At 58.6% G+C, this 57671-nt stretch carries 45 protein-coding genes and 1 tRNA gene (1 of these 46 running past the window's edge); 25 read left to right on the top strand and 21 right to left on the bottom strand.

Annotated features, from left to right (window positions below; translation table 11 throughout):
• Together JN12_RS09665 and JN12_RS09660 are read left to right on the top strand one after the other, a co-directional pair.
• Positions 1-1014: the 3' portion of a sensor domain-containing diguanylate cyclase gene (locus tag JN12_RS09665; protein WP_145021798.1), read on the top strand. It extends 273 nt beyond the left edge of the window; 1014 of the gene's 1287 nt are visible here — the last part of the coding sequence; its start codon lies beyond the left edge, outside the window; it ends in the stop codon at positions 1012-1014.
• Between the two features lie 64 nt (positions 1015-1078).
• Complete coding sequence (locus JN12_RS09660) at positions 1079-2800, top strand: GGDEF domain-containing response regulator (protein ID WP_246125820.1); 1722 nt, start codon at positions 1079-1081, stop codon at positions 2798-2800.
• 300 nt (positions 2801-3100) lie between these two features.
• On the opposite strand, the gene JN12_RS09655 is transcribed toward JN12_RS09660, so the two are convergent.
• The 3 genes from JN12_RS09655 to JN12_RS09645 all read right to left on the bottom strand — a co-directional run bounded on the left by JN12_RS09655 (position 3101) and on the right by JN12_RS09645 (position 7229).
• Positions 3101-4393, bottom strand: coding sequence for an enoyl ACP reductase FabMG family protein (locus JN12_RS09655; RefSeq protein WP_145021791.1), 1293 nt, complete (start codon positions 4391-4393; stop codon positions 3101-3103).
• A gap of 152 nt (positions 4394-4545) precedes the next feature.
• Complete coding sequence (dnaB, locus tag JN12_RS09650) at positions 4546-5916, bottom strand: replicative DNA helicase (RefSeq protein WP_145021788.1); 1371 nt, start codon at positions 5914-5916, stop codon at positions 4546-4548.
• A 110-nt stretch (positions 5917-6026) separates the two neighbouring features.
• On the bottom strand, positions 6027-7229 hold the full coding sequence (locus JN12_RS09645; protein ID WP_246125819.1) for an integron integrase: 1203 nt from the start codon (positions 7227-7229) through the stop codon (positions 6027-6029).
• Between the two features lie 325 nt (positions 7230-7554).
• Here JN12_RS09645 and JN12_RS09640 point away from each other — a divergent pair, with 325 nt between their 5' ends.
• From JN12_RS09640 to JN12_RS09610, 7 genes are all read left to right on the top strand, one after another.
• Complete coding sequence (locus JN12_RS09640; protein WP_246125818.1) at positions 7555-7908, top strand: hypothetical protein; 354 nt, start codon at positions 7555-7557, stop codon at positions 7906-7908.
• Between the two features lie 182 nt (positions 7909-8090).
• The gene (locus JN12_RS09635; protein WP_145021778.1) at positions 8091-8663 is read left to right on the top strand and encodes a YkgJ family cysteine cluster protein; all 573 of its coding nucleotides are present in this window, start codon (positions 8091-8093) and stop codon (positions 8661-8663) included.
• A gap of 131 nt (positions 8664-8794) precedes the next feature.
• Entirely contained in the window at positions 8795-9184 is a 390-nt protein-coding gene (locus JN12_RS09630) for a tautomerase family protein (protein ID WP_145021775.1), read from the top strand.
• 108 nt (positions 9185-9292) lie between these two features.
• On the top strand, positions 9293-10135 hold the full coding sequence (locus JN12_RS09625; protein ID WP_145021772.1) for an SDR family oxidoreductase: 843 nt from the start codon (positions 9293-9295) through the stop codon (positions 10133-10135).
• Positions 10136-10347: 212 nt separating this feature from the next.
• Positions 10348-11223: a hypothetical protein gene (locus tag JN12_RS09620; protein ID WP_145021769.1), complete on the top strand. Its 876-nt coding sequence runs from the start codon at positions 10348-10350 to the stop codon at positions 11221-11223.
• 253 nt (positions 11224-11476) lie between these two features.
• The gene (locus JN12_RS09615; RefSeq protein ID WP_145021766.1) at positions 11477-12430 is read left to right on the top strand and encodes an REP-associated tyrosine transposase; all 954 of its coding nucleotides are present in this window, start codon (positions 11477-11479) and stop codon (positions 12428-12430) included.
• 196 nt (positions 12431-12626) lie between these two features.
• Positions 12627-15173: a putative bifunctional diguanylate cyclase/phosphodiesterase gene (locus JN12_RS09610; RefSeq protein ID WP_170241886.1), complete on the top strand. Its 2547-nt coding sequence runs from the start codon at positions 12627-12629 to the stop codon at positions 15171-15173.
• 158 nt (positions 15174-15331) lie between these two features.
• Here JN12_RS09610 and JN12_RS09605 read toward each other — a convergent pair whose 3' ends face one another.
• Positions 15332-15730 carry a DNA repair protein RecO C-terminal domain-containing protein gene (locus tag JN12_RS09605; protein WP_145021760.1) on the bottom strand — a complete coding sequence of 133 codons (399 nt, stop codon included), beginning with the start codon at positions 15728-15730 and terminating at the stop codon, positions 15332-15334.
• Positions 15731-15826: 96 nt separating this feature from the next.
• On the opposite strand from JN12_RS09605, the gene JN12_RS09600 reads away from it, so the two are divergent.
• Complete coding sequence (locus tag JN12_RS09600) at positions 15827-16495, top strand: DUF1345 domain-containing protein (protein ID WP_145021757.1); 669 nt, start codon at positions 15827-15829, stop codon at positions 16493-16495.
• 161 nt (positions 16496-16656) lie between these two features.
• A complete protein-coding gene (locus tag JN12_RS09595; protein WP_145021754.1) occupies positions 16657-17142 on the top strand; it encodes a hypothetical protein in 486 nt (161 codons plus the stop codon).
• A gap of 143 nt (positions 17143-17285) precedes the next feature.
• Here the strand turns inward: JN12_RS09595 and JN12_RS09590 are convergent, their stop codons facing one another.
• From JN12_RS09590 to recO, 3 genes are all read right to left on the bottom strand, one after another.
• Complete coding sequence (locus tag JN12_RS09590) at positions 17286-17684, bottom strand: Hsp20/alpha crystallin family protein (RefSeq protein ID WP_145021751.1); 399 nt, start codon at positions 17682-17684, stop codon at positions 17286-17288.
• A gap of 41 nt (positions 17685-17725) precedes the next feature.
• A complete protein-coding gene (locus tag JN12_RS09585; protein WP_145021748.1) occupies positions 17726-18175 on the bottom strand; it encodes an Hsp20/alpha crystallin family protein in 450 nt (149 codons plus the stop codon).
• Positions 18176-18313: 138 nt separating this feature from the next.
• Complete coding sequence (gene recO / locus JN12_RS09580; RefSeq protein WP_145021745.1) at positions 18314-19054, bottom strand: DNA repair protein RecO; 741 nt, start codon at positions 19052-19054, stop codon at positions 18314-18316.
• Between the two features lie 283 nt (positions 19055-19337).
• On the opposite strand from recO, the gene JN12_RS09575 reads away from it, so the two are divergent.
• On the top strand, positions 19338-20597 hold the full coding sequence (locus tag JN12_RS09575) for a porin (RefSeq protein WP_145021742.1): 1260 nt from the start codon (positions 19338-19340) through the stop codon (positions 20595-20597).
• Between the two features lie 170 nt (positions 20598-20767).
• Here JN12_RS09575 and yciA read toward each other — a convergent pair whose 3' ends face one another.
• The 7 genes from yciA to JN12_RS09540 form a co-directional block, all read right to left on the bottom strand.
• A complete protein-coding gene (gene yciA, locus JN12_RS09570) occupies positions 20768-21193 on the bottom strand; it encodes an acyl-CoA thioester hydrolase YciA (protein WP_145021739.1) in 426 nt (141 codons plus the stop codon).
• Between the two features lie 95 nt (positions 21194-21288).
• Entirely contained in the window at positions 21289-21783 is a 495-nt protein-coding gene (locus JN12_RS09565) for a dihydrofolate reductase (RefSeq protein WP_145021736.1), read from the bottom strand.
• Positions 21784-21786: 3 nt separating this feature from the next.
• Positions 21787-22224 (bottom strand): DMT family transporter, encoded by a 438-nt coding sequence (locus JN12_RS09560; protein WP_145021733.1) that lies wholly within the window; start codon positions 22222-22224, stop codon positions 21787-21789.
• A 7-nt stretch (positions 22225-22231) separates the two neighbouring features.
• Positions 22232-24526 carry a serine protein kinase PrkA gene (locus JN12_RS09555; protein ID WP_145021730.1) on the bottom strand — a complete coding sequence of 765 codons (2295 nt, stop codon included), beginning with the start codon at positions 24524-24526 and terminating at the stop codon, positions 22232-22234.
• A 2-nt stretch (positions 24527-24528) separates the two neighbouring features.
• Complete coding sequence (locus JN12_RS09550; RefSeq protein ID WP_145021727.1) at positions 24529-26160, bottom strand: SpoVR family protein; 1632 nt, start codon at positions 26158-26160, stop codon at positions 24529-24531.
• 55 nt (positions 26161-26215) lie between these two features.
• Complete coding sequence (locus JN12_RS09545; RefSeq protein ID WP_145021724.1) at positions 26216-27595, bottom strand: DUF444 family protein; 1380 nt, start codon at positions 27593-27595, stop codon at positions 26216-26218.
• A gap of 188 nt (positions 27596-27783) precedes the next feature.
• Positions 27784-29841, bottom strand: a complete 2058-nt coding sequence (locus JN12_RS09540; protein WP_145021721.1) for a serine protein kinase PrkA — start codon at positions 29839-29841, stop codon at positions 27784-27786.
• Between the two features lie 260 nt (positions 29842-30101).
• On the opposite strand from JN12_RS09540, the gene JN12_RS09535 reads away from it, so the two are divergent.
• Positions 30102-30199, top strand: a tRNA-Sec gene (locus JN12_RS09535).
• A 99-nt stretch (positions 30200-30298) separates the two neighbouring features.
• Here the strand turns inward: JN12_RS09535 and JN12_RS09530 are convergent.
• Both JN12_RS09530 and JN12_RS09525 read right to left on the bottom strand, forming a co-directional pair.
• Positions 30299-30511, bottom strand: a complete 213-nt coding sequence (locus JN12_RS09530) for a hypothetical protein (RefSeq protein ID WP_145021718.1) — start codon at positions 30509-30511, stop codon at positions 30299-30301.
• A gap of 54 nt (positions 30512-30565) precedes the next feature.
• Entirely contained in the window at positions 30566-32128 is a 1563-nt protein-coding gene (locus JN12_RS09525; protein WP_145021716.1) for an acetyl-CoA hydrolase/transferase C-terminal domain-containing protein, read from the bottom strand.
• Positions 32129-32393: 265 nt separating this feature from the next.
• Between JN12_RS09525 and JN12_RS09520 the strand changes: the two genes are divergently transcribed.
• From JN12_RS09520 to JN12_RS09510, 3 genes are all read left to right on the top strand, one after another.
• Complete coding sequence (locus tag JN12_RS09520; RefSeq protein ID WP_145021713.1) at positions 32394-32993, top strand: TetR/AcrR family transcriptional regulator; 600 nt, start codon at positions 32394-32396, stop codon at positions 32991-32993.
• 619 nt (positions 32994-33612) lie between these two features.
• Positions 33613-34875: an MFS transporter gene (locus tag JN12_RS09515; RefSeq protein WP_246125817.1), complete on the top strand. Its 1263-nt coding sequence runs from the start codon at positions 33613-33615 to the stop codon at positions 34873-34875.
• A 52-nt stretch (positions 34876-34927) separates the two neighbouring features.
• The gene (locus JN12_RS09510) at positions 34928-36613 is read left to right on the top strand and encodes a thiamine pyrophosphate-binding protein (RefSeq protein WP_145021710.1); all 1686 of its coding nucleotides are present in this window, start codon (positions 34928-34930) and stop codon (positions 36611-36613) included.
• A gap of 222 nt (positions 36614-36835) precedes the next feature.
• Here JN12_RS09510 and JN12_RS09505 read toward each other — a convergent pair whose 3' ends face one another.
• On the bottom strand, positions 36836-37147 hold the full coding sequence (locus tag JN12_RS09505; RefSeq protein WP_145021708.1) for a carboxymuconolactone decarboxylase family protein: 312 nt from the start codon (positions 37145-37147) through the stop codon (positions 36836-36838).
• A 164-nt stretch (positions 37148-37311) separates the two neighbouring features.
• Positions 37312-38205 carry an MBL fold metallo-hydrolase gene (locus JN12_RS09500; RefSeq protein ID WP_145021705.1) on the bottom strand — a complete coding sequence of 298 codons (894 nt, stop codon included), beginning with the start codon at positions 38203-38205 and terminating at the stop codon, positions 37312-37314.
• Between the two features lie 272 nt (positions 38206-38477).
• Between JN12_RS09500 and JN12_RS09495 the strand changes: the two genes are divergently transcribed.
• The 4 genes from JN12_RS09495 to JN12_RS09480 all read left to right on the top strand — a co-directional run bounded on the left by JN12_RS09495 (position 38478) and on the right by JN12_RS09480 (position 48986).
• On the top strand, positions 38478-38753 hold the full coding sequence (locus tag JN12_RS09495) for a type II toxin-antitoxin system Phd/YefM family antitoxin (RefSeq protein ID WP_145021702.1): 276 nt from the start codon (positions 38478-38480) through the stop codon (positions 38751-38753).
• Between the two features lie 4 nt (positions 38754-38757).
• Entirely contained in the window at positions 38758-39057 is a 300-nt protein-coding gene (locus JN12_RS09490) for a type II toxin-antitoxin system RelE/ParE family toxin (protein ID WP_145021699.1), read from the top strand.
• A 242-nt stretch (positions 39058-39299) separates the two neighbouring features.
• Entirely contained in the window at positions 39300-48527 is a 9228-nt protein-coding gene (locus tag JN12_RS09485; protein ID WP_246125816.1) for a GH36-type glycosyl hydrolase domain-containing protein, read from the top strand.
• A gap of 198 nt (positions 48528-48725) precedes the next feature.
• Positions 48726-48986, top strand: coding sequence for a DUF3553 domain-containing protein (locus tag JN12_RS09480; protein ID WP_145021696.1), 261 nt, complete (start codon positions 48726-48728; stop codon positions 48984-48986).
• Positions 48987-49019: 33 nt separating this feature from the next.
• On the opposite strand, the gene JN12_RS09475 is transcribed toward JN12_RS09480, so the two are convergent.
• Both JN12_RS09475 and JN12_RS09470 read right to left on the bottom strand, forming a co-directional pair.
• A complete protein-coding gene (locus JN12_RS09475; RefSeq protein ID WP_145021693.1) occupies positions 49020-50642 on the bottom strand; it encodes an ABC1 kinase family protein in 1623 nt (540 codons plus the stop codon).
• A 33-nt stretch (positions 50643-50675) separates the two neighbouring features.
• A complete protein-coding gene (locus JN12_RS09470) occupies positions 50676-51161 on the bottom strand; it encodes a ferritin-like domain-containing protein (RefSeq protein ID WP_145021691.1) in 486 nt (161 codons plus the stop codon).
• A 264-nt stretch (positions 51162-51425) separates the two neighbouring features.
• Here JN12_RS09470 and trhA point away from each other — a divergent pair, with 264 nt between their 5' ends.
• From trhA to JN12_RS09445, 5 genes are all read left to right on the top strand, one after another.
• Positions 51426-52055 carry a PAQR family membrane homeostasis protein TrhA gene (gene trhA, locus JN12_RS09465; protein WP_145021688.1) on the top strand — a complete coding sequence of 210 codons (630 nt, stop codon included), beginning with the start codon at positions 51426-51428 and terminating at the stop codon, positions 52053-52055.
• A 174-nt stretch (positions 52056-52229) separates the two neighbouring features.
• A complete protein-coding gene (locus JN12_RS09460) occupies positions 52230-53843 on the top strand; it encodes a sensor histidine kinase (RefSeq protein ID WP_145021683.1) in 1614 nt (537 codons plus the stop codon).
• A gap of 36 nt (positions 53844-53879) precedes the next feature.
• Positions 53880-54992, top strand: coding sequence for a sensor histidine kinase (locus JN12_RS09455; RefSeq protein WP_145021681.1), 1113 nt, complete (start codon positions 53880-53882; stop codon positions 54990-54992).
• A gap of 80 nt (positions 54993-55072) precedes the next feature.
• Positions 55073-56704 carry an ABC1 kinase family protein gene (locus JN12_RS09450; protein ID WP_145021678.1) on the top strand — a complete coding sequence of 544 codons (1632 nt, stop codon included), beginning with the start codon at positions 55073-55075 and terminating at the stop codon, positions 56702-56704.
• Between the two features lie 60 nt (positions 56705-56764).
• Positions 56765-57373, top strand: a complete 609-nt coding sequence (locus tag JN12_RS09445; protein ID WP_145021676.1) for a GGDEF domain-containing response regulator — start codon at positions 56765-56767, stop codon at positions 57371-57373.
• Here JN12_RS09445 and JN12_RS09440 read toward each other — a convergent pair.
• Positions 57342-57671, bottom strand: a 330-nt coding sequence (locus tag JN12_RS09440) for a transposase (RefSeq protein ID WP_211360526.1), incomplete at its 5' end; no start/stop codon positions are given. The genes JN12_RS09445 and JN12_RS09440 overlap by 32 nt on opposite strands.

Raw genomic sequence — 57671 nt, 5'->3', positions numbered from 1 at the left:
GAAGACACCTCCCTGGCGGTAAACATGATGAAGATGGGAGCACGTGACTACCTGGTCAAGGACGGAAACTTCCTGGAGGTACTCGTCCCGGTGGTGAGCCGGGTCATGCACGACCTGGAAACCGAGGCGCGTCTGCAGCAGGCCGAGGCGGCCCTGCGGGAGAGCGAAGAACGACTCCGTTCGACCCTGGCCTCCCTTGACGATCTGATTTTCGTCCTCGACAAAAACGGCATTTTCATCGACTTTTACCAACCGGAGAATCAGGCACGTCTATTCATGTCAAAGGATCAGTTCCTCGGCAAGGCTTACTGGGAGGTCGGCCTGCCGGTGGAGCCGATCAAACAGATGGCCAAGGCCATTGCCGACGTAAAAAACACCAATGCTGTCCAGGCGTTCGACTATGTGCTGAACTACCCGGACGGGAATGAATGGTACAACGCCAAGGTCTCCATGCGGCGCGACCCCAGCGGCTCTTTTGACGGCATCACCATTGTCAGCAGAAACATTACCGAACGGAAGCTCTCCGAGGAAAAGCTGCTCTACATGAGCACCCACGACCCGCTGACCGGCCTGTTCAACCGCACCTATTTCGACACCGAACTTGAGCGCCTGATCAAAAGTCGCAGCTTCCCGGTCAGCATCGTCATGGCCGACGTTGACGGTCTTAAAAAGATTAACGATACCCAGGGTCACGCCGCCGGTGACCGGATGCTGAAAACCGCAGCTACGGCCTTGTTGGATGCCTTTCGTTCGGAGGATGTCCTGGCCCGCATCGGTGGCGACGAATTCGCCGTGCTCCTCCCCAACACCGACGAAGCCGCTGCAAAGAGCGCCGTCGACCGGGCCAAAAACTGCCTGGCAGCCATTGAACCCGAACAGGGAAACGTGCCCGTATCGCTCTCGTTGGGCTGGGCAACGGCCCTCAAAGGGGGCGAGCTGCTCACCACTCTCAGAAAAGCGGATGCCAGAATGTACCGGGATAAAGGCCCCAGGGGACGTCGCCACAGCAGCTGACCTGAACCGGGAAACGGTACGCATCAGACCGAGTGCGGCAAAGTCCTCCTGCCGGAAGAATCTAATGACCGAAACCGGGTATACAATAGCTGTTATCGCAGATGACGCGGGGCTTAACCGGCTCATCTGCTCGGCACTGCAGCGCAAGGGAGTGTCGTATCTCACCTTCGCTTCAGGGAGAGATGCCGTCGACACCATCTGCCAGACCCCTCCACAACTCATCATCATTGACTATCCGCTCCATGACATGAGCGGCTCAGAACTGATCGACCTTCTTGCCGCCCGTGGTCTGGACATTCCGTTCATCGTCATTTCCGGCCGGGACGATGCCACCCTGGCAGTGGAAATGATGAAGCGGGGAGCGCGGGAGTACCTGGTGAAGGACACCATGCTTCCCGACCGGCTCCCGTCGATCATCGATCGGACAATGGAGGAGCTTGGCACCCGGCAGCGGCTCCGCCAGGCGGAGATTGCCATCCAGCAACTCACCAACTACGACTCCCTGACCGGCCTGCCGAACCGGATGCTTCTGGAAGACCGACTGAACCAGGCCATTGCCCAGGCCTGCCGGGAAGAGCACTGCCTGGGCGTCATGTTTCTCGACCTGGACCAGTTCAAGCAGGTCAACGACACGCTGGGGCACGTCTATGGCGACAACCTGCTGAAACTGGTCAGCACGCGCCTCGAACGGTGCCTCAGAAAGACCGATACGGTTGCCCGGCTGGGGGGAGACGACTTCATCATCATCCTTACCTGCGTGCGGCAGTGCGAGCATATCAGCCAGGTCGCCCGCAAGATCCTGGGTGTACTCTCCGAGCCGATGCAGCTCGACGAACACGAAATTTTCACCACGGCCAGCATCGGCATCGCCATCTACCCGGTGGACGGCGACTCCCCCCATCTGCTCCTGAAGAATGCCGACATTGCCATGTACCAGGCCAAGGAGCAGGGACGCAATGCCTTTCAGTTCTTTTCCCGGGAGATGAACTACAAGGCCGAGGAGCGGCTGCTGCTGGACAACAGCCTCCGCCGGGCACTGGAGCGGCAGGAGTTTTTCGTCCTTTACCAGCCCCAGATGAACCTGCTGACCGGGAAGCTGATCGGCATGGAGGCACTGGTCCGTTGGCAACACCCCGAGATGGGGCTGGTAACACCGGACAAATTCATCCCCCTGGCCGAGGATTCGGGGCTGATAATTCCCATCGGCGAGTGGGTGCTAAAGACTGCCTGCCAACAGAACAAGGCCTGGCACGACATGGGGTTCGGCCCCCTGCGGGTGGCGGTCAACCTGTCGGGACGGCAGTTCAAGCAGGAACGGCTGGTGGAGTCGGTCGCCACCATCCTCGACGAGACCGGGCTGGCGCCGTCGCTCCTCGAACTGGAGATTACGGAGAGCACCATCATGCGCAACGCAGAGGAGACGATCGTGACGCTGCGCCGCCTGAAGGAGATGGGGATCAGCCTGGCCATCGACGACTTCGGCACCGGCTATTCATCCCTGAGCTATCTGAAACATTTCCCCATCGACCGCCTGAAGATAGACCGCTCCTTTGTCCTGGACATCACCACCGACCCGGACGATGCGGCCATAGCCGAGGCGATCATCTCCATGGCCCACAGCCTGAAGCTGAAGGTCACCGCCGAAGGGGTGGAGCAGCAGGATCAGCTCCACTTCCTCGCCCAGCGAAAGTGTGACGAGATGCAGGGATACCTGGTCAGCCGCCCCATCGCCACCGAAGAGTTCACCCTCCTCCTGCAGCAGGGGATCTCGCTTCCCAAAAGATAAGTCAGCGTTCTCCGCCTGGAAAATTGCCGCATAGCTTTGAAGCCCCGTTAGGGGCGCTCGCCTGTAGCCGGGGGATTCATCCCCCGGATGAGTTGTCGATATTTCTCCGCGTCACGTACGTGACGGGAATGGCATTTTGCCGAGATGACCGGGGAATAAATTCCCCGTCTACAGCATTCTGCCCTTTAGGCCCTTGGGTCCTACGGGGCGAAGGCAGGAAGCAAACCGGCCCTTGCCAAAGATGAAGCACAAAAAAAGGGCGACGCATGCGCCGCCCCACGGATTCGGATACCACCCCGGTCAGGCCAGCAGCTGCCGGGCGATGATGTCGTGGCTCAGCCAGACCACCGGGCTTTTCTGCTGCCACGAATCGGCGAACATTAACCGGCCGACGGCGCTGAAAACGGCCCTGGAGAGTGGCGCACAGACGATCTCCTTGGGGTTGGCGTTCATCCCCATCAGCTCCGCCGAACGGGTGAGCATCGCCTCGGCCTGCTCCAGGCTGTTGTGGTGGGGCCAGCCGGCGATGTCCCGGAGACCCACCTGGAACGGCGCGGCCAGGTATTCGTTGGCCCGCTCCAGAAGGAGGTCCAGGGAGGTATCGTCCTTGAGCAGCACCCGGCACTCGGCACGAATCGCCTCGGCCACAGGCCCGTCCCCTTCCCTGACCAGGGCGGCCAGGAGCGGATAGAGGGAGATCTCCACCCCGAGGAAAAGGGCGCTGGAGTTGGTCTGGATCTCCGGGCAGTTGTAGACCGTGGCCTTCACCCCCTGCTCCCGGGCGGCAGCCGCATGGTCCTCAAGGCGAACCTTGGCCCACCCCTGCAGATAGGGGGTGTACGACTGCCAGGTGTAGGCACCGTCGATCAGGACAGCGCAGCCGTGATAGCCGTAGGCTGCGTAGCGGGTGTCGTGGCCGGCCCGGATCTCCGCGGTCGACTCGATCAGGTAGTTGAAGGTGTCGGCGGTCACCTCGTCGAAGCTTGCCTGGCAGAGCTTGCCCAACGCGGACGACCAGAAGTCGCGGGAAGCCAGGTACTTGTCCCCCTGTCCCTTGAAAACCCGGTTCAGGAGCGGCATGAAGACCCGTGCACGGGGAATGCCGCCGGCCATGGAGTGAACGAAGATCACCCTGGCCCCGGCAGGGATCAGTGCGTTCAGTTCGGTCACCACTGCCGCCAGATTGGCCGTGAAGCGGGCTCGGCCCTTTGCCCGCACCTCTACCAGACGCCCCTGCTCCCAGTTGAAGGAGGCCCAGTCGTCCGGCTTCAGCGCCTTCAGGAGGTCGGCGAACGACTTGCCGTCACTGGCCGGCTCCATGTCGAACCCCGCCTCCAGGGGGATATTGACGATCTTCCCCCCCAGGTTCTCCTCGGCCGCGGTCAATTCTTCGGCCGTCAGCCCCCGCAGGGTCCCGTCGCTCTCCCTCCGCCCCACCGTAGTACCGATAATGGTCAGTCCGGCAGCCCGTGCCTCGTCGATAATGCCGTTGGCATATCCCCTGCCGAACAGCTCCCCCAGCAGCACCAGCACGTCGCCCTTCGCATAGCCGGCAGCCGCCGGCAGCGTTGTCATGGGATTGTATGTCGTCATAGTATGTTTTCCTTTTCTGTCATCTTGTTGAATTGAAACGTGGATTTTTCGATAAGCGCAAGGCGCTCAAGGGATGGCGCGGAGGCGTAGCAAACGCTACGCCGCACAAGTCATCCCGCAGGGCAACGCCGCGATTGCGGAAAAGCCGCGTTTCAGTACCCGTCCCGGCTGCTCCTGTTCTCGAACCGCGTGTACTCCCCCAGGAAGACCAGCTCCACATCGCCGATCGGGCCGTTACGCTGTTTGCCGATGATGATCGAGGCATCCTTCTCGTGCCCCTTGGTACACGAGCCGTCCCGCTTCTTGCAGTCGTCGCAGTAGACCGCGTCGCGGTAGACGAACATGATCACGTCCGCGTCCTGCTCGATGGCCCCGGACTCCCGGAGGTCGCTCATCATCGGCCGCTTGTCGGTGCGGTTTTCCAGGCTCCGGTTCAGCTGGGAAAGGGCCACCACCGGCACGTCCAGCTCCTTGGCCAGGGCCTTCAAAGAGCGGGAGATCTCCGAGATCTCCTGCTGGCGGGATTCGGAATTGGCGCCGCCCCGCATCAGCTGCAGGTAGTCGACCATAATCAGGCCGATGTCGTGCTCGGCCTTCATCCGGCGGCATTTGGCCCGCATCTCCAGGACCGAGATGGCCGGCGTGTCGTCGATGAAGATCTTGGCCTCGTGGAGATGGTTGGCACCATTCAGGAGCCGGTCCCAGTCCGAATCCTGCAGGTGGCCGGTGCGCAGGCGGCCGGCATCGAGCCGCGACTCGGAACAGAGGAGACGGGTCACCAACTGTTCCTTGCTCATTTCCAGGGAAAAGATGGCCACCGGGGTCTTCTGACTGGAGTGGATCGCCGCGTTCTGGGCCACGTTGAGGGCAAAGGCGGTCTTTCCCATGGAGGGGCGGCCGGCGATGATGACCAGGTCCCCCTTCTGGAGGCCGGCGGTCATGTTGTCCAGGTCGATGAACCCGGAGGAAACGCCGGTGAGATGCTCTTTGCGCTCGTAGAGCTGCTCGATGTTCCGGATGGTCTCCTTGAGGATCGTGCCGACCGGGTAATAGGAGGGGCGGAGCTTGTTCTCGGAGATGGCGAAGATCGACTTCTGCGCCAGGTCCAGAAGCTCGTTCACGTCCGACTGCTCTTCGTAGCTCTGGGTGACAATCTCGGTGGCGGCGGTGATAAGGGAGCGGACGGTGGCCCGCTCCTTGACGATCTTGCAGTAGTAGACGATGTTGGCCGCGGTCGGGACGTAGTCGACCAGGGTGGCCAGGTAGGCCCCGCCCCCCACCTCGTCCAGCTCCCCCTTCTTCTTCAGGATGGTGGAGAGGGTAATGAGATCGCACGGCTCGGAGACACTGTTCAGATCGATCATCGCCCTGAGGATCTTCCGGTGGGACTCGCGGTAGAACTCCTCCGGGGTGAGGATCTCGATCACCCGGTTCATGGCGGCATTATCCAGCAGGATGCCGCCAAGTATCGACATCTCCGCCTCCAGGTTCTGGGGCGGGAGTTTGCGCATGTCTACGGACATAGTTATTGGTCTCTCAGGGATATCGGACGACTGGAAGAAACGGGAGGGTTACTATACTCCGCCGTTTGTGCGGGGTCAACTGGGGAGTGGGAGGTTTGCGGAAGGATCATTCAGAAATCCAACGGGCTTTTCGCCTCCTTGATGGTCCTCACCGGCACGCAGTGGGTGTAGATCATGGTCGTCTTCAGGCTGGCGTGCCCCAGCTTGGTCTGGATGGTGCGGATGTCGTAGCCGGCTTGCAGGAGGTGGGTGGCGAAGCTGTGGCGGAAGGTGTGGGCCGTGACCCGCTTGGGGATCTGCGCCTTACGCACGGCGAGGTAGAGCGCCTTCTGCAGTTCCGATTCATGCACGTGCCAGCGCCGCCGCTCGCCGGTCTCCTCCACCAGCGTCAGTGACCGCTGGGGAAGGAACCACTGGTGCACCAGTTCCTTAGGCGCCTTGGGAAATTTCTTCTCTACCGCGTCGTCGAGAAAGACCCCGTCATAGCCATCTGCCAGATCATGAAGATGCAGCGCCCCTACCCTCTTCATCTGCCCCTGCAACTCGTCCATGATCGACTCCGGCAGCGGCACGGTCCGGTCCTTCTTCCCCTTGCCGTGCACCGTCAGGACTCCGGCGTCGAAATTGAAATCCCGCACCCGCAGTTGCAGGCACTCGAACAGCCGCAGACCGCAGCCGAACAGCAGCTTCACGATCAGGCTGTAGGGATGATAGAGGTGCTGCACGATGGCGTCGATCTCCCCGCGTGAGAGCACTACCGGGATGTAGAGCGACTTCTTCGCCCGCGGCACGTCCCGCAGATCGCCGAACTCCCGGTTCAAGGCGTGGCGGAAGAGGAACAGGAGGGAGTTGAAGGCCTGGTTTTGCGTCGATGCCGCCACGTGGCATTTCACTGCCAGCCAGGTCAGGTATTCTTTCACATCGGCTGAGGTCAACTCTGCCGGCGGTTTGTTCTTCAGGAATTTCTGGAATTGGCGTGACCAATGGGCGTACGTTCTGAGAGTCTTTCTGGAGTAATGCCGAACCTTGATCTCATCCGCCAGCTTACCGATAAGCTCATCCCATTCCGGCGAATCGGATTTTTCCCGGTAGCCTGCTTCGTTGAATTGGGACGGACGAAGAATTGCCGTAGTTTTGGGAGCGGGTACCATCTCACCGTCTGCCAATGGCTGCTTGTCCGCCTCCAGAGCCATTTCATGCGTCTGCACCTCAAGAGGCTGCATCTCTAAATACAGCGAAACAGCATGGGCTGCCCGCTGACGCTGCTCTTTACTCTGTCTCTTCTCCCGGAGTTTCTCCAGGAAAAGTCGCACCCGCTCGGACTTCTCCTGCACAATCAAATGCTTGGCGCAGAAATCCAGGAAATAACGCAGCCATTTGAGATATTCCTGAAAGCAATCTTCTGCAACGTTGTTTTTCTTCAAACAAACGAGATATTGAGCATATACGGCTTTCGGAATGAGAATCATAACGTTACCCTTGCCATCACAAGCGCACTTCAGAAGTTCACACGATCAGATAAAATCTATCGGCATACGTGTTAAATTCAATCATTTTAATTGATGCCCTCAAAATGTAAATGCTATAGTGCTTCGACTAAAATCCTCATTGATTTCGGTACAGTGAATGATAACTCGATTGAAATTGAAACCAGGCCAGAAAGGCACCAAAGCAATGGTCGAGAAGTACGGCGAGGATTTGGTTTGCATCCGCTACCGCTATGATGCAGCAAGTCGAACCCGGATAAAGACCGTGGAGCTTGTTGTCGAGAGGAAACAGTTGCCAGATAAGGCGCAGAGCGTAACGGACGATGCGCTCGTGCCGGTGCAGATTGCCTACGGAGAAAAAGACCTGGGCAAAATGGCCCGTTCGGCAGGTGGCAGGTGGGACCCGGATGTCAAGCTGTGGTACATCCCATACAGTAAGATCAAAGGCACAGAATTGGAGAAGCATATAATATTGGATGCCAAGCAGAAACAAAGCGGCAAATGAGAGCATATAATATTAGATGATGGCATACAATATTAGATGCTTTATTTAATCAGCGTTGCATCTAATATTATATGCTTTTACTAGCCGAGACCTGACAACAGCATCTAATATTAGATGCAGAATATAATATTAGATACCACCCTAAGTAGGTGATTAACGAGTTGGTCCAAAGGGAGGACAAGATGAATCACAAAAAAAGAAGATATCACGACAAAGGAGACTATCCAGTCTTGCCGCCAATACCGGATCATATACACAACGAATATCAAAAATTGGCCTCAACAGTGCAGAACTGTGTTGATTCGCATGAAATACTATCTAAGTTTTATGCATTTACCGATGAATACAATAAATTTGTGGATACATTTTCAGTGTGTGAGAAAGGATGCTCATACTGCTGTCATATTGAAGTTTATATTACTGATCTGGAAGCAGAGTATATTGAGCAAAAAGCAAAAATTAGTAGAGTCAAATCCCTGCCAAACACCTTGTCTGTCTCAAAATGTCCTTTTTTAAACCAGAATAATATCTGCTCAATTTATATGTATCGGCCATTTGCCTGTAGAACTTTTCATGCGTTGGACAATCCCAATTATTGTAAAGAAATGGATGTTGCTCACCAGACATACGGTGCTGCCGGAGGAAAGGGGATTCCAATGCTTGAAGCCTTAAATAATGCAATTAAGCAGATTAATGGTAATAACTGTTCCGGAGATATAAGAGAATATTTTAGTCAGTTAAGGAAAAGTGAATAACTCTTGAACGAGAGATGGCGTTTGTCCTTGAAAATGGAAATTCAAAGAAATGATTCCAAACCAGCCGGTTGGACACCGCCCCAAAAACCGGGCGGGTCAACCGGGCACACCGTTAGGAGGGAATCGCAGCTATGCCACTTGCAAAGATTGAAGTGCGAAGGAGTTGGCCGCCTGATCAGGTTCAGTCCATCATCGAAGCCATTTACCTTGCGCAGCGGGAGGCGCTGAAAGTGCCTGAGCGTGATCGTCAAATCCGTTTTTTTGAACACAAGCCTGAGCACTTTCACGTTCCCCCTGGCAAGACCGAGAATTTCATCCTTGTTGAAATAGCGCTCTTTGCTGGCCGCACTCTTGAAACGAAACGTTCTCTTTATCAGGCCATCATTAAGAACCTGAGCACGGTCGGCATTGCGCCGGACGACATATTCATCGTACTCCATGATATCCCGCTCGACAATTGGGGGATTCGGGGGGGAGTGCCTGCTTCAGAGGTAGACCTCGGGTTCAAAGTCGATGTGTAACCGCCGCGCCCCTAACCAGGAAGATGCACCTGACCCAAAATCCGTCAGGTGATCTCCCGGCCCGTTGGGCGTCATGATCCGAGCCCACTCGGCAAAAAAGGAGAAAATATGAGCAAGACCATTTTGATCACCGGAACCTCTTCTGGTATTGGCAAGGCATGCGTAGATTTGTTTTTAGAGAAAAGCTGGAATGTGATCGCCACCATGCGAGATCCAGCAAAATCGCAGGATTTCAAAAACGCCGATAATTTGCTCGTCAGTCGCCTTGATGTTCAGGACATTCCCAGCATTGAACAGGCAGTCGCGGAAGGAGTGGGCCGCTTTGGCGGCATTGACGTACTTCTGAACAATGCCGGCTACGGCCAGTATGGCGTCTTCGAGGCTGTTCCGCGCGAAAAGGTGCTCGAGCAATTCGAAGTCAATGTGTTCGGTCCGATGAATGTGATTCGGGCGGTTCTTCCGGTGATGCGCAAGGCACTTAGCGGAGTCATCATCAACATGAGTTCGGGGGCGGGTATCTTCACTCTGCCAATGATTTCGCTTTATTCCGCAAGCAAATTCGCCCTGGAGGGATTTTCGGAGGCGCTTTCCTTCGAGCTACTCGCCCTTGGGATTGTCGTGAAAATCGTCGAGCCTCACGGTGGCGTCAACGCGACCAAGTTCAATGAGCGCACATCAGCTAGCAATGCGATGTCCGCAGAATTGACGGATTATCAGCCGTTTATCCAGCGCTGTACCGAGGCATTCAGTCGGATGTCCGCAGCCCGCCTTATCGATTCTGGCGATGTTGCCAGGGTCGTCTATGAGGCGGCGACAGACGGTAGTGATCGACTGCGGTACCTGGTGGGGAACGACACACGAGGCTTCATCAAGGCGCGAGCAGAGCTGCCAGACCAGGAATACGTCGACCTCTTGCGCAGCCACTTCCGCGATGCCATTGGCAAGTCATGAGCTGGCAATGGCGCCCAACCCTTCATTCCACCGGACCTGCGCGAAAAGCCGCGCAGGCCGGCAAAAAAACAATGGGTCTGCCCTTGAAAGTGGAATAATCTGAAAGCGCGATTCCCAACAACACCGTTGGACACCGACCGGGCGAAAAGGCTGCCCGGACGGGTCAACGGCGGCCCCGTTGAACTATTGAAATTAAAATTCGGAGGGCTCTTATGAAAATGATTGCTGCAATATTTATGTTGATGTTGCTCGCAGGATGCGGAAAGCACCGGTCGGAACTGATCCAGCATTCATATTTGAAAAATTACTCGCTTGGTGTAATAAAAACGGCTTATATCGGTCAGCCAATCGCTAAAGTAAGGGACCTGTATGCAGACTATGATGAATTTCAAAGTAAATTTGCCTTGAAATATTATATGAAACCATCAAGTGACTTTGAACTCTCTGGAAAGTACATAAAAAAGAAGTATTTTGACTTCCCAGTGAAGGTGGTCGGCAAAAAAGACGGTCTATATCCTGCCGCAGGTTACACCAGTGTCGAAGGTATCCCCTACACCATCGTGAACATGGTCAATGAAGCCCACAAGGAAAAGGAGGAAGTTGGACTTTTGATCGATGACACAGGCAAGGTATTCAAGGGGAATATTCTTGATGATGACCACGACCTGATTATGAAATCCGAATCATCTGTTGTCACTCCTGAAACTTTGAAACTGATAAAAACAGACAAGCTCGTGGAGCATAAATTTGACGAAAGTAATGTAGATTTGCTGGCATGTTATACTAATTTTGAGTTGATTTATGGCGGAATCAATAATGTTAGTCTCAGTATAGCTTACAGGGAGTTCACCATTGATGACATGGCTCGCCCATCGTTCTTTCAGAATATAGTGTACGAAACCACGGCCAAACAGATTCGATTCAAGGAAATGCTGCTAGAGGTCATCGAAGCTACCAATGAGAAAATTGTCTATAAAGTAATTGACGATGGTCTGAAGGATAGCAAATTCCCAAAAGATAATGTCCCAAGAGACTACGAAGAATGCAGAAATACATATGAACGGAAAAGGAAGGCCATGAACAGGTAAAGGAGGCAAATGTTCAACCAGGTGGCGGCACACGGTCTCCGCTTCGCTCCGCCGGTGCGTCCCCACGACGTTGTCATAAGGATACCGATAAATACCAAAAAGGACTGCTTATGATGAAATTGATCAACAAGAGTTTTGCCCTCAAATTATTTCCTAAATATGCCAATGAAAAGAGTAAAGGGTCAACTCTCCATATTCCATTTTATTCAAAGCTCTGATATTATAGCGGAAATATCATCTGAGGAGTAAATTTTTGGCCAGACCGTTACGCATTATTTATCCGGGCGCATTTTACCATGTGACCTCGCGAGGCAATGAAAAGAAGGACATTTTCAAAAGCCGAAGAGACCGAGAGAAATTTCTCGAATATCTGGCATCGGCTGCGGAGCGTTATGGAGCCGTGATCTATGCGTACTGCCTGATGAGCAACCATTTCCATCTGTTTATTCAAACACCGGAAGGCAATCTCTCGCAGATCATGCGACACATAATCGGAGCATACACCTCTTATTTCAATATTAAGCGAAAACGAGCGGGGCACCTGTTCCAAGGGAGGTACAAATCAGTCCTAGTAGAAGCCGACGAATATGCCGCCGAGCTGACCCGCTATATTCACCTCAATCCCGTAAAGGCCGGGATAACCAGCAAAGCGGATGAATACCAATGGTCAAGTTATCGAGCATACATAGGCGCGGCATCGACGCCGGAATGGTTGAACCCGGGATTCATCCTCGGCAGCTTTGGGAAAAACGAGCCTGTTTCCCGAAAGAATTACCGGAACTTTGTGGAAAAACTGGACATTGAAGCTTATGAAAGTCCATTGAAAAGCGCTGTCGGGGGTTTGGTCCTCGGTAGTCCAGACTTTATCGAAGAAATAACACAAACACACCTCAATGAAAGAGGGACAGACAAAGATATACCGGCATTGCGGCATTTTTCAAATAAACCGCCACTTGAAGAAATAATCGAATTCGTAAGAGCAGCAACGAAGAACAATGAGAAACTGGGCCGACAGGTATCCATATACCTGTGTCATAAATACAGTGGCGCACCCTTGAAGGAAATTGCCGTTAAGTTCGATGTTGGAGTAACCGCGATCGGAGAAGCAAGCAAACGAATCCAAAAGAAGATGGAAGAAGATAAAGCGTTGCAAAAGTTGATGGGCACTTTGACTACAAAAATCGGTAAATGGAAAATGGAGAGTTGACCCTTTTATTCTTGAGATCCCGACGCCTACCGACTTGTTGTAAAGGAAGTGGGAAGAGGTATCATGTTCTAGTCGCCACCTTTCTGTTGGACGACGAAGGCAATGTCGAGCTGCTGTCTGCAAAGCAGCGGGCCACCGTTAGTCCCTCAAACCGTTTTTGGATCAGCGGACTCGATAAACCCTTGGGAGGATGTTAGTGAAGAAGCTTTCCAGTTTCATCGTGATCTGTACATTTGGCCTGACCGTTTTCATGGTGCTGCTGATTTATCTTATCGTATCTCTTGGCTACGAGAATGTTGTAGTGCATCAGGCGGAGAAAAATGCCAAGACCATGGCTGACGTGACCTACAATGCACTTTACCAGGTCATGCGCAAGGGGTGGTCCAGGCAGGATGTGGCCGGCTTCCTGGACGGCAGCAGAAAGATTCTCAGAGATACCAGAATCAATGTTGTCATTTACCAGAGTGAATCCTTGGCAACACGCTATGGGCGCCTCTATGACATGCCTCCTGACACACATGTCCGCACCGTTTTTGAAAACGGAATGATATCAACGGTCAGGAACGGGGGGATCATCCGCCATATATATCCTTTGATCGCTTCGTCCGAGTGCCTGGCGTGCCATACCGGTACCCGCAGCGGAGAGGTCCTGGGGGTCATCGACTCGCGGATCGATATCGGCGCGGAACTAAAGGAGACCCGTGAAAAACTGATGGTATTCCTGGCCGTGCTGGCATTGATACCTCTTCTGGCATCTCTTTTTCTCGCTCGGTATTTCAGTAGAAGGGTTGCCAGGGGAATATCAGACCTGCACGCACGCATCGAGGGGGTAAACCGGCTGAGTGACCTGACACAGCTCTGCACTGTCGACATGCAGTTCGGTTTTAACGAATTCAAGGCCATGTTCGACGAGATGAACAAAGTCATTTCCAGGTTGCGTACCTTTGCCATAGACAAGGATGTTCTTGAATTCGAGGTCAAGCTTCTGGAGCGATTCATCATAACTTCGGAAGTTGTTAAGGACTGGAAGGCCCATGTAAATAATATCTTGGTGGAAATCAATTCCATCATGGAAACCTATTTCTTTTTTTCACTGTTCATGATCGACGAGGAGTCCTATGACCTGGAGGTGTTCTGGCGCAATACACCTGCCGAACAGACGAAACTGCACTTCGAGGGAATCATCAGGCAGAAACTCGCAGGCAATCAACGCCTGGCTCATCTGCCTGCCGTCAATATCATCCATAATGTCGCACTGCCGTTATCCGCACTTCCACTCCTCAAGGCCGAAGATATCGAACTGCAGACCAAATCCCTGTTCCTTGAGTCTCCACACATTGGCGGGATAGTAGGAATCGGAGTGGTTTCGGACTTGGGGGACAAATCGGCGCGGTCGCTGGTAATAGAGAGTATACTGGCCACCCTGCTCAATGTAGTCGGCTCGGTCAAGGCGGTTTACCGCTATACCAAGGAACTGGAGTTCTACGCGACCCGCGACCCGCTCACCAACCTCTTCAACCAGCGTGTCTTCTGGGAAATGCTCAATAACGAGGTTGATCGTGCGGCGCGCCACGAATACAAGTTCGCTCTTCTGTATCTCGACATAGACAATTTCAAGGCCGTAAACGATACCTATGGACATGCATTCGGTGACAGCATCCTGCAGCATGTCAGTGAAATCATGAAGACGTCTCTCCGGCAGGGGGACATGGCGGCCCATTACGGAAGCGACGAATTTGCAATCATTCTGCCTGAATCAGATGAAAAGCAGGCTTATTTGGTTGCCAGCCGAATCATACAGGGCCTTCAGGATGGGGTAGTTACGGCTCCGGACGGCGTAGTGCTGAGGATTACCGTTTCCATCGGCATTTCGATGCTCCCGGCCCATGCCAAGACAGCCAAGGAACTGTTCATGATGGCCGACAACATGCGCAGCAAGGCCAAATATTCCGGCAAGAACCAGGTTGTCTGCCCTTCTGAAGAAGACCTGACTGAGGTCTACCGGATGATCGGTGAGAAGAATATACTGATCATGGAGTCCATAGAGGAGAAGCTGATCGTGCCTTATTTCCAGCCCATCCTTAATATGACCAGCGGCAGGGTTGAAGCTCACGAGGTGCTGATGCGCATCAATCTGCCGGGAGGTGTCATGCGTGCAGAGGAGTTTGTCGGCATTGCCGAAAGCATGGGGGTCATCAGCAGGATGGATCATATCCTTATGGAGAAGGTGTTCAGTAAAGTCAGCAGCGACGGCTATGATGGTTTACTGTTCATCAACATTTCCCCCAAGGCGCTGATATTGAATGAATTCATACCGAATGTACGGAAACTCACCAAGGAATACGGCATCGATCCTGCCAAGGTAGTTTTCGAGATCACCGAACGTGAAACGGTCAAGAACATGACTCTGCTGGAACGTTTTGTCATGGATCTGAAACTTGAAAACTACAAGTTTGCCATTGACGATTTCGGTGCCGGATTCTCATCATACCAATACCTGAAGCGATTTCCCGTAGACTTCCTCAAGGTGGACGGGGAGTTTGTTCGTGGCATGGCCGGTACCGGCAGCCTTGATACGGCGATAGTAAAGAGTATCGCTACGCTGGCCCATGGGCTTGGCATCATGACTGTCGGCGAATATGTTGAAAACGAGGAGGTGTTGCGGGCTGTAGGGGAAGTCGGGTTGAGCTATGCCCAGGGTTACCACATCGGACTTCCTTCCCCGGAACTGGTGGTGCAGTAGTCGAGAGTGTCTTCTGGGTCGCCCCCCCCCCCCCCCCCCCGGCTTTCATTGTGAAAAGCATGTAACCCTAAACATTATTAGGCATTTTCTCCGGCACAAAGCCCCAGCTTACGATTAGGTTGTCACCGGTTCCCCCTTTCTCCAACTGTCCGGCCGGATCAGCCGGACAGTTCCATCTCCTTTAGAAACGCCAGGGACTTGATGGGACGGTGCAGGTGGCTGGCAATGGCCCGGTCAAGCAGTTCGCCCGCCTCGGCCAGCAGATCGCCCGAAAAGCGGACCACCCCGAACCGGCTGGTGCGCAGCGATTGGCGGAGCTCGAGGATGGCGGCGGAGGAAACCGGCCGGCCGCCGCTGGCGCAGGCGAAGCACGGGATGCCGTGCAGTCCGCCGCCGGCGAGCCGGCCGCCGGTCGCCGCCAGGTCGGCGCCACAGCCGGGGCAGGCATCGATGGGAGGCCGGTAGCCGAGGATATTGAGCAGGTTTACTTCGAAAAAACGCCGGTCCGATGAGCAGGCCTCTGCCTGGTCCAGATGTTCCAGCAAGATAGCAAGCAACGGCCCCCAGAGGAACGCCCAAAAGGCCGGGCTGGCGGGTCAACAACGCATCCTTTGGTCTAAGGAATCCAGACATGAAATTCGAGGATGACACAGATGAATGAGAATTCGGGGATACCTACAAAGGCTGCGTGGCGATTTCGCTGGCCGGCGTTATTAGCTTTGCTGGCGCTTGGTTGCCTGTATGCGGCATTACCTTCCTCCTTGCTAATTGGCGGGTCGCCTTGGCTTCTCTTGATCGTTATTTCTTTGCTTATCGTACCTGTTGTCATCACGTATTTCAAAGGCGCTCACACTGCAAACCAGGTGCTGGGATATATCTTGAATGGTGTGGTGACAACTGCAATGATCATTTCTTTGGCATTGCTGATCAGGGCCTTGCCCTCGCATCTGGAAACACCGCAGGAACTATTGAAGTCTGCTGCTGCTCTCTGGTTCTCCAATATTCTGGTTTTTGCCTCGTGGTACTGGAGGCTCGATGCCGGCGGGCCGCATAAAAGAGCTCAACGAGCAGATCACTCAAGAGGCGCCTTTCTCTTTCCACAGATGACGATGGCGCCGGAAAGAAGACACGCCGCGGGACTCCAGGAATGGTCACCGAACTTCATAGATTACCTCTTCCTCGCCTTTAATACGTCCACAGCCTTCTCCCCGACGGACGTTCCCGTTCTGTCGCGTTGGGCAAAAATCCTGATGATGCTGCAATCGATTATATCCTTACTGGTCATTGCTCTGCTTGCGGCACGGGCAGTCAACATCCTGTGATCCCGCTGCAAGGAAAGGAGGCAGAACAGGTTTTAACGATACCGAAGTGGCGCGCATCACCGGCCAGACGCCGGCCGCCGTGGCAGCGCTCCCCACGGCCGGAAGGCGTACCGCAAGGATGAGTTGAGCAAACTGATCAAGGTATAAACGCCGGGATCGCGGTGGGCGTTGCAGGAATCGAGCAGCGCGAGGGGTATTCCGAGCTCGGCCTGGAGAGCTTTCTCAAGATGCTGCTGGCCGACCTGAAGGGGGTCGAAATGATCTACGGGGCATTGCCCGGCGAGATCTTTTTCGATGATAAACAAAAGAAGGTGGCGGTACGGCTGGCATCGGCGCTTTTGGGCGAGAGGATCGACAAGGATGGGCCGGCGTGCCCCGTCTGCGGCGGGACCACCTTCCGGTTCCTCGGAAACGGGCGTGTCCGGTGCATGCTGTGCAGCAACCACGGGACCTATACGGCTCACGACTCGACCATCGCGTTCCGGATTCGGACCGGCGAGCACGAGATGTTCACCTCCCTGGAAGCTGCTGTCGAACACCGTGAATGGCTGAAGGGGATGAAAGGGCAGTTCCTGACCGAGAAAACCCGGTTGAAACAGATCACCCTTCCCTATCTCGATCAAGGAACCTGGGTGAAACCGAAGTAAGATACAGTCCCAAATAGACAGGAGCTGTCTATCGCTATGGGAGCCGGATGAGCGAAAACCTGCGCGAGAAGATGGACCCGGGCACAAAAAGGGCCGCTGACTGCGGCCCTTTTTGTGTTACGACTGAACCCGGTATCGACACCTCACCCAACATCGATCTTGATCCGGCGCGGCTTGGCCACCTCGGCCTTGGGTACCCGCAGGGTCAGTATCCCGTTGGCATAGTCGGCCCTGGCCTTTTCGTGGTCAAGGCTTTCCGGTATCGCAAACTGCCGGTAGTAGGGGGCCAGCTCGAACTCCGCATACACCGGCCGACCCGGCATGCTTCTCTCCGCCGGTGCGCTGATGGTCAGAATCCCCTTTTCCACGTTGACGTCGAGGGCATCCTTGGTGGCACCCGGAATGTCGGCGACCAGCATGAGCCCTTCCTCGGTCTCGACGATGTTCACTGCCGGCTTGATATATTTTTCCATGGACCGCGTCTCCTCGCGGGACTGGACCCTCCTGTCGTCATTTCTTTCTGTCAGGCTGTTGGCTCCCATGATGATGACCTCCTTTCATCGCTCAGAGTTTTTTTACTTGGTCACGAAGGCCTGATTTCGATCTTCCTCGGCTTGGCGTGCTCGGCCTTGGCCAGGGTGATACGCATGATGCCGTCCCGGTACTCGGCGCTGATCCTGGCCGGGTCGATATCCACCGGCAGTTCGAGCGTCCGGGAAAATCTGCCCGACCCCAGTTCGCTGCGGTGGACGATCTGCCCTTGCTGTTCGCTGAACGGTTTTCGTTCGCCGTTGATGGTAATGGTGTTCCGCAGCACCGACAGATCGATCTCTCCGGGATTGACGCCCGGCAACAGCGCATCGACGTAGACATGCCCCTCGTCCTCACTGAAGTTGACCAGCGGAAACCGACGGGTGGTCACCGGCGAAAGGAACGTAGTCGCCACGGGACGACTGTAGCCGAAGCCGCGAAAGGCTTCATCGACCTCCCTGCGCAGATTGTCCAGCTCTCTGAACATATCCCAGCTTGCCATGGTGAATTCCTCCTTTCCGATTGATTCGTTCTGATCGAAAAATAAGTTCTCTTTTTCAGAAATCAAGGGGGCAAATAAATTTCCGTGAGAGGGGGCGTGACGTGGAGCAACGGTGCGAGCGGCACTCTGACAAGGGTATCAGACGGGACGGTCCATCTCCCGGAGAAAGGCCAGGGACTTAATGGGTCGGTGCAGGTGGCTGGCGATGGCCCGGTCGAGCAGTTCGCCCGCTTCGGCAAGCAGATCGGCAGGGAACCGGACCACCCCGAAACGGCCGGTTCTGAGGGATGTTCTGAGCAGGTGAACGGTTGCGGGGGAGAGAGTTCTACCGCCGCTGCCACAGGCGGGGCACGGAATAGCGTGCAGACCGCCGCCGGCAAGCAGCCCGCCGGTCGCGGCCAGATCGGCGCCGCAGCCGGGGCATGCATCGATGGGAGGCCGGTAGCCGAGGATATTGAGCAGGTTTACTTCGAAAAAACGCCGGGCCGATGAGCAGGCCTCTGCCTGGTCCAGATGTTCCAGCAAGGTGGTAAGCAGTCGGAACAGGCGGGGATTGGGCATGCCGTCGGGCAGGAACTGGTCGACCAGTTCGCAGGTGTAGCCGGCCAGGGCGATCCGTGGCAGATCCCGGCGGATGCCGGGATAGACCGTCACCAGGTCGGCATCCTGCAGCGCGCAAAGGCCGTCACGCAGCTGCAGACTGGCCCTGAGCCGGGCGAACAGCTCCAGGGAGGCGCCGAAGCGCCGTCGGCTCTTTCTCGCCCCCCGGGCGAGCCCCCGCACCTTGCCATGCTCCAGGGTGAAGAGGGTGACGATCCGGTCCGCCTCCCGGTAATCCATGGCGCCAATGACGATGGCGTTGCATTCCTCTGCCTTCATCCCGCCCTGCCTCCTTCATCCTCCATGACCCGGCGTCGTGGCCGGACAGTAGCATCGGCCACGACCTCTGTCAATTGCTCCTGCCGAGAGAATGATATTTTTCACTTGACCCGCAACGACATATTCTGGTATTGAAAACGAAAATCATTTTCCATGCAAGGCCGCCCTGTTCCCATGTCGGTCAATGGGGTGGCATGTCTTTTAAGCGCGTACCGAAAATGACTTTCATTTTCTTGGAGCCCGAATAAGGCCCATATCAACAACCATCACACAGGAGGAAACAATGAAGCGAAGCGCAATACTACTGGCAGCAACCGTTGTCCTGCTCACCGCCGCGGCCAGGGCCAGGGCCGCCACCCTCGATGACCTGCAGCAACAGATCGACACCCTGAACAGCCAAGTCAAGACCCTGAAAGAGGGTGGAAAGACAGCGGAGAGCACCGCTGGCAACGGGAGTCTCAAGAACATCTGGAACAAGACCCGTTTCGGCGGCTACGGGGAGTTGGACTACGTATTCCGGAAAGAGAACGGCAACGGCAACGGCGGCAACACCCTGGAACCACGGAGGGTTGTCCTCTACATCGACTCCGAATTGGCCGACTGGCTCACGTTCAACACCGAACTGGAATGGGAGCATGGCGGGGTCCCCGACGGCGGCCCTGACGGTGGGGTGTCGGTGGAGCAGGCGTTTCTCGACACCAAGCTCTCCCGCGCCTTCAACGTCAAGGCAGGCGTGATGCTGGTGCCGGTCGGCGCTATCAACCCCTACCACGAGCCGACCAGCTTCAACTCCACCACCCGCCCCCAGCTCGACCAAGTCATCATCCCCTCCACCTGGTCGGAAATGGGGGCTGGCATCCATGGCGAACTGGGAGACAGGGTGAATTACCAGCTCCTCGCCATGACCGGCCTGGATGGTCTCCAGGTAGGTGAGGACAAAGGTTTCTCCGCCGCTAACGGCATCAGGGAAGGACGGCAGAGTTTCAGCCCAAAGGACAGTAACCGCAACTTCGCCGTCACCGGCCGGCTGGAGGTCCGCCCCATCACCAACCTCTACACCAACCTCTCCTTCCACAGCGCCAACTCGGCGCCGAGCGGCAAGCCGACCGCCTACACCACCGTTGCCGCCTTTGACGGCAAATACAGCATCGGCGATTTCGACATCGCCGGGGAGTATGCCCACGTTTATCAGGACAACCCGGCAGTGCTGAGCGACGAGATCGGCCACAACATGTCGGGCTACTGGGTGGAAGGGGGTTACCACGTTATGCCGAAAGGACTGAAGAAAGGGAAGCTGGCCGACGCCGACGCCGTCATCTTCGCCCGCTGGTCCGAGTTCGACACCCAGCAGGGGAGCATAGCCAACCCGAGCAAGGCGAGCGGCCGCTTCGACCGCAACTACACCACCTTTGGCCTTGCCTTCAAGCCGACAACCACCATGGTGGTCAAGGCCGACTACCAGTTTTACGGCGACAAGCGAAGCGCCGGCGAGACCGCCCTGGACAACGACAAGTTCCAGGTCACCCTCGGCTTTGTCTTCTAAAGCAGATGGAAAGGGGCGTCCGGTCATCCCGGGCGCCCCTGTTGCTGCCTTACTGTTTTTTCCACTCGCAGTCACTAAAGGTTGTTGCCAGCCCTCCAGTCCGCTTCACGGTAATCCTGATTGAATTGCTTGATCGATCCACCCGCGGACGGGAACCTTGCCGGCAATAATCAAGAAGCGGATGACTCAGGTTTAGGGAAAAGTCGTTTTCGCCCTTCACTGTCAACAGCCACATACGTGAACGAAGCTTCTGTTACCACAAAAAAATCTTTTTCTTTCTCAACATTCATTTCCCGTAGACTCGGCTTCACCCAAACCTCCAGCCTGATAGTGACTGATGTGTTCCCAATGCTTGTAACTTTTCCATAGCAGCAGACGACATCGCCAACCTTTACCGGTTTGATGAATTTCATCGCATCCACCGCTATCGTAACTGCACGGCCGCCAGTAATTTCTATTGCCAGCATGCCTCCGGCGATGTCCATCTGCGACATGATCCAACCGCCGAAGATGTCCCCATTCGCATTTGTGTCGCTCGGCATCGGAGATGTACGGAGAAGTAATTCTCCCACCGGTGTTGCGCTGTTATTGGCCAAGGAAGCCTCCTTATCCGGATTTAATTGTCGAAAATTTCACAACAAAAGACTATAAGAGAACCGATTTGTTTATATTTATACCGTAATACCCCCAGTTAAGATGTGCTGGCACCACAATGAACCCTCTCCAGGACCAAAAAGGTGCAACTCGGCTCTCCAACAACCTCCTCCCGACCAGTTTCCACAAATACGCCGGGAGGCAGCTCCGGGAAAAAGGCATCCCCCGCCGCCTCCAACTTCACCACGGTCAGGTAGATCCGCTCCGCCAGGGGGAGGGCCTCACGGTACAGTTCGCCACCGCCGCAGACGAAGACCTCGTCCGCACACACCACCGCAGCAAGCGCCTCCTTGAGGGAATGCACCACGGCGCAGCCAGGGGCAGCATACCCCTTCTGCCGGGTGACCACGATGGTCTGCCGGCCCGCTAGCGGTGCGCCGATGCTCTCGTAGGTCTTTCGCCCCATGATGATCGGGTGACCCAGGGTCAGATCGCGGAAACGGCGCAGGTCGGCCGGGATATGCCACGGCAGGGTGTTGTCCCGGCCGATGACGCGGTTTCTCGCCATGGCAACGATCAGGGAGACTATCACCACCTACCTCCGGAACACCAGGCCGGCACCGGCCAGAAGCAGTGCCACGCCCAGCGCCCGCTTGCCGTCGACCGGCACCGTCCGCAGGCCGAAGATCCCGAAGTGATCCAGCAGCAGGCCGGTGAGCAGTTGTGCCGTGATGGTGGCGGCCATAGCCGACGCCGTGCCGATCCGCGGTACCGCCATAATGGTCAGGGTGACGAAGAGTGCCCCGAGAAAGCCGCCGGTCAGCTCCCACCAGCGGGCCGTCGCCACCTGTCGAAAGCTCCCCTCCCCGGCCAGCACTGCCACCAGCAGGAGCGCCAGGGTGCCGACCGCAAAGGAGACGCAGGAACTCTCGACAATGCCGGTCCGCTGGGCCAGACGGCCGTTGATGGATGGTTGGAGCGCCACGGCGATCCCGCCGCAGAACATGAGAAACATCAGCATCACGCTGCTCATGCCACACCTATGAATGAAATTTTTTCGCCAGGTCGTTGTCGATGACGTAGACGCAGACCTCTTTGGCGCTCTGCTTGGTGTAGTGGTACTTGTTGGCGCAGAGGTTGTTGATCAGGAAGGTGACGTCGTCGCGGATGCGGCGGTCGTAGGTCTTGAACGCCTCGGTGTCGTAATCCTTGATGGCGCGGCGGAAATTGGCGTTGTCCAGGAACGGGTCCAGCACCTTTTCCTTCAGGTTGTGGACGTACCGCTCGTACAGTGACTGGTAGAGGTGGGTCTCCCACGGGTCCAGCCCCTCCACCATGATCTCCTGGGTGAGCGCCCGGGAGGTGTACTCCTTCTGCACCTCGGTCCGGAAGGTCTTCCGCTGGGAGACGTCGTCGGTCTCGCCCCCCAGGAGCCGCCCCTCGATCACCGACAGGTACTCCTCGCTGATCTCCAGCCGGTCGCCGGTAAACCGGCAGACCTCCACCGTTCCCGGTTCGAAACTGACCGCGAACATGTAGTTGAGGATATCCCGGGCAATCTGCTCCTCGTTGTAGTAGTAGAGCGACTCCTTCACCTCCTGGAGCACCGTGTAGTCGTAGTTGCAGACCAGGGAGTCGATGAACCCGGTCGGGATCTCCGCGGTCAGGTCCTTGCGCCACTTGGTGAAGAAATTGACCAGTTGGGACATGTTGATCAGCTTGTCCTTGCGCATGTAGGCGGCATAGAAATCGCTGAAAATCTTGATGGCATCCCGGCCGGAGAAGCCGATCATCCCCTCCTGTTCCGACTCGGCAATGATCCTGCGCCGACGCTTGGCGTTCAGCTTTTTTCGGTCCTCCTCCGTGAGCCAGGGGGGGATGTGACCGGTGTAGATCTCCATCTTCAGCAGCTGCAGGTAGTCGTCGCAGAAGAGAGTGTATTTTATCGACGTGCCGATCCACTCCAGGAGCGCCTCGGAAGAGCGGTTCATCCGGGTGGAGATGATCACCCGTGCAAAGTTGTGCAGCACCCGCGGCAGGAAATGCTCGTCGATATGCTTGCCGAAAATGTTCCGGTAGATCTCCACCTCGGTATTCAGATCAAGGACATAGGGGGTGTTGATGAACTCGATCCGGTCCGAGAACGAGGCGCCCCCCTCGGTCGCCTTCTCGTCCTCAGGGTTCATCAGGGCAATGAAGAGGGAGTTGACGTTCTCCTCCAGGTCCTCCACCTTGTGGATGCCTTCGCTGATGATGTTGTGCAGCTCCAGGAGCCGCTCGGCGTTGTGGGACTTCACGTCCATCAGGGCATAGATGCCGTTGTTGGTTTTGGCCATGCTGGAATAGAGGTACTTCACCTCGTTGCTGTCCCCCAGGAGCACATCGATCTTGCGCTGGAGCAGCTCATTGGTCAGCACATTCTGTTTCGTCGGCCGGTCGCCCGGGTTGAAGACGCTGATCCCTTCCCCCACCCGTCGGTCAAAGCGGTACGGCCGGGCATAAACCATCCTGAAAACATCCGACGGCTTTGCCAGGCGCTGGCGCAGAGCCTGGTAGAGGGAGCTGCAGATGGTGCAGGGGGTCTCGCGGAAGACCCAGTCGTACTCCTTTTCCGTAAAGAGCTTCCACTTGAACTCGTCGTTGCGGAACAGGTCGTCGAAGAAGGCCCGCCGGTCGCCCTTGGGTACCAGCAGGATCGGGCTGTCGTGGGAGGGACAGGGCACCTCCACATAGTCGCCCATCCGGTGGAGGGAGTTCTTCATCTCCACCAGCTCTTCCTGCCCCAGCTCGTACTGGTCCAGCAGGGAGGAGAGTTTGTCCATGAAGGTATTGACCTGGCCCTCCCCGATCTGCCCCAGAACCCTGCGGTCCAGGCGCCAGACCACCTCGTAGCGGCGGCCGGCCTCGGTGTTGGCGTACTCCTCGAACTTCATCAGCAGGTTGTTCAGAAAGGTGCTCTTGCCCGAGCCGGGCGGCCCCCGGAAGATGTAGATCTTGTTCTGGCGGGCACCGCTGCGCATGGCTGCCACATGGTTGATGAGCCGGTTGGCAAAGAGCCGGTCGGCGAAAAACGGCCGGTCGCTGTTCTCGACGAACAGGCGGCTGCAGTCGTAATTCACGTAGTTGATCGACTCCGGGTCGTCCGGATATTCATCGTACCCGGTGCCCACATAGGCGTGGATCATGTCGTGAAAGGTCTGGAAAATGGACCGGAGCACCGTATCCGGCTGGCTGGCAAGGACCTGGAGATATTCGTCGAAGGGGATGGCCTGGGTCAGCTCCCGTTCACTCATCTTCCGGTTCAGGTGCTTAAGGGCTTTCTCAACATTCGTCATGACTATATTCTCTCAACGAGCTGGCGGGAGAGGACCTTCTCGTGCATGGTGTATTTCACCCGCTGCCAGCGGATCTCGCCCCCCCCGGCCCCTTCTCCCCGGGGACTGCCAGAGGGGCGCTCCATGATCCCATCGCTCGTCTCCAGCGATACCGGTCCGCCCCAGAGGAACTCGATCCCCAGCATGGTGTTGGCCAGATATTCGCGTACCAGTTGTTTTCCCTCGAAACGGTGTACCAGCGAGAGCTGCCCGCCATAGGTCCGCTCCTGATCCACCTCGATGACCGGCGGGTGATAGAGGGTGTCCAGGAGCATCTGCCGGTAGTCCTCGCTCTTCCGGCTCTTAACAAAGTACTGCCAAACCTGGCGCTGCTGGTCCAGACGCCGGTCGACCACGAACAGCTTGTAGCGGTCCGTGAAATCCTGGTCGATGAACTCCTTGATAAACAGGTAGTCGCAGAGGTTTTCCCTGATCCGGAAGATGAACTCCTGCCCCTGGCCCGCGCCGGTATCGAACCCCTTGCGGGCCTCACTGGCGGTCAGTCGCTGGTAGGCGAGGGAGTAACGCCCCGTGTCACCCAGTTCGTCCAGCCAGGTGAAGAGGCGCATCCCCAGTGCATAGGGGTTGAGCCCCACCCGGGGCAACGAGGTGACCCCGGCGTGGACCCGTGCGAAATCCACCTCGTGCCCCTTGATCCGGTCGTCCTGGAGGAACAGTTTTTCGTGCCAGTAGCTGGCCCACCCCTCGTTCATGATCTTGGTCCTGATCTGGGGCTGGAAGAAGATCGAGGTATTGCGGACGATCTCCATCACCTGCTTCATCCACTCGTTTTCGTCCCTGTTCAGGAAGGGCGACTCGTCCATCAGGTACTGGAGCAGATCGCGCCGCGGGCTCAGGCGCCCGTCCTGCTTGGCAAAGTGGGCCTCCAGTTCCGGGTACTTCTTCACCGCTTCGCTGAAGAAGGTCTTCTCCCCCTGCTCGCCGAACTCCTTCAGGCAGTCATTGTAGCGCGCCACCTCCTTCAGGTAGTCGCTCACCGGAACATGCTTCAGGCGCTGGAGAAAGACATCGAAGTAATAGTCGAGCCGCTCAGACATGACGGCCGTGTCCGGGACATAGAGCTTGGCCAGCTCGCCGTGGTAGTTCACCAGGTTATCGATCGCCCGGGCGAACTCGATAACGTAATCGACCCAGTGCCCCTTTTCGCTCCGCAACCTGGCGATCAACCGTTTGTCCGACAGGGCCTGGCCGGTGAAGTCGTAGTCCCAGGTGTGGCGGAAGTAGAGGTTGTTCTGGAAGAAGTCGATATGCCCCAGGACGTGGTAGAAGATCATCACGTTCAGCCAGTCAGGGTTGTTGTCGTTGTAGAAGGAGATGGGTGGGCGGGTATTGATCACCGTCTCGTAGGGGTTGTGAGGGTAGAGCTCGTACTTCCCCTTTTCCCGCAGCACCTCCAGGTCGTGGACCCAGTAGTCGTAGAGGGTCGGGATCATCACCTTCGGCATCAGTTCCAGGAGGTCGCGGTTGGTGACGATATACTCCAGCGACTCGTCGGTGAAGGAGAGCCCGGCATCCCGCGCCCGCTCCTTGCATCCTTCCATGATCGCCTTGGTATGTTGGTTTATCAGTTCCATGGTTATCTTCTTTGTAGGGGCGCGGTTTCCGCGCCCGTGCGGGGTGACCCCGCCCCTACGAGATCAATTTCTTGATCCCCTCGATCAGCCGCGGCTCGTCCGCATCCTCCTGCATCACGTCCAGCCGGATCAGCTCCGACTTTTCCGTGAGCAGCCCCGAGTTCTCCAGATACCGGGACACCTCGGTGCCACCCGGGGTTCCCAGGCCGTGCTCGGCAACAGTGACCCCGACCCGGCTCGCGTAACGAATCATCGTCCGCAACTCAGGCAATGCCTTATCACCGCCGGAATCCCAATCGTCGCCGTCCGTACCGTGAAAGACGTAGATATTGTAGTCCTTCGCCAGCCCCTCCTTGGCCACGATCTCGTTCACCAGCCGGTAGGCGCTGGCCACCTCGGTGCCGCCGGCCACCTGGGAGTTGTAGTAGGTGTAGAAATCCGGCACCTCCTTGGCCTCGGTGTCGTGGAGTATGAACCGGGACTCCACCTGACCGGCGTACTGGTAGATGAGCCAGCTGTAGATCAGGACGTGCTGGGTCGCTACCAGCTCGGTCACCTTGCCGGACATGGACCCGGAATAGTCCCTGAGGAAGAAGACCATTGCCTGGGAATCGAAGTCCTTCTCCCGGGAGAGGATGCGGTAGACCTTGTCCCTCGGGGCGATGAGGAACCGGGACGGGTCGATGTCCGCCACGTCCGGGATGTTCCCCAGAGAAATGTTGGACTCAATGATCTTCCGCAGGGTCGCCTTCTTGTCCAGCACCTGGCCGAAGCCACGGTTGCGGTCGGTCAGATCGTAGGTGTAGCGGGTCAGGGAGCGCTTCTTCCCCTTTTCCTTCAGGTTGGGGAGCTGGAACTTCTCGGTCAGGGTCTTGCCCAGGTCGTAGGCACTGGACTCCAGTTCGTGGGCCTCCCCTTCACCCTGGCCCGGACCGGTTCCCGTACCCTGTCCCTCGGGACGGACCGGCTGTTCGCCGATGACCTCCCCCTCACCCTCGTCGCCGGTACCGCCGGTACCACCCTCTTCCTGTGGCCGCACGGTCGGGTCGTGGATGAACTTCTCCTCCTCGGTGGTCGGCACGACCACCACCTTGCCGGCAGTCCCCCGCCCCGGCTTCACCAGTTTCCCCACCCGGATCTTTCTGGGGAAGCCGTCCTCCTCCCGCCTACGGTCCCGCTCCAGGAGCTCGTCCAGTGACTTCTGCAACTGCGTCACCGGCCGCTGTGCCGCCGCCCCCCTCTGCAGGTCCAGGAGGTCCGCAGCGGCATAGACGCTGCGGAAGAACCCGGCAAACGGGCCGGTCCCGGGGTCGGTCGCCGGTGGTGCGTGCTCCGCGCCGGCCGTCTCCAGTTCGGCCAGAAGCCGCGCCTCCCGCTCGGGGGTGAGCCCGCGGGCCTTCAGTTCGTCGAGATATGCTTTCGGGTCGTTTCGCATCAGCGTTGTCCGGTTAGGAAATTGCCGTACAGATTCAAGCCCCGTCAGGGGCGCTCGCCTGTAGCCGGGGGATGAATCCCCCGGATGAAGATGACCGGGGAATAAATTCCCCGGCTACAGGCATTCTGTCCCGATGGGACGTAAATGATTCCTCCTGAATCATAACGAGCCCTGAGCCCCGAGCAGGGTCAATTCTCATCCTCCTGCGTGCAGAAGTACTCGATCGTCTTCTGCGAACAGGTCCGGCAGTACCCCAGTTTCTCCAGCATGGTGTTGATCATCCGGTCGTACAGCTTCTGGTTCTCCTCGTTGGTCCGGTTGGCCAGGGCGCCGATCAGGCTGCCGGCACCGGCGATGTCCGATTTCAGCCGCACGTCGGTCACCGCCTTCACCAGTTCCAGGTTGTCCATGAAGTCGTAGTTGGGGTCGACCGAGATTTTCTGACCATAGATCTTCCTGATGGAGGTCCGGAACGACTCCCGCTGCTCCTCGGTCTTCAGGCCGATCCGCTCCTCCACGCTCTTCACGTACCGCTCGTCGATCTTCAGCGCCTTCAGTTCGCGGGTCTGGGGGTCCTTGTACTTCCACATCTTGTCCGGCCCCAGGTTCTCGGCATCGATGCCGATGATCATGTTCACGTAGTTCATCACGTCCTTGCGGATGGCGTACGGCTCGTCCATGTAGGCGTTGAACATCTCGGTCATGATCCGTTCCCGGTAGAGCCCCCTAGCGATCTTCAGGTCCTCCAGGTACTTGGCCCGGTCGTTGGTCTCCACCACGTAGTCCAGGACCACCCGCTCCAGGGTCTTGAAGATGTCGTAGGCGAACATGCAGCGCCCTTCGTTGGTCTCGGAGCTCTCCACCTGGAGCTGGATCGACCGCCCCAGGCTCCGGTGTCCGAGTCCCCGCTGGCCGAACCGCTTGGTGATGTCCGGGTCCTGCCCCAGGGTGTCGATCACCTCGGCCAGCGCCTTGATGCTCTTCTCGCCGGCCACCTCGCCGGCGGCCAGCTTCATGGTTTCGATGGGGGTCAGCTTTTCGGAACGGGGCAGCCGGGAGAGCACCACCCCGACCGATGCCGCATAGTTAAGGTTCGGGTCCTGGTGGAGCGCCTCCTTGGTCAGGGTGGTCTTTGCCTCGCTGCCGATGGCATAGGCGGTCAACCCCTCCTGGAGCCGATAGTTGGTGTTGTGGGAGACATAGCAGATCCGGCAGCGGTCCACGATCGGGGCCTCTTCCTTCTCGGCCAGGAACCGGTTGAACTCGGAGTTGTTGCTGGTGGCGATGATCAGGGAGTCGATGGGCCAGCGGTAGCCGTCGATCTCGATGGCCCGGTTCTGGATCACCCCCAGGTAGACCTGCACCAGGTCCTTCTTGTTCTTGAAGATCTCGTCGGAGAAGTGGATACCACCGCCGGCCACCCGGGCCAGGGCGCCGCGCCGCAGGTCGAAACGGTAGGGGTTGTTGGTATCGGAGATGTGCAGGAGCCGCTGAATCGATTCCTCCCCCAACAGGTCCACGGACGAGGAGGTGATCTTGTCCTTGGCCGGGTATTTGCCGGTAACGGTCCCCAGGCTCTCGGAGAGCGGCACCGGCACGACCTCAATGAACTCCAGCATCCGGTCCAGGTCCCCGTCGCAGTAGGTCCGGATATCTTCCCAGATGTAGCCGCTGCAGGCGCCGAGCGGCCGGTAGTTGTCATAGACCGTTGTCAGTTGGGCTTCCGAAAACCCGCCCGTATCGGCCAGGAACCGGCGGCTGGCGTCGCCAGTCGGCAGGAGGTTCATGGCCAGGATCATCGGGTCCTCGTAGGTCTGGGAATCGATGACGTTGATCCGGCCGTAGTGGCCCAGCTTTTCCAGCCCGGTGAAGCGGTAGGTGTAGCGCCGGTTTCCATCCAGGGAGAGGAATTCGCGGTAGCGGCCGCAGAGGAACTCTACGAAGAAGGTCTTGCCGTTCCCCGGTTCACCCACCAGGACAAAGGCCATCTCCTTGGAGGAGCCCCCTTCTGCCGCGTCCTTGACGTACGAGACAAAGCTGTTGATCTCGTCGTACATGCCGATGGTATGCTTCTTCCCGGTCCGGAAGACGTTGAAGTCGTAGGTAGTGCGGCCGTTCACCACCACCTTCTCGAACCCGGCCCCGAGGATCATCCGGGCCACGCTCTGGAAAGCGTTCTCAAAAGTCCGCTTCCCGTCACGATAGGCCGCCAGGTGATCCCGCAACGTTTCGCTGTTTCCCGCCATATCTCTCCTCCGGATGAATGCGTATACTGTCATTTCTGTGTAAAGTATTCCTCATTTCCGGCAGCAAACAAGGGGCTGTATACAAAAAAAGCCCGTGGGGCCGCCACCGGCGAGTATAGCAGTGATCATCAGGTTGACAAGCCGTGGCGCTTTGAAACAGAGCTCCGGTCACTGGTACCGACAGAATTTCATGGACTGGCAGCGGCGCAATGGGGTATCATCCCGCCCAACTTCCGGACCGTTCCATTTCTCTCCAAAATGGAGATGCGTGCGTCGCTGGTGGGCGCCCCGGTCTTCAAAACCGGTGTGGGGGATGAGAAATCTCCCGGGTGGGTTCGATTCCCATGCATCTCCGCCAATCACGGTACAGCACAGTTACAAAACCAAGCCACATACGACAAAGCGTCCCTACATACATGCAGGGACGCTTTGTCGTCGAAACGTGAGTCGTGTCGGATCAGACAGCGGAATTGAACTCATCCATTTCATAGGGGTCGGTTTCCGACCGATCGCCCGAATTCCCGGAATATGTTCCCAGATGGGTCAACACATGCAGTGCATTGATCGCCCGTGAAATATGAGCCCCCACCCGAGCGTCGCGACTCTGCCCATACGCCTTCTCCATGGCTTCAAGAGCCACACTGACGTAGTACCTGTCCGAACCATGCATATCAGCCTCCAGTTCTTCATGAATCGGGTTCTGCCCGGTCTGTCGTTTCCGGATTCAAATATCCCAGTTGTCGATCTTCATGGTGCCATGCCTGGCCAGGTTCACCTGCATCTTGAACACCCGGTCGAGCAGTTGCGGCTCATGGCCGGCCTTTCTCGCCAGGCACTCCTTTTTCGCCATGTCGAAATACTCCTGCAACAGCGGCTTGTAGTCCGGGTGGGCGCACTTGTCGATAATGAGCTGCGCTCGGCTTTTCGGGTCGAGACCCCGGAAGTCGGCCAACCCCTGCTCGGTCACCAGTACGTCCAGATCGTGCTCCGTATGGTCCACATGCGGCACATGCGGGACAACGCAGGTGATGCCGGTCGGGTCGGTCTTGGTCGGCCGCGCCGACGGCGTGTGCATGATGGAGAGATAGGCGTTGCGAAGGAAGTCTCCGGAACCTCCGATACCGTTGATCATCCGGGTACCCCCCACCAGGGTGGAGTTGGCATGGGCGTAGATGTCAAACTCTACCGGGGTGTTCATGGCGATGCACCCCAGGCGCCGGATCGGTTCCGGGTGGTTGGCGATGGAGAGCGGCCTCATAATGACCCTGCTGCTGTATGTGTCCCAGTTGCCGTAAAAACGCTTGAAGCCTTCCACCGAGAAGGAGAGCGAGACAGTGGAGGCGAAATCCAGTTTTCCCGAATCGAAGAGATCGAGCATGGTGTCCTGCAGCACCTCGGTCCAAACCTTGAGCCCGGAGAACGGTCCCTTGGCCAGCCCGCCGATGACCGCGTTGGCGATGGAGCCGACGCCCGACTGGAGCGGCAGCAGATTCTCGGGCAGCCTCCCCTCCTTCACCTCGAACCGGAAGAAATCGAGAATGTTGTTGGCAATGGCTTCGGAGGTGTCGTCCTGCTCGCTGAAGGAACGGCCGTTGTCGGGCAGCTTCGATTCGACGATGGCGACGATCTTGTCGGTGTCGATCCGCACGTACGGGGAGCCGGCCCGGTCGTCAACCCTGCTGAGCAGGTAGGGAAGCCGGTTGGGCGGGTTCACCGGCTCGATGATGTCGTGGAGCCCTTCGAAGCTCGGTATCGAGGTATTGATCTCGATGATGATCCGGTCCGCGATCTGGACGATCTCGGGCACGGCGCCGCAGGAGGCGGTCAGGACCAGACCGCCGTTCTCGGTGATTGCGGAGCATTCGATGATGGCGATGTCGAGGCGGCCGTTGCTCTCCTTGGTGTAGAAGCCGTACCCCAGATCCTGGGCGAACATGGAGAGATGCTTGTCCCCCATCCGGATACGCCCGTCGTTGATGCCGGCCTGAATGTTCTTGCCGGTCTGGTAGGGCCAGCGGCGGTCGATCATGTCAAGTGACGCCCAGCGGTCTTCGGTTTCGACCCCGACGGACGCGCCGATAAAAAGGTTGAATCGCAGTTTTCCCTGCAGCTGGTTTTTCTCCACGTGATCCGCCAGGGCAATGGGCACCGCCTTGGGGTAGCCTGCCGGGGTAAATCCCGACCAGCCCACGTTCATCCCGTTCCTGAACAGGGGAATGACATCTTCAACACTCCTGATCCGCTCATGGAGACTGCTTTTTCTGATCCTCTCGTGCAATACCGACATCTACCCGACTCCTCCTTCCTGAATTGCGTGGACCGTTTTATAACAAACGTTCGATAAACTCATCTTAGCACCATGTATACGGGATCGCAATCAGTTTCCCTGCGGCTGATCACTGCTTCTACGCGGCAGCGATCCGATACCTGATGAGGCAATGGACGGCAACGATGCTGTGATGCGCTGATGAGAGGATTTTCTTCAGGGAGGGAGAAAATAGATGTATATTCCGTGCGACAGATTGAGATGACCAGAATGGGGCGGGGACCGGATGATAAAGAATGACTGCCGAAGCACGTTGATGGAGGTCGGGACACGACTGTTCGCCGAACGCGGCCTTAACGGGGTGAGCATCAGAGAGCTCTCCCGGGCAGCCGGGGCGAGCATCTCGATGATCTCCTATTATTTCGGGGGCAAGGAAGGACTGTACTCAGCGGTGCTTCGGGAACAGTTCGTCTGCTTCGACGAGATCGAGGCGATCAGGCGACAGGGTGCCGAGCCGCTGGCAATGATCGAGGCATACATCCGCTGGACCATTCAGCGTCACCGGAGCAACCCCTACCTGTTGAGGTTTTACACGAGCGAACTTACCAACCCCACGCCGTATTTCGCCACCATCGTTTCTCCCGCCATCGGCAAGGTGATACGGATTCTTATGGAGATAGTTGACGAGGGGATAGCCGGACAGCAGTTCAGGAGCGACCTCCACCCAGGATATGGAGTGTTGGCCCTGGCGGGCATGGTCAACTATTTCTTCCTCAGCATGCTGGCCACCGAGAACCTTATCAGCCATTCGCCCGACAAAGATGAAGAATTGATCCAACAGTACATCGCCATATTTGCCAATGGCATTCTGGGCTCCCGGACGTAAACCTTCTCGGTGAGTCCGTCCGGGACAGGCTTCCGCGCCCTATCAGTTTTAGATCTTCGTTCCCGGCACCTCCACCAAAACCATACAGCCTACCTCAGTAATCATCTCTCACGGGCATAAATCGCTTACCCCCGGCACGTTAGCAGTATCAGCAAGGCAAAATTAGAATCAGCTCAACTTATCTATCCACTCAGCCTGTGGATAAACCACGACGATCTGTGGATATGTTTCAAAAATGTAACGTATCCTTCAGCACTTCAGCATCCTGCACAACGAATGGGCAGCACATGCAACCACCTGTTATTGCGTGTCAATAGTTATTTTCCCATGTATACAGCTCTGGGTCCATTGCCAAGGAATTGCTCAATGATTTCAGAAGACAAGAAAAGTGGACAACTTGTATCAAACAACAATCAATACGGCTCGGCACAGGTTAACAAATTCACACAATAAAAGGTTCGACATGACCCACCGCCTTCCTCGTTGTTGACTCAAGCAATTACATTACAGATTCTGTTAATTTATGGTTCCATTCCGTGTCATTTTATGGTTCAAGTTACCAATTCACCACCCCGACCATTCACACCAATCGAGGGCATGCGCAGGAGCTTGTGGACAGATGCACCTGACTCAACGCTGGAAAATATTCTCCGTTCTGGCCGGCATGCTGGTCATCAGCATGTTCTACCGGGTTTCCATGGCGGTTGTGTCGTTCGACCTGACACAGGAGCTGGGGCTCAGCGCTGCGGAGTTGGGTGTAATTTCTGGGGTGTTCTTCTATGCCTTTGCCTGTGCCCAGATCCCCTTGGGCAGCCTGCTTGACCGCTTCGGGGGAAGGGTGATGGTGTCCTTGCTGGGAGTGGTAACTACCGGCGGCTCTCTGCTCTTCGCCCTTGCCCCCGGCTACCCCCAGGCGCTTGCCGGCCGTGCCCTGCTCGGCCTGGGCACCGCCTCGGTGTTGATGGGTGCCCTGAAAATTTATACCAACTGGTTTCCCCCACAAGAGTTCGCAAAAATATCGGGATTCATGATCGCGGTCGGCAACCTGGGGAGCGTTGGCGCGACCAAACCACTGGCGTACGTCATCAACCATTTCGGCTGGCGCCCCACCTTTATCGCGGCAACCGGTGCCCAACTGGCCATCACGCTGGCTGCGTTTCTGATCGCCCGCGACACTCCCGCCACGGAAGAAATTAACACTGCGGTGCAGCCGGTAACCACGTCGGTCAACAGCAACGGCATGTTTCAGGCGTGGAAGTTGTTGTTCACCGCCCCCGCCTTCTGGCTGGTCTCACTGATGGCGTTCTTCTGGTATGCAAACTACATGGTGCTTCTTGCGCTGTGGGGAGGACCGTATCTGAGGGACGTGATCGGACTCGACAGCTCTGCGGCCAGTACTCTTCTGCTGTGCATATCGTTCGGCTATATCTGCGGTTCACTGCTGCTCGGCAGGGCGATCGACCTGCTGAAGGGCTCTCTCACCACAACAATGGTCCTCGGCCAACTGATCGTACTGCTGGCGATGACCGCCATGCTCGGCCCGGCCGAACTCGTTTCCCGCACCGTACTGGCGCTGATCTTCTTTGTGATCGGCCTGGCATCGTCATCCGGGGTAATCATTTACCCGTTGGCCAGAAACCTGGTACCGCACCGCTTCGCGGCAACCGCGCTGACCTTCGTGAATTTTTTCCTGCTCATGGGGGCAGCGGCAGCGCAGCATATCATGGGGTTGTACATCCACTCGTTTCCGCGCGGCACGTCCGGCTACCCTGCCGCGGCCTATCACGGTGCCTTCCTCATTCCGGTCTGCGGCCTGGCCGCTTCGCTGCTGCTTTTTGCCGGCAACAGAAAACGGTTCCGCACTGCCCCACCGTGCGAATGACGGGGGCACTCTTGCCATGAGACATCTACCGTGGACATAAAAGGACGCACACATGGACAACAGAGTCAATGAACGCAATGGGGGTCGCATCCTCGTCGACACCCTCAAGATCAATGGTACTGACATGGCTTTTTGCGTGCCCGGGGAGAGCTACCTGCCGGTGCTCGACGCCCTCCATGACGAGCAGGACACCATCCGGCTGATCGTTTGTCGCCAGGAAGGGGGAGCGGCGTTCATGGCCGAGGCCTATGGCAAGCTGACCGGGCGACCGGGTATCTGCTTCGTCACCCGCGGGCCGGGCGCCACCAATGCCAGCATCGGCGTCCACACCGCCTTTCAGGATTCCACGCCGCTGATCCTGTTCATCGGCCAGGTGGGAAGCGGCATAGCGGAACGCGAGGCATTCCAGGAAATGGATTTTCGGCGCATGTTCGGCCAGATGGCCAAGTGGGTGGGCCAGATCGACCGGCCGGAACGTATCCCGGAAATGGTCAGCCGCGCCTTCCATCTCGCCGTGTCGGGTCGACCGGGGCCGGTGGTGCTGGCGCTACCCGAGGATATGCTGGCCGCGACGGCCGTAGTCAACGATGTCGGGAGATACCAGCGGGTGCAGGCTCACCCCGGCCCGGCCGATCTCCAAAGGCTTCGCGACATGCTGGGCAAGGCAAAGCAACCGGTCATGCTGCTGGGGGGCGGGGACTGGTCAGAGGCCGCCTGCCGGGATATCATGGCGTTTGCCGAAGCCAACAATCTCCCCACGGCCTGCTCGTTCCGCTGCCAGGACCTGTTCGACAACCGCCACCCCAATTACATCGGCGATGTGGGGATCGGCATCAACCCGGCGCTGGCGGACCGGATCAGACGGGCAGACCTTCTCCTGGTGGTCGGTCCGCGCCTGGGAGAGATCACCACCAGCGGGTATACCCTGATAGAGGCGCCACGGCCGAAGCAGCAGCTGATTCACGTGCACCCCGGAACGGAGGAGCTGGGGCGGGTCTACCAGGCCGACCTGCCGATCAATGCCGGCATGGCGGAGTTTGCCGCGGCGCTACGAACGCTCCCGCCGGTCGCTCAACCGGCGTGGGCGACGTGGACAACAGCCGCGCGAAACGATTACCTCCTCAACCTGCAGCCGTCTCCCGTTCCGGGAGGCCTCGACCTTGGGCAAATCATGGTCTTTCTGCGCGAACGGCTGCCGCCGAAGGCCATCCTGACAAACTGTGCCGGCAACTACTCGTCGTGGGTCCACCGCTTCTACCAGTATCCCGGTTTCCGCACCCAGCTCGCCCCGACCAACGGTGCCATGGGGTACGGGCTGCCGGCGGCCGTGGCAGCCAAGCTGGTGCACCCCGACCGGACGGTCGTCTGCTTCGCCGGCGACGGCTGCTATCTGATGAACGGCCAGGAACTGGCCACCGCCGTGCAGTATGACGCGGCCATCGTCGTTATCGTCGTCAACAACGGGATGTATGGAACGATCCGCATGCACCAGGAGCGGCGGTTCCCGGGGCGGGTCAGCGGGACGGAACTAAAGAATCCCGATTTTGCCGCCCTTGCCCGGGCCTACGGTGCATACGGCGAGGTGGTGGAAACAACCGCCGACTTCGCGGCCGCCTTTGATCGGGCCGTCTCCAGCGACCGGCCGGCCCTGCTGGAGCTGCGTACCGACCCCGAAGCGATCACGCCGCGTACTACCTTGACCGCCATCCGTGATCAGGCACTGGGCATCACCCGGTGAGGAACGGCACCGTGCAATGCCGATATACACTTTTTCAGCCGTATGAGGGTCTACATTTCGGGGAAAAGGGGTTGGCGGCCATCAGAAGGTAATGACCTGTATGGAGGGGACCAGCGATGGTGCGACGGACTGGCGGAGAACAAGGCCCGAGTTCAGGGAGGCTACGTTCATGACAGGGTGGTATCGAGAACGTAGCCTCCGCCGGCCGATTGCCGTGTCCAATCAGTCTATTACGTCGTTCATCCTGTCAAGGGCAGCGGCAACGGTTGGAAATCCAATCGTGCTGGTCAGAACAATAATGGCATGGCGGATCTCTTCATCTGTCGCGCCTGCTTCCTTTGCCCGCAGGGCATGGCTGCTCAACGACCCCTTTGACCCGATAGCAGCAGCGGCACCCAGCTGGATCAACTGCACGGTCTTTTCGTCGAGTGGCCCGGAGTTGCGGGCCGCCGCCCCCATTGCTTCAACAGCGTCGATCAGTTCAACATAGCGCTCTTTAAGTTTAATATAGTGTGGTGCGAGCTGATGAGACACGATATCCCCCTCCTTTTCGTAGGTTGGAGCGAACTAAACGTTACGTCCGCTCGACGGTACGGACGCTACAAGCGTAGCATATCGGCCTGGATATACAACAAGGAAGGAATGTCGCAAGATGGTTGGGGCGTATGCCCCCTTTGGTACCCAGGTCTTCCCGATGGTCAGATCCCGCTCAGGACGAATACGCCCCCGGTGACGACCACCTCTCCAGTGTTCACCAGTCGGTCAAGATGCTTCTGTATGTTCGCCCGTTCGCCGAATATGAAAAACTCCCTCGGCTCCCGTTCTCTACCGTACACAATCCAGGCGTTGACGATCTCCTCCAGCGTGTGACCGCTTTTCAAGAGCTCACGCAGCTGGTCCTCACGTCGTTGGATCACCTGCAGATAGTCGTCCCACAGGGTACCGGGATTTTCGGTAAAAACCCCTGTTTCGTGGCTGGTCAGCCAGACCTTGGCTGGGATGTTCCTCAGTTTTTCCACCGTGGCAATGGTCTGCTCGATGCTCGAATCGCGGTCGCCGTACCAGGGTCCGAAGGGGGTCAGGTCCACATCCCCCAGAAGCAGCAGTTGCGGCTCCCTGAAATACAAGGCCAGATGGCCGGGGGTATGTCCGGGGGCATTGATGACGTCCACCGTTACGCAGCCGAGATCGATAACGTCGCCGTCCTTGAGCAACCGATCGGCTGTCCGGGGGCGGACATGGAACTGCTCCCGCAGGGACGCCCTGAAAAAGTCGCGCTCCGCCTGACCGGACATGCCGTACCAGTCGAGCATCAGCTCCAGATCGCGTAACGGCGGCGCATCGTGCTCGCCGATCCAGAGAGGCAGGTCGGGGAAGAGATCGAGGTGCGTATAGTGATCTTCATGCCAGTGGGTCAGCCAGATCTGGCGGACCGCGCCCCGATCCTTCAGCTCCTGCAACCGCTGCCGGTCGGAACCGGGATCGATCAGGACACCGGCTTCCTCGATGTAGACCGAATGACAGTAGGGGTAGCGCCCCTTGCCGGGGGCGGGGATGAAGCGTACCGGGCCGAAATTCCGTTCCTCGAACATGTTCAGATCCTTGCCGCACCCAGCACGGGAGAGGCTGCTTTTTCGGAGACTTCGCGATTAACGGAATATAGCACAAATCAACATCGCGAATAGTACCTTTCGGACCGCAGCAATCAAGGGGACGACGTGGCAATTGTGTGCATAATATCCGTCATCCGGATGCTGACACGGCAAACAAAATCCATGACTCCGCTATGGAGACATAGATCCCTTTACATGTCATTTAACAGGTGCTATTAATAGTACCATGAAAATTACTTTAAGGAGGAGATATGCAAACATCGACTAAATTCTCCGAAGATATCGTCCCGTTAAGCGATATGAAGGTTAATCCCGGTCGAGTTGTTAATCAAGTTGACAAAACTCATCGTCCAGTGCTCTTGACCAACAGGGGGCGAGGCGTTGCCGTTGTCCAATCACTTAAGGATTATGAGACCGAATCGGATGAGCGTTCATTTCTGCGAGGTGTCGTCCAGGGGTTGATGGACTTGGAAGAGGGTCGAGAAATTAACCTGGGGGACGTCAAAAAGCGTCTTGGCTTAAGCTGAACATATGACGAGTAGGCATACAATCACCTTTGCGGTCTCGTCGGTCAAGGATTTTGAAGAAATACAAGCATGGTATGCTGATCAACAGGTTCCTGACGTAGGTGAGCGCTTGTTGCGCGAGGTGTTTTCCCAGGTTGAAAGACTTGCCGATTTCCCGGAAAGCGGACGTATTGTGCCTGAGTTCGGTACTGCTCATCTGAGGGAGATTATCCACCCACCTTTTCGCATCGTGTACCGTCTCGATAAAACCCGCGTGCGGATTGTTCGCGTCTGGCGTAGCGAGCGATTACTCAAGATGCCTTAGACAAACACCAAAGGCTGGGCAAAATTGACAAGTCGACGCAAGAAAAGGTTTTGTCAGTTCGTGCAGATTAATATCCCTATCTATTAACCTGATAACGGCGTACAGTTAACCAACTGACCTACCGCCGAAATCATTCCTCCCAATCATTTCGACCCCCCTCAGTTTTCCGGTCATCTCCAGCCACCTCAGTTTTCAAATCCTCTGGAACAGTCCGCGCGGTTCCTTTCCGAGCCCCCTGTCACGTGAAATTCCTCACCCTGACCGAACGCTCCGACTACGTAGTGAATAAAGGACAAATAGTGGGCGTTGGCATTCTGATTGGTTACTTCGCACAACAAGATGAAGCCCGGAGAGCTCTCCGGGAACTGGCACGGCAGGGCTTCAGCCGCAGCGCCCTGGTGCATAAAGTCACGAACGGAGATGTCCATGTTGCAGACCCTTTCCTTTGGCGCCGTGCCCTCGGGGTAGCCCTTGCTGCCTGTCTGTTCGGAGGGATTGCCGAAATGGCCGGCCTGCTCCTGCACTGGTCGCAGTCGTTTCCGGGGTGGAACGTTGCCACGTCCCTGGCGTTGCCCCTGACATCTGCCACAATCGGCGCCCTGACAGCCCTGTTATTGCTGCGACGCTCCAAATATGGCGTAGAGCCGGGTGTTCTGCAAGATCACGCCCGCTGGCTCGTGGCCGGGGAATCCGTCCTGATTCTCCAGGCGCCGGTCGCATCGTTACAGCGGCCGCTGGCCATGCTGCGGGAAAGCAGCGATATCTCCCCGGTGCTGTTCGTCATGCATCCCCGGCGCGAACGGCGAGCAGAGACGCGGGAACAAGAGGTAAAGCTTTCCCCGGCACAGATTCTGGAGCATGCCGAGCGCCATGCCAGGGAGCAGCAGGTAAACCCCAGGCCGCAGCAGACAAACGGGCTGCTCAAGCGGCTCAATCAATCCCGGCACTGGGTCCGTCAGGTCTGCGCGGACCTCACCGCAGCAAGCCGCCTGGAACAGAAAGCCACGCCTGCTGCCGACTGGATACTCGATAACGAGTACATCCTGGAGGGGAACGCCCGCGATGTCCTTTTAAACCTGCCGCGGCGCTTCTACCAGCAGCTCCCCACCCTGGCCTCCGATCCCTACCGGGGGCTGCCGTGCATCTACGGCCTGGCCGAGGATCTCGTCTCCCATAACCAACAGCGCCTGGACCGGGAGAATATCCTGGCATTCATCGAGGCCCACCAAGCGGTGCGCACGCTGACGATCGGCGAACTCTGGGCAATGCCCCAGATGCTGCGCGTAGCACTGATCGAAAGCATCCAGAGTCTGGCCGTCACCGCCCTGGCGGACCTGCGTGAACGTCAGTTGGCCGATTTCTGGGCAAACAGGCTGATCGCCGCCAATCGCCGCGACTCCAACCAACTCTTCGCGCTCCTGGCGGAGCTTGCTGCTTCGGAGCCATGTCCCACCCCGTATTTCGGCAGCCAGCTGGTCGGCCTGCTCTACGACGAGGCGGCTGCATTGGCGCCGGTCCAGAGCTGGCTTGAGCGCACGCTCAAAACCCCGTTGCACGACCTCACGCAACGCGAGCAGAACCGGCAGACCAGGGAACAGCTGTCCTGCGGCAACGCCTTCACCAGCCTGCGCCAACTGGCACTGCTGGACTGGCGGGAGATCTTCGAGAAACTAAGCAAAGTGGAGCAGGTGCTGCGCCGCGATCCGTCCGGGGTCTATGGCGGGATGGATTTTGCCACCCGTGACAGCTGTCGGCGGGCCATAGAAGAACTCGCCCGTGCCAGCGCCCAGGCCGAAGAGCAGGTCGCGGAGCGCGTCATCGGGCTGGCGACGTCAGCCAAGCGCGAAGCAACCACCGATGACCGGGCCAGCCACGTCGGCACCTGGCTGGTCGGCGAGGGCCGGGCCGAACTGGCCCGACTGCTCGCCTGCCGCGAAACGCGCCGTTACCGCACCCTGGAATGGATCTATCGCCACCATGCCGTTGTCTATGCCTTCGGCATCGGCGGTTTCGTCGCACTGTTTTTCGCCCTGATCGCCCCCTTCACCCCGGACGGGCTGCCACTCGCCATCCGCCTCGGACTGCTGCCGCTGCTGCTGATTCCGGTCAGCCAGCTGGCAATCGAGGTGGTCAATTACCTGATCACACGTCTTCTGCCGCCCCGGCCCCTGCCCAAGATGGATTTCGAGGATGCGGGGATTCCCGATGCCTTCCGCACCCTGGTGGTCGTGCCGATGATGCTGGTGAACGCGGAGACGGTACGCGCCGAGGTGGAAAAGCTGGAGATTCGCTACCTGGCCAACAAGGAAGCTAATCTGCTCTTCAGTCTGTTCACCGACTACACCGATGCCGCGACGCTGTCCCGTGAAGACGACAGCCGGCTGCTGCAGACCGCGAGCAGTTGCCTGGCAGAGCTCAACCAGCGCCATGGTGCCGGGCGTTTTTTCCTCTTCCATCGTGAGCGCACCTGGAGTGAATCGGAACAGAAATTCATCGGCTGGGAGCGTAAACGGGGCAAGCTGGAGGAGCTGAACCGCCTCATCGACGGCACGCGGGCGGAGAGCGCTGCCCGCCTGGTGTACGTGGGGGAGCCGGACCAGTTGGCGGACGTCCGCTTCATCATCACCCTGGACAGCGACACCCAGTTGCCGCATGCAACGGCCCGCAGGATGGTCGAGACCCTGGCGCACCCCCTCAATCGGCCCCGTTTCGACGGGGCCGGCAACATCATGGCCGGCTCCTACACCATCATCCAGCCACGGGTGAGCCCCACCCTGCCGAGCACGAGCGCCTCGACCTTCAGCCGGCTCTTCAGCGACGCGATCGGCATCGATCCCTATACCCAGGCAGTCTCCGATCTCTATCAGGATCTGTGCGGTGAAGGATCGTACCATGGCAAGGGGATCTACGACGTGGCCGCCTTCAGTCGCGTGCTGTCGGGACGGTTCCCCGAAGCGTGGGTCTTAAGCCACGACCTGATCGAAGGGGCGCACGTCCGGGTGGGACTGGCCAGCGATATCGAGCTGTACGACGAATTCCCCCAGGGGTACCAGAGTTACAGCAGCCGGGCCCATCGCTGGATTCGCGGCGACTGGCAGATCGCGGGGTGGATCTTCCCGTGGGTTCCCCTGGCTGCCGGCGGTCGCGGCGCCAATCCGCTCTCCCTCCTGAACCGCTGGAAGATCCTCGACAACCTGCGCCGCAGCCTGTTGCCAGCCACCAGCCTGGGGCTTTTGATTGCCTCCTGGCTCGTTTCACCGAGGATCGGCGGCATCGCCACGCTGGTGGTTGGCCTGCAACTCCTCTTCCACCCCCTGGCGCAGCCGTTCACCATGGCCACCACCCGCAAGGGATTGAAGTACTTCTCCCGGTCCAAACTGCTGCACGACCTGCTGCGGGCGAGCGCCGACGCCGCCCTGCTGCCGCACCAGGCAGCGGTGACCCTGGATGCCATCGCCCGGGTCTGCTACCGGCGCCTGATCTCCCGACGCGATCTTCTGGAGTGGACGGCCCAGGCAACCGGGAGCGCCTCCCGCCGGCAACCGCTCTTTGTTGCGACCCTTGCCCTGGGGAGCATCTTCAGCGCCGCCGTGGGCTGGGCGATCTGGCGCGTCATGCCGGCCAGTCTGCCGCAGGCCACCCCCTGGCTTGTCCTCTGGTTTCTCTCCCCGCTGCTCGGTTGGCTCCTGAACCTGCGACCCGCCCTGCAAGAATGTGCAGAGCCGCTGCCGGCAACGGACCGCCAATTCCTCAGGCAGGTCGCCCGGCGGACCTGGCGCTATTTCTCGTCCTTTGTCACTGCCGACACCTCGTGGCTGCCGCCCGACAACTACCAGGTCGCCCACCAGAACCGCCTGGCCATGCGCACCAGTCCGACCAACATCGGCCTCTGGATGACCAGCGCCCTGGGCGCCCATGACTGCGGCTACCTGACCGTTACCCGGGTCGTCGAAACGCTGACCGCCACCATGGCAACAATCGACCGTCTGGAGCGCCATGAAGGACATCTCCTCAACTGGTACGATACCCGAACCCTGGCCCCGTTGGAGCCGCGTTACGTCTCCACCGTCGACAGCGGCAACCTGCTGGGTGCCCTGTGGGCACTGGAGCAGGGGCTTGACGAGCTGGTTCACGCCCCCCTCCTGGATGGCCAGGCCTTTGCCGGCTTGGCCGACACCGGGGAAATCCTGAAACAGGCCGAATCCCCGGCAGGACGCACCGCCCGGTATCGCCAGCCGTTGGACCAGCTCCTGACAGAGTGGCATGCGCCGCCGGCCGGTGTTGTTGGCCAGCTTGGCCTGCAACGGCGGATGCAGGCCGATGTCGGCGCGGTTGTCGCGGCCGCAGGGGCTACACCGTGGGGTGCCGAGCTCGAACAGCAGGTTGCGGCCTGGATGCAGAATTGTGACCGCTATCTCACCTGGCTCGAAATCCTGGCGGAAAAGACCGGGGAGGAGCTTGCCCCGTTGGGGGAGGCAGCCCTGCTCGCCATCCGTCAGGACTTGGTGCAGGCGCCATCGCTTCTCGATCTTGCCCATGACCGGATCGGTTCGATCACGATCCTGCGCGCGATCCGGGAGGAGTCTCTTCCGGCTGTCGCACCGCTTGGCCCGTGGCTCGACCGGGTCATCACGGCCTTTGCCACAGCACAGTGGCTGGCCGGGGAAACCCTGGGGATGGCACAGCGGTTGATCATCAACGTCCGCGAACTTTCGGCCGGGATGGACATGCGCTTTCTCTACGACACAAAGCGTAAGCTGTTCACCATCGGCTACAACGTCTCCTTGGCCCGTCCGGACGTTTCCAGTTACGATCTCCTGGCCAGCGAGGCACGACTCGGCAGTTTCGTCGCCATTGCCCGGGGCGATGTCCCGCTTGAACACTGGTTCTCCCTGAGCCGCCCCTACGGGGCAATCGGCCGGCAACGGGTGCTGCTCAGCTGGACCGGGACCATGTTCGAATACCTGATGCCGCTCCTGTTCCAGCGCTCCTATGGCAACTCGCTCCTGAACAAGGCGGCCGGCGAAGCGGTGGCGGTCCAGATCGCCTACGGCCGCACGCATCGTGTACCGTGGGGTATTTCCGAGTCAGCCTTTGCCGATCTGGACCTGGAAAAAACCTATCAGTACAAGGCGTTCGGCGTGCCGGCGCTCGGCCTGAAGCGCGGCTTGGAGGAACAGCTGGTCGTCGCCCCCTATGCCACCCTGATGGCACTGAACGTGGCGCCGAAAGAGACCGTGCAGAACCTGAAACAGCTGGCCGGCCTGGGGCTGCTCGGCGACTACGGTTATTACGAGGCCATGGATTTCAGCCGGCAGCCGCAGCGGGACGCCGGGCAGCAGCCTCTCAGGCGGGGAGTGATCGTCGAGGCGTATATGGCCCATCACCAGGGGATGGCGTTCCTGGCGCTGACCAACTTCCTCCAGGGCAATCCCTTCCAGCGCCGCTTTCATGGCGACTCGCGGGTGCGGGCCTTTGAGGCCCTGCTGCAGGAACGGATTCCGACCCTGCCGGCGCTGCACCTGATATCGACGCGGCAGAATGAGCCGGCGCTGTTGGGCGCAGATCCGGTCGCAGCGGCAGGAACCAGTTTTACCACCCCCCATACCGCAACGCCCAAGAGTCTCCTGCTCAGCAACGGCAGCTATGGGGTGATGGTTACCAACAGCGGCGGCGGCTACAGTCAGTGGGGGGGCCAGGAGCTTACCCGTTGGCGATCGGATCAGACCCGTGATGGCCAAGGGACCTTCTGCTACATCCACGAGGCCGATCCGGACCGTGTCTGGTCCACCACCTGGCACCCGGTCGGCGGCATGGTTGAAGGGTATGCCGTGGATTTTGCCCTGGACCGGGCCGTATTCCGCCGCTCCGATAACGGTATCGATACCGAAACAGAGGTCATCGTCTCGCCGGAAGACGATCTGGAGGTACGCCGGGTTACCCTGGTGAATCGCTCCGCAAGCGTTCGCCGCCTCAACCTCACCAGCTACGTTGAGCTCTCCATGGCGCCCCACAATGCGGACCGCCAGCACCCGGCCTTCAACAAGCTGTTCATCCAGACCGAGGCGCTTCCCGAGCAAGAGGCGCTCCTCGCCTTCCGGCGGCCGCGCAGCGCAAACGAACCGCCGCTCTACGTGGCCCATTGCCTGACCCTTGAGCAGGCAGCGGTTGACAGCTCGCACGAACAAGGGTGGCAGTATGAAACCGACCGGGCACGGTTCATCGGCCGCGGCCGGACCCTGGCCAATCCCATGGGGGCCGGACAACCGCTCGGCAACAGCCAGGGGTTTGTCCTGGAGCCGAGCCTGAGCCTGCGGCGGAGTCTCACCCTGGAGCCGGGCCAGCGCGCCCGGGTTTCCCTGGTGCTCGCGGCCGGGGCAAGCCGCGAGCAGGTCATCTTGCTGATGGACAAGTACGGTGACCCCCATGCGACCGAACGGGCCATGGATTTTGCCTGGCGCTCGGCCCAGCAGCAGTTGCAGCTGCTGCACATCCAGCCCGACGAGGCGCGGCGGTTTCAGCAACTGGCAAGCCACCTGCTGTTTCCCAACCACCGCTTGCGGCCACCTGCCGAACGCCTGGCAGAGAACCGCAAGGGGCAGGCGGGACTCTGGCCCTATGCCATCTCGGGCGACCTGCCGATAGCCCTGATCACCATTGGCGAGGGCCGGGATATCAGCCTGGTGCGCCAGATGCTCCAGGCCCACACCTACTGGCGGCTGCACGGTCTGTCCACCGACCTGGTGATCCTCAACGAGGAGGCAGGTGGCTATGAACGGCCGCTTCAGGAACGGCTGGAGCAGTTGATCCAGGCCCATACCCTCTCGCTGGCGGCTGATCGGGCAGGCGGGATTTTCCTGAAGAGCGCGGCGCAGATTCCGGAGGCGGATCTGACGCTCCTCAAGGCCGCAGCCAGCGTCGTGCTGGTGGCGGCACGCGGCACCTTGCCCCAGCAGTTGGGGGTGCCGGTGGAGGTTCCCGAACTGCTGGAAACGCTCGCCCGGAAACGTGCGCCCCGGGAACCCTCGGTGCCGCTCCCGTTCATGGAGCTGGACTACTTCAACAGCCTGGGCGGATTTACCCCGGACGGGCGTGAATACGCGATCTATCTCGGTCCCGACACCAACACCCCGGCACCATGGGTGAATGTCATCGCCAATCCCAGCTTCGGCACCCTGGTCAGCGAAACCGGGTCCGGTTTCACCTGGTATGGCAACAGCCAGCGCAATCGCCTGACCGGCTGGTCGAACGATCCGGTGCTGGACCCGGCAACAGAGGCGCTCTATATCCGCGACGAGGAGAGCGGCGTCTTCTGGTCGCCGACCGCCGGACCGATCCGTGAAGAGACCGCCTATCGGGCCCGGCACGGGGCGGGCTATACGGTCTTCGAGCATAACAGCAACGGGATCGAGCAGGAGCTGACCGTCTTCGTCCCGGTGGACGAGAGCGGTGGTGAGCCGATCAAACTGCAGCGGCTGGCGCTCACCAATGCCTCCTCCCGGAAGCGGCGGCTTTCGCTGACCTATTATGTGGAGCTGACCCTCGCCGAGCACCGCGAAACCTCCCAGATGCATGTCATGACCAATTGGGATGACGAAGCCCAGGCCCTCCTGGCGCACAACCGCTACCACCCCGAGTACGGCGGGCGGGTCGCCTTCGTGGCCATTACGCCCCGGGTCGACTCGTACGGCGGCGACCGCAGCGCCTTCATCGGCCGCAACCGCTCCCTGGCCAACCCGCTGGCCATGGAGCAGACCAGGCTGTCGCCACGGACCGGAGCCGGGCTGGACCCATGCGCGGTCGTGCGGGCTACCCTGGAACTGGCTCCGGGCGAGCGACGCGATATCACCTGCATGCTGGGCCAGGCCGGGTCAGTGGCTGAAGCCCGTGAGCTGGTGCTCCGCTTCCGGGAGGATCGGGCATTCGAGGACGCCTTCGATCGGACCAGGGCATGGTGGGATGAGCTCCTGGGCACCATCGAAGTGCGCACCCCCGAACTGGCCGCCGACCTCCTGATCAACCGCTGGCTCCAGTACCAGTCCCTGAGCTGCCGCATCTGGGGGCGCTCCGCCTTTTACCAGTCGGGCGGCGCCTTCGGTTTTCGCGATCAGCTGCAGGATGTCACGGCGTTCCTCTACGCCAGGCCGGAACTGGCGCGCGACCAGATCCTGCTGGCCGCCAGCCGGCAGTTCAGGGAGGGGGATGTCCAGCACTGGTGGCATGAACCGGCCGGTGCCGGGATCCGTTCGCGCATCTCCGACGACCTGCTCTGGCTTCCGTACGTGGTCGCCCACTATGTCCGGACCACCGGCGATCAGGAGATCCTGCAGGCAGAGATCCCCTTTCTCAATGCCCCTACGCTTACCGACGAGCAGCACGAACTCTTCTCCACACCGGAGGTCACCTCTGAACGCGCCACGCTCTTTGAACACTGCCGGGCCGCGGTCAGCCGCGGCCTGACGACCGGGCCCCATGGCCTCCCCCTTATCGGGACCGGGGACTGGAACGACGGGATGAACCTGGTGGGCGCCGGTGGCAAGGGAGAGAGCGTCTGGCTCGCCTGGTTTCTGTGCGAGTTGTTGCAGGGGATGGCCGAACTGTCGAGCCTTGTGCAGCAACCGGAGCTGAGCGAAACCTACCACGAGGAGCGGGTGGCCCTGATCCGGCGGGTCGAACAGGCCGGCTGGGACGGAGAGTGGTATCTGCGGGGGACCTTCGATGATGGCACCCCCCTCGGCTCCGCGCTCAACTCGGAGGCGAGGATCGATTCCCTGCCCCAATCGTGGGCCTGGCTTTCCGGCGCCGCCGACCCAAAGCGCGCCGAGCAGGCCCTGGAATCGGCCTGGCACCACCTCGTCCGCGAGGATGACGGTCTGGTGCTGCTCTTCGCCCCCCCGTTCGACCGATCGGAACCCTCACCCGGCTACATCAAGGGGTATCCCCCGGGGGTGCGGGAAAACGGCGGCCAGTACACCCATGCCGCCCTCTGGATGGCCATGGCCATGGCCCGCAAGGGGGATGGCGAGCGGGCGGTGCAGCTCCTGCGCATGCTCAACCCGATCGAGCACGCCCGCGATGCGGCAGCGGTCTGGCACTACGGGGTCGAGCCCTACGTGGTCGCGGCCGATGTCTACCGCTTGCCCGGCCGGGTCGGTCAGGGTGGCTGGTCCTGGTATACCGGCTCGGCAGCGTGGATGTACCGGGCCTGGGTTGAAGAGGTGCTGGGCCTACAGATACGGGGGGGGGAGCTGCGGATGAACCCGGTCATTCCGGCAGCGTGGCCGGGGTTCAGCATCAGCTACCGGCACGGGGAAACAATCTACGCGATCCGGGTGGAGAACCCCCACGGCTGCGAGCGCGGTGTCGCCTGGGTGGAGATGGATGGCCAGCGCATTCCCGGTGGCGTAATCCCGTTGGAGCGGGGCCTGGTGAAGCATCAGGTTGTCGTCCGGATGGGTGAGCCGGGGTAGATTGTTCGAGACGTAACAAACCTAAGCCGGCAAAGCGGGAACCGACCAAGAACCTTTTGCCTCACGATTACCTCACGATTACCTGGATTCTGAACCTAAAATCTTGCGTAATCCTGAAGTAATCCTGAGGCTAAAAAAGGGACTTGCTTCAAAAAGCAGCCCTAAGTTGTTGTTAATCCAGAAAGACAAGGAGAGAACATGATTATCAAACGAGGCATCGCAGTGAGTCACAGTGGAGCGATGGAATGGGGAGTCGGCAAGGTGGTGGGGGTGAACGACCTCAAGGCGACCATCCAGTTCAGCGATGGCATCATCAGGAAGATCGCCTCCTCCCATTACACGATCCTGCAGCCGGCCGATTCGGCAGCCTTCGTGCCGATTCCCGACGACGTTCCGGTTATAAAGATTAGGCGGGCGCCCACGAAGAGGGTAAAAAAGGTGAAACAATCGGAAATGTGAGGTATGGAGCCGCGGCTGCTCGCCTGGCGACAATCAACGCCGGCCACGGTCGCGGCGCACGGCACCGATGCAGATGAGGAGCGTGCCGATTATGCCGGCGACAACCATTCCTTCGCCAAGCAGATGATGCCAGGCACTCTGCGGCGGAGCAATCGCCAACATTGCGCCGCCAATCACGAGGGCCGCAGCAGCAATGGCACCGGTGAGCCGTTCGAGGTTGCGACTGACGCGGCCTCCCAGGGCCTCCACCTCCGGAGCCTGCAGTCGGCCCAGATTGCCTTCGGCAAAACGGCGGAGGACGCGACGCGTGTCGCCGGGCGCATCACTTATCAGGCGTTCCAGTTCGCGCGCCAGCTTGCCGGTCTTCTCCTTTACCCGCTCCAGCGAGAAATGCTTCGCGGTCAGGCGCGAGATCTCTTCGCGAAATGATGCCAGGTAGTCATGGTCCGGGTCGAGTTGGCGTATCATCGACTCCAGGATGACGAACGCCCGCGTCAGGAGGAAAAACTCGCCGGGGTTATGGACCCCGTGCCGGCTTCCGGCGCGCAGCAGCGAATCGAAGGCATCCCCGACCGAAACCTCCGCCAGGTCGCTCCGGTGGATTTCATAGAGCACGGCCTTTATATCCAGAAGCAGCGCCGCACGGTTGACCCTCTCGCTCCCCGGCGCCATTTCGAGGTACGCTTCGGTCGCTCCACGGGCATCTCCCTTGACAACCGCTTCGAGCAGAAGTGTCAGCGAATCGCGCATCGGCTCGTCGAGTTCGCCCGTCATCCCGAAGTCGAGCAGGGACAACCGCCCATCGGGAAGAACCAACACGTTGCCGGAATGCGGGTCGGCGTGAAACAACCCTTCCTCGAAGATAGTCTGCAGCATCAGCCGAACCAGGGTGTTGATCAACTGCGGCATCGCTTCCGGGTGCGTCCCTGCGTAGGAATCCACCCGCTCACCGGCCGAAAACTCCATGGTGAGGACATTTCCGCTCGAACACTCCGCCACGACATCAGGAATCCAGAGGCCGGGGACATCTGCCAGTGCGGTGCGAAAGAGCACAATGGAACGCGCTTCGCGGCTGAAGTCGGTCTCACGATTCAGGCTGTTGGCAAATTCACGCACCAGCACCGGGAGGTCAAGCGCGAGCAGCCGCGGGAAAAGACGTTCCCCCAGCGCAACCAGATAGGTCAAAGCGGAGATATCCGTGGCGATCATCGCTTCAAGATCGGGCCGCTGCACCTTCACGGCCACGCGACGCCCGTCCAGCAGGGTCGCCTCATGGACCTGGGCGATGGTGGCGGCGCCGAGCGGCATTTCGTTGAACGAAGCGAACACGGTCGTCAACGGGACACCCAGTTCGGCTTCGACCGTCGCGCGTACCGCGTCTATCCCCAGGGCCGGCAACTGATCTTGCAGCAACTCCAGTTCAGCAATGTAGGCGTCCGGCAGCAGGTCGCGCCGCATCGCCAGCACCTGTCCGAATTTGAGAAAGGTCAGCCCCAGTTCCTCGAAGGTTTCCCGCACCTCTTTCGGCGGCGGCCAATGGCTCTTGCCGCGCAGGGCGCCCAGGAACTTGTGTCGGGCAAGCACGCGCAGGATTTGCATGAGCCTGGGTGCCGCCTGCAGCAGGCTGCTTTTCTCCGGGTCGATCAGTACCGCCATGCGCTCCTCCCAACTGTCATGCGGCCACTATCCTCAGTATTCGTCGAGATTGCTGAATTCGCCCCAGGCAAGGTAAGTCTTCGGCGACTCCACGAAGGAGTAGATGTTCTCGACAATGCTCAGGTGCTTCCGCTCCTCGGCGGCGATCATGAGCAGTACCTTACGCGCGCCCTCATCCTTCGCCTGTGCGGCCAGTTCCTCGTAGAACCTGGCACCCTCCTCCTCTTCCTTCACCACATGTTTGTACGCGTCGGGGTCTTCCTTCAGTTCGGCCATGAGGTCACGTTTTGCCAGGAGAGGTTTGAACAGGCATGCCGCCTCCTGCAACGCCTTGAACTCGGCCTTCTGGGGATCGACACTTCCTTTTATCTCCACCAGGGCATCGTGGTGTTCCTGCTCGGCTGCCGCCAGCATGGAGAAGAGATTCTTCAACTCGGGAACAACGGCGGCAGCCGCAAGTTTTTCGTAGTAGACCCTCGCGTCCTCTTCCATCTTGATGGCACAATCGAAAACATTCATGGTGATCTCCTTTGACAGCATGCGCGTTGGCATCTTTAATTAATTATATCATATTTTATCAATATTATTCCGGGCTCAAAGCGGGCGTGCATCTCGGATTTGTAACGCCGCCGGCGCTCTTTTCCCTGATCCAGGTCGCCATGCTGCTCGCCTGCCTGCGACGGTGAAAGGGATGAAGAGGTTGTTTTTCGGTCGTTTTGCCGTAGAGTGACGTACATGGATCGAGTGCCTGTAGGGGTGGGGGCTCTCCAAAGTGGAGATTAGATGAATAACGAGCACCGCTTCAATCTCTTCACCTGCCTGCCGGGGATGGCTATGGCGCCGGTAGGGACAGTGCTGCTGCTGGTTGCGGCCGCGCACCAGGGGGATCCCTGGAAGATGACGAGCTTCGCCATTTACGGCGCCACCCTGATTATTCTCTACACCATTACCACCCTCTATCATGCCCTCCAAGGAAGGGCACAACTTGTCCTGCGCGAGTTCGACCATTACGCCATCTATCTCCTGATCGCCGGGACCTATACCCCCTTCTGCCTGGTCACGTTACGCGGAGGGTTGGGGTGGACGCTGCTCGGTCTTGTCTGGGGGCTTGCCGTCGTTGGCATTGTCGTGGAACTGCGGCCAGTCGGTACGCGGCGCATTCTCCCGGTAGCGATCTATGTGGCCATGGGATGGATGATCGTGTTCGCCGTGCGCCCCATGCTGCAGGCTTTACCCTGGCAGGGTGTGGCCCTGCTGCTGGCGGGCGGTCTGTTCTATACGGGGGGGATCGTTTTCTACACCCTCGACAAGCGGTTCGCCTGGGCACATGGGGTCTGGCATCTCTTCGTGCTGACGGGGAGCATCAGCCACTACCTGGCTGTGTTGAAGTATGTTGCCCGAACGGGTCGTTGAATGACGACAACCCGATGCCCTCTTGATTACCTGGTGATTAACAAAGCAGCTGTTATACTTACGTATCATGAGAAAGCGAACAAGCTCCTTAAGGCTGAGGCTCGACGCATCAAGATAACAGGGGCTGTTTTCCCCTGACGGCCTCCGGCTGTTATCCGGATTAGAGGGTCAGCAATGGGAAACGACAAAGAAAAGAGCCTGTCAACAGCCGCCACCGAACTGCGCCGCCATGCGGAAGCGCAGTTGCGTTCGAAAACGGCTAGCGTGCATGCTCCCCGCACCACGGAAGAGATGCATCGGCTCGTCCATGAACTTGAGGTCCACCAGATCGAACTGGAAATGCAGAACGCGGAGCTGCACCAGACCAGGGACCTGGTGGAAGCAGCACTGGAAAAGTACACCGATCTCTACGACTTCGCCCCGGTCGGCTATTTTACCCTTGATCGCAGCGGTATTATCATTGCCGTGAACCTTACCGGCGCCGGCATCCTCGGGATAGAGCGCACCCTGCTGATTGGCCGGCGTTTCGGAAGATTCGTTGCCAATGAAGCCCGACCGCACGCCACCGAATTTCTCGAAAAGGTGTTTGCGAGCCAGAACAAAGAATTTTCCGAGATAACGCTCACGGCAGAGGGAAATTTACCGCGCTTTGTGCAGATCGAGGCCATTGCCTCCGGATCGGGTCAGGAATGCCACGTTGCGGTCATAGATATTACCGAACGCAAGCGGGTGGATGCTGAAATCCAAAGGTTTGCCTCATTTCCGCTAATGAATCCGAATCCAGTCCTAGAGCTGGATGCAAACGGCCAAATGACTTTCTGCAACCCGGCAGCGAAACGAATTCTGGAAAATTCAGGGTACGATAATGGCATCAATCCACTCATCCCCCAAGACATACAGAGAATTCTCCAGGACCTGCAAGATAATAAAGCTGATCAATTCTTCCGGGAAATAGAAATAGACGAGCGTTTTTTCGAGGAGCTGATTTACGTAGCACCGCAATTTCAGACTGTGCGCATCTATACGATGGATATTTCTCTACGGAAGCAGGCGGAAAAGGTGATCGAAAGACTGAACACCGACCTGGCGACTCGAGCAGCCGAACTGGAGGCCGCCAACCGGGAACTCGAGGCGTTCAATTACACGGTTGCCCACGACCTGCGCAAACCGCTGACGGTGGTCAACGGTTACTGTCAGGCACTTCGGGAACTGTGCGGCGACAAGCTCGACGAACAGTGCAACGGGTATCTCCGGGAGGCCTACGACGGCACCTGGCGCATGAACCGGCTCATCGACGCCCTGCTCGACTTCTCCCGCCTGGGCCACGTCGAACCGCGCCGGGAGCCGGTCAATCTTTCCACTCTGGCGCATGAGGTGGCTGCGGAACTGAAGCTGGCCGAGCCGGAGCGCCGGGTCACGTTCCAGGTCGCCGACAAGGTCAGTGCCGACGGGGATGCGAGCCTCTTGCGGATGGTGCTGGCCAACCTCCTCGGCAATGCCTGGAAATACACCGGTACGCAGGATGAAGGGATCATCGAGTTCGGGACAACGGAGGTCAATGGCAGGCCTACCTATTTCGTCCGCGACAATGGGGCCGGGTTCGACATGGCAGACGCGGACAAGCTTTTTATCCCGTTTCAGCGCCTTCCCGGTGCCGAAGAATGCAGAGGCTTCGGCATCGGCCTGGCCACGGTGGAGCGGATCATCCGGCGCCACGGCGGGAAGGTGTGGGCCGAGGGAGTGCTCGACAAGGGGGCGTGCTTCTGGTTCACCCTTTCAACGGACTGAGCTTCAAACCGAGCATGAAGATCGGAGGAACAGACCATGAAGATCCTGATAGCGGAAGATGAACCTGTTTTTCGCAAACTCCTGGAAGAGACGCTGGTCAGGTGGGGGTACGAGGTGGTCGCCACCAATGACGGCAACGAAGCCTGGCAGGCCCTGCAGGCCGAGGACGCCCCGCGGCTGGCCATTCTCGACTGGCTGATGCCGGGCATGGACGGTCCGGAATTATGCCGGGCGGTCAGGAAACAAGAGAAGCCCTACATCTACATAATTCTCCTGACATCACAGCAGAAGGACGAAGACCTGGTTATCGGCATGGAGGCGGGAGCGGACGATTACCTTACCAAGCCGTTCAAGACCAACGAACTGAAGGTTCGCCTCAATGCCGGAAGGCGGATAATCAAGCTGCAGAACGAGCTCGCAGCCCACGCCGCCGAACTGGAGGTGGTCAACAGTGACCTGGAGTCGTTCAGCTACACCGTCTCCAACGACCTGCTCAAGTCGCTGATCACGATCGGGGATTATGCGCGGACGATCCAGGATTTCTCCTGTAAGGATGACGACGAACAATGCAAAAGCAATGCGAAACGGATCTACGACAAGACCAGGCACTTGGCACTGCTCATCGGCATCATGCACGATTATTTCAGGCCGATGAGGACTGATCTCCATCGGGAAACCCTGGACCTGAGCGACATTGCCCGCAAAACGGCAGAGAAATTCCGGCTGACGAACCCCGATCGCCGGGTCACCTTCCTTATTGCCGATGGCATCAGGGTAAATGCGGACCGGGACTTGCTGCAGAGGGCTCTGAACAACCTCATCGGCAACGCCTGGAAGCATACCGGCAAGCGCGAAGACGCGGTCATCGAATTCGGATTGACAGATGTCGAAGGGATGTCGGCCTGTTTCGTGCGGGATAACGGAGCCGGCTTCGATATGGCGCATGCAGACAGGCTGTTCAAGCCATTCCGGCCATTGCCCGGTACGGAGGAATACGCGGCGGATGGCATCGGCCTGGCCACCGTGGAGAGGATCATCCGGCGCCATGGCGGCAAGGTGTGGGCTGAAGGGGGGCCGGACAAGGGGGCGTGCTTCTACTTTACCTTGCCGGAACTGGCGCACGCCGCTCCTGAGCCCCCTTTAGGGTAAAGAGGATATTGCCTCCAAATTAGACTCCAAACGACCGGCGAGCGAGCCGGGGGCATTTTCATGACCGTGGGGAGAAGCGCATGGCAATGATCGACCCGGATAACAGCAGCCTGCTGCGTTCGGCGCCGCGGCTGATGCACATTCTGCGCGTTCTTGTCCGGCACAAGTTTCTGGGGGCACTGCGCGGCCGGAATCATTGGCCACCACCGAAAGAGGTGCGGGAAACCTTCGAAGAGCTGGGGCTCACCTTTCTCAAGCTCGGACAAGTCCTCGCGTTGCGGCGCGACCTGCTGCCGGATGAGTACATCGACGAACTGGAGCAGTTGCTCGACCAGTTGCCGGCGCTTGGCTTTGATGCAGTGCGGGCAACAGTTGAAGGAGAACTGGGCGCGCCATTAACGGAGCTGTTCTCGTCATTCAGCGAAGCACCGCTGGCCGCCGCCACCATCGCCCAGGTGCACGAGGCGACGACCCGGGACGGACGACATGTGGTCGTGAAGGTGCAGCGACCCGGCCTAGAAACGATGATCGCCACCGACATCGCCGCATTGAACTACCTGGTAGTGCTGGGGGAAAGCCTCTTCCCTCGCCTTCGTGCGCTCGACCTCGCCATTCTGGTGCAGGAATTCGCCGACAGCCTGAGCCGGGAAACCGATTTCCAACAGGAAGGGCGTTCCATAGCGCGCTCTCGTGACGCACTGGTTGATATTTCCGACCTGTGGATCCCAGATGTGGTAGCGGACTATTCGAGAGGGACCGTGCTTACGCTGGAGTTTGCGGCCGGAGAGCGGGTGGATCTTTATGCCAGTAAACACCCGGAGGCAATGCCGAAGGCGATCGGTACACTGGTCAAGGTGATGCTGCAAACGATCTTCGAAGAAGGATTGTTTCACGCCGACCCACATCCCGGCAATGTCCTTATCCTGCCTGACGGGCGGCTGTGTCTGCTCGATTACGGAATGACGGGCGAGCTTGACGAGCCGACGCGCGAATCGCTGACGCTCCTGCTCGAAGCAGTCGTCAACAAAGATACGCGGGCCGCCACCGACGCGTATCTCGAAATGACCACGGCGAGCGAAAAAGTCAACCGTCCGGCACTGATGGTGGACATGAAGGTGGTGCTCCGGGAGATTCACCGCCAAGACCTGGCGGAGGTTTCAGTTGGTGATGCGTTCACATCTCTGCTGCGCGCTGGAAGCAGGCACGGAGTCCACAATCCCGGCGAGTTTTTCCTCCTGACGCGCGCGTTCGTCATCCTGGAATCCATGATGCGCCGACTCGACCCGCAGTTTGACTTCATGGGAGCGTTTCGCGAAGAGATCACGCGTCTGACTGCGCAACACTTCTCAGTGGAGCGGATAAAATCCAAGACCAGCAAGCTTGCACGCGAACTGGAGCGGTTGATATTTGATACGCCAGGCGACGCTCGTCGCGTTTTCCGACGTATTGCCGAAGGCAATCTGGGCCGACTGCAGGCCCCGGCGGTGGAGGCCCTGGGCGGCCGCGTCAGCCGCAACCTCAAACGACTCACCGATGCAATCGCAGCTGCCGCGCTCCTGATTGGCGGCTCTATGCTGGTGAATGCTCAACGAGACACCGGCTGGCATCATTATTTCGGCGAAGCATTGGTTGGCGTCGGGGTTTTCTGCACTCTTCTCGTGGGCATCTCTACGTTACGCCGCGACCGGGGCCGCGGCCGAGGCCGGCGGTGACCTGCACGCGGTTCATGGAACAAGAGAATCTGAAATCCAGCATTGTCGGAGGGATGCTCCATGCGAATACTCATAGCGGAAGATGACCCGAGTTTTCGGCGCCTCCTGGAAGAGAGGCTGACCATGTGGGGCTACGATGTCACCGTTGCCGAGGACGGCGATGCGGCGCTGCAGATTCTGGAATCCGATGCAGCACCGAGACTTGCCATTCTCGACTGGATGATGCCGGGCATGAGTGGGGTGGAGGTGTGCCGGAACGTCAGGGAAAAGGTGAATGATTCCTATACGTACATACTTCTTTTGACTTCCCAGCAGCGGGACGAAGATCTGGTTACCGGTATGGAAGCCGGCGCAGACGATTACATTACCAAGCCATTCAAGCACAACGAGTTGCGGCTGCGCCTGCGGGCCGGAAGGCGCATCATCGAACTGCAGAACGAACTGCTTGCGGCCCGTGATACCTTTCGGACGAGAGCCTCCCACGACTCCCTCACCGGCCTGTGGAACCACGAGGAAATCCTCAATATCCTGGCACAGGAACTGGCAAGGGCCGAACGGGAAGGGAAAAGCGTGGGCGTGATCATGGCCGACATCGACTTCTTCAAAAAGATCAATGATACCTACTACCTATTAACATTTAAAAGTTCGGATAAAGCCTCTTCAGCTTGATCCGGGCATCAGTTGTTGTAAATTGCCAGTCAATCTTATTGGTACAGTTATTTCGGTCTTTTTCCCATGCAGTCACTTCGGCCTGCATTGTTGCCATATCAGGGATCCGGCGATCAAGGCACTGCCCCTTAAGCACGCTGAGTTCAATCTCGGCCATATTCAGCCAACTGCCGTGCTTGGGCGTGTAATGTATATCAAGTCGTTCAGCCAGTCTTCTGGCTTCTTGAGGTTCAAACGTTTCGTAGAGAGAGGCAATGCTGTGGGTATTCAGGTTATCCATAACCAGACGCACTTTAAT

The organism is Geobacter argillaceus, assembly GCF_007830735.1.
Classification (GTDB): Bacteria; Desulfobacterota; Desulfuromonadia; order Geobacterales; family DSM-12255; genus Geomobilibacter; species Geomobilibacter argillaceus.
Note: the sequence above shows the minus strand (reverse complement) of the source record. Positions and strands in the feature narration are given on the sequence as shown.

Coding starts and splice junctions, on each gene's coding strand:
- JN12_RS09475 (WP_145021693.1), bottom strand. CDS start 50,642: ATGGCGGTACTGATCGACCCGGAGAAAAGCAGCCTGCTGCAGGCGGCA.
- JN12_RS09515 (WP_246125817.1), top strand. CDS start 33,613: ATGCACCTGACTCAACGCTGGAAAATATTCTCCGTTCTGGCCGGCATG.
- JN12_RS09630 (WP_145021775.1), top strand. CDS start 8,795: ATGCCACTTGCAAAGATTGAAGTGCGAAGGAGTTGGCCGCCTGATCAG.
- recO (WP_145021745.1), bottom strand. CDS start 19,054: ATGAAGGCAGAGGAATGCAACGCCATCGTCATTGGCGCCATGGATTAC.
- JN12_RS09455 (WP_145021681.1), top strand. CDS start 53,880: ATGAAGATCCTGATAGCGGAAGATGAACCTGTTTTTCGCAAACTCCTG.
- JN12_RS09600 (WP_145021757.1), top strand. CDS start 15,827: ATGAATGAGAATTCGGGGATACCTACAAAGGCTGCGTGGCGATTTCGC.
- JN12_RS09520 (WP_145021713.1), top strand. CDS start 32,394: ATGATAAAGAATGACTGCCGAAGCACGTTGATGGAGGTCGGGACACGA.
- JN12_RS09625 (WP_145021772.1), top strand. CDS start 9,293: ATGAGCAAGACCATTTTGATCACCGGAACCTCTTCTGGTATTGGCAAG.
- JN12_RS09585 (WP_145021748.1), bottom strand. CDS start 18,175: ATGGCAAGCTGGGATATGTTCAGAGAGCTGGACAATCTGCGCAGGGAG.
- trhA (WP_145021688.1), top strand. CDS start 51,426: ATGAATAACGAGCACCGCTTCAATCTCTTCACCTGCCTGCCGGGGATG.
- JN12_RS09460 (WP_145021683.1), top strand. CDS start 52,230: ATGGGAAACGACAAAGAAAAGAGCCTGTCAACAGCCGCCACCGAACTG.
- JN12_RS09620 (WP_145021769.1), top strand. CDS start 10,348: ATGAAAATGATTGCTGCAATATTTATGTTGATGTTGCTCGCAGGATGC.
- JN12_RS09540 (WP_145021721.1), bottom strand. CDS start 29,841: ATGGCGGGAAACAGCGAAACGTTGCGGGATCACCTGGCGGCCTATCGT.
- JN12_RS09545 (WP_145021724.1), bottom strand. CDS start 27,595: ATGCGAAACGACCCGAAAGCATATCTCGACGAACTGAAGGCCCGCGGG.
- JN12_RS09525 (WP_145021716.1), bottom strand. CDS start 32,128: ATGTCGGTATTGCACGAGAGGATCAGAAAAAGCAGTCTCCATGAGCGG.
- JN12_RS09655 (WP_145021791.1), bottom strand. CDS start 4,393: ATGACGACATACAATCCCATGACAACGCTGCCGGCGGCTGCCGGCTAT.
- JN12_RS09500 (WP_145021705.1), bottom strand. CDS start 38,205: ATGTTCGAGGAACGGAATTTCGGCCCGGTACGCTTCATCCCCGCCCCC.
- JN12_RS09445 (WP_145021676.1), top strand. CDS start 56,765: ATGCGAATACTCATAGCGGAAGATGACCCGAGTTTTCGGCGCCTCCTG.
- JN12_RS09480 (WP_145021696.1), top strand. CDS start 48,726: ATGATTATCAAACGAGGCATCGCAGTGAGTCACAGTGGAGCGATGGAA.
- JN12_RS09510 (WP_145021710.1), top strand. CDS start 34,928: ATGGACAACAGAGTCAATGAACGCAATGGGGGTCGCATCCTCGTCGAC.
- JN12_RS09560 (WP_145021733.1), bottom strand. CDS start 22,224: ATGAGCAGCGTGATGCTGATGTTTCTCATGTTCTGCGGCGGGATCGCC.
- JN12_RS09490 (WP_145021699.1), top strand. CDS start 38,758: ATGACGAGTAGGCATACAATCACCTTTGCGGTCTCGTCGGTCAAGGAT.
- JN12_RS09555 (WP_145021730.1), bottom strand. CDS start 24,526: ATGACGAATGTTGAGAAAGCCCTTAAGCACCTGAACCGGAAGATGAGT.
- JN12_RS09550 (WP_145021727.1), bottom strand. CDS start 26,160: ATGGAACTGATAAACCAACATACCAAGGCGATCATGGAAGGATGCAAG.
- dnaB (WP_145021788.1), bottom strand. CDS start 5,916: ATGTCCGTAGACATGCGCAAACTCCCGCCCCAGAACCTGGAGGCGGAG.
- JN12_RS09530 (WP_145021718.1), bottom strand. CDS start 30,511: ATGCATGGTTCGGACAGGTACTACGTCAGTGTGGCTCTTGAAGCCATG.
- JN12_RS09660 (WP_246125820.1), top strand. CDS start 1,079: ATGACCGAAACCGGGTATACAATAGCTGTTATCGCAGATGACGCGGGG.
- JN12_RS09635 (WP_145021778.1), top strand. CDS start 8,091: ATGAATCACAAAAAAAGAAGATATCACGACAAAGGAGACTATCCAGTC.
- JN12_RS09450 (WP_145021678.1), top strand. CDS start 55,073: ATGGCAATGATCGACCCGGATAACAGCAGCCTGCTGCGTTCGGCGCCG.
- JN12_RS09575 (WP_145021742.1), top strand. CDS start 19,338: ATGAAGCGAAGCGCAATACTACTGGCAGCAACCGTTGTCCTGCTCACC.
- JN12_RS09495 (WP_145021702.1), top strand. CDS start 38,478: ATGCAAACATCGACTAAATTCTCCGAAGATATCGTCCCGTTAAGCGAT.
- JN12_RS09590 (WP_145021751.1), bottom strand. CDS start 17,684: ATGGGAGCCAACAGCCTGACAGAAAGAAATGACGACAGGAGGGTCCAG.
- JN12_RS09470 (WP_145021691.1), bottom strand. CDS start 51,161: ATGAATGTTTTCGATTGTGCCATCAAGATGGAAGAGGACGCGAGGGTC.